This window comes from uncultured Thiothrix sp., assembly GCF_937876535.1.
Taxonomy (GTDB): domain Bacteria; phylum Pseudomonadota; class Gammaproteobacteria; order Thiotrichales; family Thiotrichaceae; genus Thiolinea.
Genome location: NZ_CALFHZ010000020.1, coordinates 230,686 through 288,356, shown reverse-complemented (window position 1 = coordinate 288,356; position 57,671 = coordinate 230,686). Strand labels below are relative to the sequence as shown.

The window sequence follows — 57,671 nt, the reverse complement described above, 5'->3', positions numbered from 1 at the left end:
ACCGACCCCGTTTCTGCGAGTACCACACCTCTAGGTAAACTTCTTTATGCCGGCGGAATAGGTTGTTTTACTTATATTATTCGGGTTTGGGGTAACTATCCGGATGCGATTGCCTTTGCTGTGTTGATTATGAATATGGCTGTACCCTTACTGGATACCTATACCCAACCGCGGGTGTATGGTACTAAAGGACGGTTTGGCTTATGAATACTTTAGTATGGGAACTTAGCAAGCCTACCCTCTTATTAGCAGGTTTCGCCTTGGCAGGTACCTTGCTGCTAGCGGGTGTACATACCGTTACCGCTAAGCAAATTGCTGAAAGTGAGCGTCAAGCACTGCTCACACGGATTAATACCTTAGTCGAAGCCAGCCGCTATGATAATAATCCATTGGAAGATACGCTTAGCCTAGCCGCTACCGAGTTGAATAGCTCCGAACCGGTACTAGTCTATCGCTTGCGAAAACAGAACCAACCAGTTGCTGCAGTTTTCACCACGACTACACCCGATGGGTATAGTGGTAATATACGTTTAGTCGTTGGTGTTAATGCAGATCAAACGCTCGCGGGTGTACGTGTGTTAGCGCATAAAGAAACCCCCGGTTTAGGCGATTGGATTGATGTCGAAAAAAGCGATTGGATTTTAGGTTTTTCAGGTAAATCGCTTCAAAATCCTACTGAAACTGCTTGGTCGGTGAAAAAAGATGGTGGGGAATTTGATCAGTTCACCGGCGCAACCATTACCCCACGTGCCGTGGTCGCCGCAGTCAAACAGGTGCTGGTTTGGTCAGGACAACATACCGATACTTTATTTGCGCCTAGTACAGGAAAGCAGCCATGAGTGCAGAACATCCTTATCGTGAAATCGCCTTCAATGGCCTTTGGCAAAATAATCCCGGCTTAGTCCAGCTTTTAGGCTTATGCCCTTTAATGGCGGTCACTACCAATATAGTCAATGGACTTGGTTTAGGCATCGCTACCTTACTGACCTTAGCCACTACTAACTTACTGATTTCCTTGTTACGTCCTTTCATTCGTGAAGAAATTCGGATTCCCGCCTTTGTCTTGATTATCGCCTCTACCGTCACCGCAATTGAATTACTGATTCATGCTTATTTCAGCGAACTCTATGCAGTGCTAGGGATCTTTATTCCTTTGATTGTGACCAACTGCATCATTATTGGCCGAGCTGAAGCTTATGCCGCGAAAAATCCACCCAAATATGCTTGGCTAGATGGTTTAATGATGGGGCTTGGTTTTACTTTAGTCTTAGTTGCCTTAGGAGCCATTCGCGAATTTTTGGCACATGGGACTTTATTCTCCCAAGCCCATCTGATGTTTGGAGAAGCGGCACGCGGCTTAAGTTTGCATCTTAGTGATAATTTCAAAGGCTTATTATTAGCGGCTTTGCCACCCGGTGCGTTTATTAGCTTAGGTTTTTTAGTAGCGGGGAAAAACTATATTGATCAACGGCGGGCAGCGCGCGCCCAACAACAAGCTTTACTCAAACCTGTGAGTGACGCCATTTGAAGCCGGAACAATGTGCGGAAATATTTCGACGCTGGCAAGCTGCTGACCCGCATCCAAGCACTGAGTTGAAGTATGCTTCGCCCTTTGAACTCTTAGTGGCAGTGATTTTATCGGCTCAAGCCACGGATAAAAGCGTCAATAAAGCGACCACAGAACTCTTTCCCGTGGCAAATACACCGGAAGCAATTTTAGCTTTAGGCGAAGCAGGCTTACGCAACTATATTAAAACCATTGGTCTTTATAATGCCAAAGCCAAAAATATTATTGCGACTTGCCAAATGCTCATTGAACAGCACCAATCGGAAGTTCCTAATAATCGAGCTGATTTAGAAGCCTTACCTGGTGTTGGCCGCAAGACCGCTAATGTTATTTTGAATACTGCTTTTCATCAGCCTACGATGGCAGTTGATACACATATTTTTCGCCTCGGCAATCGTACTGGCTTAGCACCGGGGAGAAATGTACTGGAAGTGGAAAAAGGTTTGCTCAAAAATATTCCGCCTGAATACTTGCAAGATGCGCATCACTGGCTGATTTTACATGGTCGTTATGTTTGTACAGCGCGCAAGCCTAAATGCCCCACTTGCTTGATCGTGGATTTATGTGAATACAAGGAAAAAACTGCCGCATGATCTCTGCCCAACGTGAAAACTTACGCCGCTATTATCTAACTTGCTGGCAAAAACAGCAGGCCGGACAAGTATTAGAAGGCTTAGAAAAACAAGTCGCGGCAGTGATTTTAGAGCACCCAGAATATCACCCGATCCTTGCCAATACTGATCAAGCTTTGCAGCAAGATTATGCGCCAGAAGAAGGCAATACTAATCCCTTTCTGCATATGGGCTTACATTTAGGTTTGCGAGAACAAGTGTCCACCGACCGACCCGTAGGAATTCGTGATCTTTATGAAAATCTAGCTGAACGCTACGGGCAACATGAAACCGAACATTTAATGATGGAATGTTTGGTGGCCAATCTTTGGCAAGCTCAACAGCAGCAACAGCCGCCCGATGAGCATGCTTATTTAGCCTGCTTAGTGAAACTCGGCTGAAAGCTGCATGTCAGCAGCATCGACTCGCAAGAAACTACCCTGTTGATACCAGTCGCCGAGCACGATTCGCTTGGCGCTTTGCCCCTCTAAGTTAAACTCGTGAATAGCAGGCCGGTGAGTGTGTCCATGAATGAGCTGGGTTACTTGAGCCGTGCGCATAGCAGCTTCAATCGCTGTTTGATTGGCATCAAGAATGTCTTCCTGCTTAGTTTGTGCAGTTTGCTGGCTTTGCATCCGTAAACTTTGCGCATACTGCAAACGCTCAGGGATACTTTTAGCTAAAATTTGTTGTTGCCATTGCGGGCTACGGAATAAAACCCGTGCTTTTTGATAATCTATATCATCAGTGCATAGTAAATCGCCATGCATAATCAGGGTTGACTGACCGTAGAGGTCAATAGTTTTTTGTTCAGGCAGGAGTGTCATCGAACTTAGCTCAGCGAATTGCTCTGCCAATAAAAAATCACGATTTCCATGTTGGAAGTAAATCGGCGTGCCACTCGCTGCAACCTGCCTAAAGGCTTGCAGAATCGGCAATACCCTTTGACCCTCTGGGGTTGCGAGAAAATCATCACCAATCCAATACTCAAACAAATCGCCAAGGATGTATAAAGCTTCGGCTTGCCCACGAATATGCTGCAAAAATTCAAACAATAAATGCGTACTGGCTGGGCGAGCTGGCTCTAAATGCAGATCAGAAATAAACCAAGTTGTCATTCAAAACCGCTCCAAGCTCCGTTAAGCCGCTAAATAAGTCGGCGATTGCATTTCATTTAAGCGGCTAAAGGCACGCGCAAATTCAAATTTGAGCAACTGACCTTGATACAGCTCTTTAATATCGTAGCGGGTGGAGATGATCAGTTGTACCTTACGGTCATACAACTCATCAATGAAATTCAAAAAGCGCCGCGCTGCGTTCTCGCTATCCTGATTCATAATCGGAATATCAGAGAGAATAATCGTCCCATAACGCGCTGCTAACTCAATATAGTCGCTGGTGGAGCGTGGGCCATCACAGACCGTTTTAAAATCTAGCCAAATAATATTATCAGCCATTTTCTTCACCGGCAGGCGGCGGCTATTCAGCTCCATTTCTACATTTTCGTGAACCTTGCCTTTTGCCTCCTCACGGAAGCGTTGCTCAAGCTCGGGGTCTGAATGGGTAATATTATCGGTCTGCTCATCCAAAGGAATCACATGGCGCATACGGTAGTCAACACCATTATCTAATTCTAACACTTGCAGATTTTTCTTAATTAACTCAATCGCTGGCAAGAAGCGCGCACGCTGTAGACCATTTTTATAAAGATCATCCGGCGGGCGATTGGAGGTGGTTACAATAGTGACATCATTATGCACTAAGCCCTGCAATAACCCCGCTAGAATCATCGCATCGCCGATGTCTAAGACATGAAATTCATCAATGCAAAGCAGTTCCGTATTGGCAGCAATTTTTTTGGCAACCAACTCCAAAGGGTCTTTTTGATGAGTACCTAATTTGCGCAGTTCTTCATGCACCATCAACATAAAATGATGATAGTGATAGCGATTTTTCTCGGCGATGGGTACAGCTTTAAAGAAATAATCCATAATCCACGTCTTACCACGCCCTACGCCACCCCACATATAAGCACCTTTCACACTGACTTCAGTGCGTGGTTCGGGCTTAGAGAAGAAGCGAAACCCTTTCGCGGGCGGTTGGGGCTTAGGATTGACTAAACCATCCATAATTCCTTGTAAAACCTGAATAGCACCTTCCTGTGCAGGGTCTCGTTGGATATTGCCAGCAGCAACTTCGGAATTATACAGAGCAAGCAGTGTCATGTGGTGGATTTCACGATTAGCTAATAAGCTCGCGTATTGTCGGTAATCGCTTTCAGATCGTCAACCAATGCACCGACAAATCCGTTAATTTTCACCCTTTAAAGCGGTAAAATTGTCGACAATGTGCAATTGCACATTCTTTGCATCAGGAATAATGGGTTTAGGGGAAGCTGTTTTGTAATCAGAAACATGCTACAACTAGCTTTTGCGTAATGAGACAGAGTTTTATGATGTCGACACTTCACGAAGCACAGATTTTAAGTATTGCTCAACAGGGCGAGCCGGTGTTGGCTCAGCTCGCTCAAGCTGTCAGCAACCCGCTCGAGTCTGAAGTACAAACGCTGATTCGAAATATGCATGCTACCATGCTCGCTGCGAATGGTGTCGGTATTGCGGCTCCACAAGTTTTCCAATCTTTAAGAATCATTATTGTCGCCTCACGCCCGAATCCACGTTATCCCGATGCACCTTTAATGGAACCCATCGCGATGATTAATCCAGAAATCCTTTGGCAATCGACTGAAACTTGCTTAGGTGAGGAAGGCTGTTTGAGTGTAGAAAATACCCGTGCCCAAGTTGCACGCGCCGAGCACCTAAAGATGCGTTATCTCAATCAACAAGGTGAGAAAATTGAGGCTGACTATAGCGGTTTTGTAGCACGAATTATTCAGCATGAAGTCGATCATTTGAATGGGGTATTATTTGTGGAGCGGGCTGAGCTTGCTCAGGACTAGTTAAAATTAACCTAGCCCTAAACAGAAAAGCTACTTAAGCACGCCGCGAACGCTTCCGCACGCCACCACCGCCTAAAGAACCACCCTCTACGCTTAAGTCACCGGCTAATTGCGCTTGTGCACCTTTAGACACGGTGCCTAAATCACGCAGAATCACGTCCAAACTAGGTTTTGCTTGCGGCACATGTTTGTCCATCGCAGCACGCATCGCTTTAATATGCTCAGGGCTAGTCCCACAGCAACCACCAATAATCCGCGCCCCCGCATCCATCGCTAATTCGACATACCGCGCCATGAGTTCTGGCGTACCGTTATAGACAATTTTGCCATCGACATACTCAGGAATACCGCAGTTTGCTTTAGCCACAATAATAGGCTCTTGTTCTTCACCTGCTGCATTAAAGAAATTCAATACGGCTGCCACCACCTCAGAAGCGCCTACTCCACAATTCGTTCCGCAGGCAATCGGATGGGGATGCAGATTCGGTTGCAGATTAATAATATCCGCTGCCGTCAAACCCATCATCGTGCGACCATTGGTATCAATACTTAAAGTATTCACCACAGGTAAACCCACGCGCCCAGCACCTAAGACCGCCGCTTCAACCTCTTCTTTTGAGGACAAAGTCTCAAGCCAAAGTACATCCACACCTGCCGCTGCTAAAGCCCGCGCTTGCTCTTCAAAAATATCCGCTGCCTCCGCAATCGAGAGCGGGCCATTCGGCTCCAAAATATCCCCAGTAGGCCCCATTGAGCCACCCACAACAATCTCGCGCCCTGCTTTAGCAATCTCATCTTTTAAAATTTTGACCGCCGCCGTATTCAACTCTGCAACCCGATCTTGAGCTTGATGTAATACTAAACGACGGCGATTTCCACCAAAGGTATTGGTTAAGATAATATCGGAGCCTGCTTCCACAAAGGTGCGATAGTGTGCAGCAATTTTTTCCGGCTGTTCAGCATTCCATAACTCGGGCGCATCGCCGGTCATTAAACCCATGGTGAATAAATTAGTACCGGTTGCACCATCAGCTAAGAGAAAGCGTTTTTCCGCCAACATGCGCAAAAATAAATTAGATTCGGACATTCTTAAACCAGCCTCAAAAGCAAATGAATGCGCGCATTCTGGCATAGCTTGAGGAGGGTGAACAGCTTAGGACAAGGCTAATCAACTGTTTATCCTATTAAGTAAATGGGTCGCAACTAATTCCGCAAAATCCGTCGATAGGTTTTACGATCAATTAACAAAATCCGTCCACCTGTAGCTTGGATTTGCAAAGTACGTACCTCAAAACCTTGGCTTGCTTCGGGTGCTAAAACGACTCGGTAGCCACCACGCTCACCCATTTCAAAACTATATTTGCCGTGTGCGTAAATATTGGGATACCCGTTTACTCGAAAATGATCCTGCTGAAACTCATAGGTTAAAGAGGGTTGAGTGTGCGCTAAGGCTCCCTCTGAATAGCGCCAAACCCCCTGAATTTCTGGGATACCGCTAGAATTTTCACTGATCGTACTACAACCTATATTGAGTAGCATGCATGCCAGCCATACACTCGCTAACTTGTATCCCCCTAACCCATTCATACTTATTAAAAATTCCATCTATGAAAACAGTGGCTTGAGTTTAGTGCATCAGGAAATAATTTTGTGAAAAAATCCCTCACTATTAACCAGCTTTAAACACGAGTCGGCAAAGAGCGGGCGTATAAAGCAACCAGTAATAAAAATGCACCAAAAATATAATAGACCGTATAAAAAGGCAGCATCAACAAAATAATGGAAATAACTAACGGAGTCAGTAATTCTGACATTTCTCGCCAAGTTGAAAATACCATAGTCATTTCGGTGCGTTCATAAGGCTTTACAGTACGCATAAACGGGATATTCCCTAAGACATCGACAAAAGAAGCTCCCCACGCCCCTGTCCACCACAATAGCACGCCAATTTTCTGTGAATCACCTAATAACCCCAAGCCTAATAAGGAACTACCACATAAGCACAAACCAAAAATCAGTACGTTTTTAGTATGGAAGCGTTCAGCTAAAGCCCGTACCCAAGGGCTAAAAAATAACATCGCACAGCCTAAAGATAATAAAGCAGCACCCACCCATTTAGGTAAACCGGCCTCTACTACATAAATAGGCCCATAGACATATAAAAGCACCCAAAATACTGAACGACTTAAAGTAATCAAATAAGAAATACGTAAGAACTTTTGCTTAAAAAAATGCGGCACTAAAATTAAAGGATGGATAGCTTTCCGTGGTTTGGCAGCGGTTAAAACGGGATTATCCCCTAAACGCAGATGCCAGAAATAAGCGAGCATAACGACTGCACTCATCATGGACACTAAAAAGGCACTGAAAGGCATTTCATGTTCCCACAAGAAAATGCCTAGTAATGGCCCTAGCAACCAAGCCACCCCGTTATACAACATGCGACGCGATTCTGTGCGGGCAAACTCAAGCTTTTCGATATAGTCCATGACATATAAAGAAATACACACCGTAAACATCGAAGCCGCAGCCGAACGCAGTCCTATTCCTGTTGCGAATATCCACCCGCTCCCAAAATACATCAGGAGTGATGACACCACCAACATCACTGCCCCCAAACTTAAGACCCAACGCCGCTGTAAGATCTTTTCTAAACGGCTAAAATTTAGGGTTATAAATAAGGTAACGAGCGCGGCGACTAAGTAAATCTGCGCTACAGCTTCTTTACTCCCTAAGGCCTCAAAAGCGATCAACGGAATGATGCCTACTAGAACGGCACGTGCTAAGCCTTCTAAAGCAGTTAAACGAGCTAAAGCTCCGCCAGTATCAGTGTCTGCAGCTAAAGCAATCACTCCGGACGGCCGTGGTGGTAACATAGGTGGTGCCCCATTTTTGTGAATTTTATCTGAACAACGCGCATGGTAACGCTTTCAACTGGCACTAGTAAAAGCCTTTATTCTTAAAGCTCTTCTAAACTCATAACCCCATTCCAAGCTACTGGAACTTGGTAAGCACTAGCTTGCATACGTTGTAAAATTAATGAGTAATAATGACTAGGCTGTTGAAGATTTAGTTCCTCTAAACTTGCTTTAGCTAAGCTCCAATTACCTTGCAGATAAGCCTGAATGGCAACCTCATGCTGCTCAAAGCATACCTGATGCGTAGCTAACTCCATCTTTAAACCCAAAGGTTGATAGATCATCACCGAATCCTGCCGCCCACGTACACGTACATGATCTAACAAACGAAATTGAATAGCTGGACAAAGCGCTACCGTTTCTGAACTGACCAAAGTTTCGATTTGATAGTATTTGGTTAATTCTTGTAAGCGGGAAGCTAGATTGACCGCATCGCCTAGCACAGTATAGGCACGTCGATAAGTTGAACCCATATCACCGACTGTCATTTCGCCACTATGAATACCAATCCCAGCTTTCACGATGCCTTGAATCCCTAAGTCCTTAAAAGCAGGTTGGATGGTTTTAAGCGTTTTCTGCATAGCTAAGGCTGCTAAGACAGCGTGTTCAGCATGGGCATCATCCGGCAAAGGAGCACCCCAAAAGGCCATAATCATATCGCCTACATATTTATCAACGGTACCTTGATGCTGGAAAATAATTGAAGTTAGCGGGGTTAAATAGGCATTGAGGAAAGTTTGCACCTGAGTCGAGGAGAGCTGTTCTGCTAAGGGGGTGAATTGGCGAATATCTGAGAACAAGACGGTCATCGAGCGGCGTTCACTCTCCATACTAGTATTCAGTTGTTTATTCGCTAACAACTGATCAATATGCCCAGAAGGTACATATTGACCAAACATATCTCGAATTCGCTGCCGCTGCCGATGTTCAGTTAATAAACGTTCTAAGCCAAAAAACAGGCTCATCACTAGCACCAATAGTAACGGTGGCAGCAGAGGTGTATTCATTCGCCAATAAGTCCATAACCAGATATTCAAACTAGTCACTAACACAGCCAACGCGCCACCAAAAATAAGCATGCCATAGGGTTGTAGATGTGGATACAACCAGAGCATCGTTATACCTAATAACAGCATTTCTAAAACAATCGCTGCTTCCAACCAATCGGGGGTAACAGGAATAATCTCTGGATGCAATAAGGCATAAATTAAAGTGGCTTGCGCTTCTACTCCTGGAAAACTAGGTTGAAAAGGTGTCGAGCGTAAATCAGCTAAGCCCTTGGCAGAAGTGCCAATCAAAACAATCGCATCCATAAACTTATCTGCGACTGGCTGGCGGAGTATGTCCGTCGCTGCGACAAGTTCGAACTGCCCAGACTCACCTAAAAAGGGAATAATAATTTGCCCTGTAGGATCGGTGGGGATCACTTTACCGGCAAACTCAAGTTGACTGATGACCTCAAGCGTACCGACTCTTGCTGTAGTCAGTTTGATAGGCTGCTCATCTAACAAATACTGGCGTACTGTTTGCAAAGCTAAGCTTGGATAAAGTTGTTGTTTAAACTCAAGAACTAAAGGTGCAGACCGGATTACTCCATCATCATCAGGAAAAATATTCAAAAAACCAGTTTGAGCAGCTGCTGCAGCTAATTTAGGTAAATTAGCGGTTACCCCTAACATGACCAAGCTGGTAGGCAAGTTTTTAGAATTAACTTGCCAGTCAATCAGCACTGGTGTTAGCGTGCCTTTTTGAAAACTATCAGTTTGATGGAATAAATTACCCAAAATGACCGGTTTACCTTGCAAGGCCTTGGCTAAATGCTCATCACCATCTAATTGTTGATAATGAGCTAAGAGGCTAGGATCGATGGGTATTGACGCAGGTAACCGCTGTTTAATTTCGTCAAGGGGATGGAGCTCAGGCTCGGGGAAACTCATATCTAAAGCAATGACTGCAGCACCAGCAGCATTTAAATGTTCAATAAGTGTAGCTAGTTTGTAACGTGACCACGGCCATTGCCCTTCGATTTGCAAGCTCCGTTCGTCAATATCAACAATAAGAATAGGGGGATTAGTCTTTTGCGTCTGTTGCGTGGTTGAACGCATGCGCAAATCATACGCTAACGCCTCCATCCGTTGAAAGACTAAGGGCGCTATGGATAGATGCCCTAGATACATTAAACAAGCGCTTACTAGAATCGCAATACCCAAACCCAAGACATAGAGTTCTTGCCATCGCCACCAACGCTGCAACATAAGCCTATCAATGTTGGTTAAAGGGCTTAGTTTAACGATTTAGCAGGCTTAAACCTGTTAGTTATTCACGAATTCTGAACTGAACACTAACTACAACTCACTCACTGTATGATGATAACTCGGTGTGAGGTTGAGGCTAAGTTATAGATACAAAATCCGTTGATATATTAAGAAGTTCGGACTTTTCTAGACCATCCAAGTTTATTTTAAGATGAGAACCATTAATGAGTTTGTCTATCAATCAGTTAACTCTAGTAAAACCTAAGCTTCTTTGGGGACTTATTTTTTTTTCTGATCTCTGTTTTGCAGCTCAACCTTTACCTCTTGATGCCTTGCAGCAAGCGATAGCAACTGAGCAATATGCCCTTGCTTGGGAACAAGCAAAAAACTTAAAGGATCAACGCGAAGGTGATCCAGACTTTGACTTTCTGTATGGCTTAGCGGCTTTAGAAACAGGGCATTTTGAGTATGCTTTATTAGCTTTAAAACGCACTGTGGCCAATCAACCGGAGCAAGTACGCCCGCATTTAGAATTGGCACGTACTTATCTGGCCTTGCATAATCCCGACTCTGCCACCGTTGAATTTAAGACTGCCTTAGAGCTACCGATGCCCGCAAATGTGCGGCGCAATGTAGAACAACAACTACAGGCACTTACCACTGGTGAACAAGCCACTACTAATGGTAGTAGTGCTTGGCAAAGCTCAGCTAGCTTTGCTTTAGGGCATGACAATAATGTGAATCTAGGGGTGAACAATGCGAGTATCAACTTGCCGATTTTTGGGGAAGTCACCCTGGATCACTCCTCCATCAAACAAGACTCTAGTTTTAGTGAACTAAGCACCCAACTAAGCTATAACCAAGTGCAAACAGCTGAGCGTGCTTGGTTTGTCAATACTAGCTTTACTCACAAACACTATCCGCATGCTGTGGCTTATAGCACTAAAGACTTGAATCTAAATGTGGGTCAAGTATTTATGGATGGCAATCAGCGCTATCAACTAGGCATCAATTTGCAGGCTTTAAATTTACGTGAACAGAGTTATAGTCGCTCACAATCTTTGGAGGCTAGCATAAACTATAAACAAGACCCAGCGCATAGTTGGTTAGGTACTATCAGTTGGGGAAACACAGACTATCAACAAACCATCAATAAAAACCAGAATAACCAAACACTACAATTAAGCACTCAATATCAAATGAATACCCATCAGCTAGGTCAGCAAATTGGCTTTGTTGTTAGCCATGAAATACCAGAAAAGGACAAATTCAAATACCTAAACCGGGATGTAATCAGTTTAGGTTATGGTCTAACTAAAACCTGGAATTCGACCCAGACCAGCTCTATAGGCATCAATGCACAGCGCCGTGTTAATCAGGGCACTGATCTTACCTATCGAGCTAAACGCAAAGATAAGCGTCTTACCCTACAAATATCCCATCAAATTCAATTAAGCAGTAAAGCTAGCTTTTTTACCAATGCGGGTTATGTTAATAATGCGAGTAATCTAGACCTGTATGATTCAGAAAAAGCATTTATTAAAGCCGGCATTAATTATCAGTTTTAGTTTCAGGAGTGCCTACCCATGTTCAATCCATCTATCACCAGCTTTCTTTGCTTACTCCTGATTGCTCCTGCTGCTCTAGCCACTACGAATGAAAACCTAGGGATAACTTTATTAGCCAAAGGCAGTATTCAAGCAGAACGGTATGGCGCACAAACTGCAATTAAGCGTTTAAGCAATGTGTATCGCTCTGACATTATTCGTTCTGCTAAGGACTCCACTGCACAGTTTCGCATGGTGGATGATGCTTATATTGAGCTGTATGAAAACTCTGAATTGCGCTTAGAAAACTATCAGCTTAATGCCGATGGCAAGCATGGTAATGTTCTTATGGAATTACTTTCTGGCGGTTTACGCACCATTTCTGGCGCGATTGGGAAGCAAAATAAATCCGAATACCAACTCAAAACTCCAACCGCGACCATTGGGATTCGTGGAACTTTTTATGAAGTAGCGCTTGCTAAAGAAGGCATGTATTTAGCGGCATGGAAAGGTGGGATTACTGTCAAAACCTACTCAGGTGCTTGTGACTTGAGGATTGGTAGTGGGCAAGCAGCGAACTTTGCCTTTGTAAACCATAGCGGTCAATGCGAGCTTTTACAGGAAGCACCGCGCATTTTTACTGAAAAGAAAACTAAGCCACGCTCAAATGCAACTACCATCGCCATGTTGCCTAACGCAAGCTTTGAAAGCCAAGTATTAGTAAAACCTCGGGATGGTAATTTACCTGAAGAACCAGAGCTAGCGCGTAAAGCGATTATCATTACTCCCTCTAGTGCAGCTGTTAAAGGCTCTGCTAGTGAGGATGAGCAAGGCACGCCTACTTTAAAGCTCAAAAATGAGTATTTACATACAAGCATCGACCATGTAAAGCAAAACGAAAAACCCTTAAACCAGTTTGATGTGAAATGGGGACGTTGGGCTGATTACACGGCTCAATCAGGCAGCCCGATAACTAATCAACAAGGCTTGATGTGGATTTCTTATCAAGGCACACCTAAAACCATACTGGAACAGCGTAGTGGCTCAGCTACTTATAGCCATCTACTAGCAAGTTCTGCACAAAGTAGTATGGGTACAGTCAGTCAACTGAAAGTTGGGATGAATATTAATTTTGATAGTGGCAAAGTCACGAATGGTCAAATTAGTGCTAATGTCCCCAATCATACATGGCAAGGTCAATTTGATGGGCAGCTTAGCTCCGGTGACTTAAAACTAAACTTTCAAGGGGGTCAATTAACGAATGACACAACACATCATGCTAGCCAAGTTAATGGCTCAATTAGCGGTGATTTTGTTGGCAACTCTGGCCAAGGTATTGTCGGCGGATTCAATATGACGGATAGAACTAATGCAGCTAACAATATCAATGGCGCTTTTCTTATCCAACAGCCGGATGGCAACTAAACTTAGCTGAATAAACCCAAGGAGTCAGCCATGCCCAGTTTAAGCCGCACTGATTTTTTACAAGAAATGGCCAATAAAAGCCTAAGCATTACTCGTGCTAGCCAAGACTCTCGTTTGGCTGGCTTAAACTGGTCAAGCTTAGATTTGAACCGCAATGGCGTTATTAGTGGTACTGAATTTACCTATCTGTTTACAGCCTTAGATCGCTTTGATGTGAATGGTTCTTCACTCTCCTTAGATCTAGGCACGACTAATGCCCCTACGACGGTAGGAAAAATGGTAGCGGCGATTCGCGAATTGGTCACCACAACATCTACCCCCTCTGTTCCCCCGGTTAGTACGGGTAATCTAGCGGATCGAGCCTTAGCTAAAGCTTTTCCACGTGGGCTTACCAACAATTTAGCACGAGGCTCTAGTGGTACTAGTGTCGTAGCAGTGCAATATACTTTAGGACGCTTAGGTTTTTTGCGTAGCTTATGCGATGGTAGCTTTGGTGGTATGACCGAGCTAGCCTTAATTAACTTCCAAAATTCTAAAGCTTTAGCGGCAACGGGTATTGTCGATGCAACTACTTTAGCGGCTTTAGACCGAGCAGTGGTTAGTCTTGACCTGCGAGCACCGGCGGCTAAAGCAACTGATCCTTTGGCTTATTTATCCAATTTCCGTGGTTTAGGTTTACCTGTTCTAACGATTCGTAGCACAGCCGAAGTGTTTACTTGGGGTAGTCCAGAAATTCGGGCAGCTTTTGGGCAGTTCGTCGGTTTTTATTGGGAAGTGATGAAGCGCAATCGAGTAGAAGGCGACTGTAAAAATATTGCCCTCTTTTTTATGGATCAGTTCCGTAAACAACTGCGCGAAGATCGGATGATCACTCTGCCACATCCAGTCCTACGTAGTACCAGCGCTGAAAAGAAATGGATTATTGCCACTAGCGATAAAACTCAAGGTTTATTCAGCCGCGCCGACAAACTGCTGAGTAGTGAAGGTTTGCGCGTATCGCGGCCCGGTTATGGAGCAATCTTAAATGTACAAGCACTCGATTCACAGCATTCCATGCTGTATGGAGTGAATGTGCATTATCCCGAAATTAGCGCGGATCGTGTAGCTCAGTCTTGTACGCGTTTATTTGACTGGAGTTCTAATTATGACAATCGTGGCGATAGCTCCAAACCAGAGTTGCCTGTTGATCAACTGGTGGCAGGCAATATTATTTTCATCGACCATAGTGGTGATGGGAAATTCGATCATACCGTGACTGTAGTCAAAGTAGAAAAAGATACTGCGGGTCATACCCGTAAGATCGTGATGGCAGTGGGTTCTTATGATGATGTACGGGATGCTTCTTCAGCCACTAGTGTCGAGGGCGTGGGTCTGTCGATTGTGAATACCTATTCCGAAGAAGTAACAGTCGAACTGAATGACGTGGGGCGAATTACTAGCTCAGAGGTCACTTACTCTTCAGAACCGAGTTACATCGTGGATACTCGCTATAGTGCACGCACTACCCTAATGGAACAAAAAGGCGGTGGCAAATTAATAGTAGCTCGCTGGGGCTAGGCTGAGATAAAAAAGGGGCTTTAAGCCCCTTTCATTTTACTGATCAACTGACTAAGCGGCGACCACACTAATAACACCAAACCACCTGCGACAATTCCAATAAAGGTACTTAACAGGGTGGGTGTGATAGCACCCAAGAGATTACCTAGACCACTCACTTGACGTACAAACGCTGCCCCTCCCTCTAAAAACTCATGCGAATGGGGCAAGCCATGTGCCAAAATACTGCCCCCCACCATAAACATCGCTAAGGTACCGACAATCGATAAGGTCTTCATCAAAATTGGTGCAAAGGCTAGTAAACCGCGTCCCAAAGAGCGTTTAAATCCTGCCCATGTACTTTGAGCAGTATCTTTCAATAAGTGTAACCCCGCATCATCCAGTTTAACGATACCCGCTACTAAGCCATACACACCAATGGTCATAATCAAAGCAATCAGTGACACCACTAAGACTTGTGAGCTAAAGGGCGCATCTTTCACTGTGCCTAGGGCAATGACAATAATCTCTGCAGAGAGAATAAAATCGGTACGAATCGCACCCTTAATTTTGTCCTTCTCAAACTCAAGCATATCCACTGTAGGATCGGCTAACGCTTGCAGTTCTTCGTTATGGTGCTGCTCTTCTTCGGCATGATGGAAAACCTTGTGATAGATTTTTTCAAACCCTTCAAAGCACAGATAAGCGCCACCCAACATCAATAAGGGCGTAATTAGCCACGGCGCAATCGCACTAATCGCTAAAGCGGCTGGAACTAAAATGACTTTATTCCAGAACGAGCCTTTTGCCACTGCCCAGACAACTGGCAATTCACGCTCAGCAGTCACTCCTGCGACTTGCTGAGCATTCAAAGCTAAATCGTCACCTAAGACACCTGCCGTTTTCTTGGCAGCAACCTTGGTCATGACGGAAATATCATCTAAGATGGCAGCAATATCATCAAAAACAGCTAATAGACTGGCTCCCGCCATACTGACTCCGGAAATTTATACCTAAAACGTTTATTTAATAGCCGGTGCTGGGTTAGTTTGCAAATTATTAGGCTGATTGGCTGTACCTACTACGGGCTTAGCCTGCACTTTTAAAGCCTCATCAGCCCCATCACAGTAGCTCCAAGTCGCCTCCCAACGTGAAGGGAAATCTTTATCCAAGAATTTCACATTGAAACGCCCCCAATAGGAAGTCATCTGCCCATTAATGCCGGGGCGCTGAGTATCACAGGCTTTTTTCGAGGTATTTTTCGCCCAATAACCCGGATAGCTAGTGCGATTGCTATAAACTTTTGCTAGACCGAGTAGGTAAATCACTCCAGGCTCTTGCGGGCTACCATACGACCAAACTGCTGTGGGTCCCATTTCAGCCTCATATACAATCTGCCCTGAATTACTCTCCCAAACTTCATCAGCTTGCACACTACTGACCACAACTAAGCTAGCTAGTAAGCCTAAACACACCAAAATTTTATTACGCATTATCAACTCCAACTGGTTAACGGAATTTTCCACGCCCCAACCAACCGACTACGACCAGCGCAATCGTTAGCATAGGAATTAAGAACCAGTTGCCCCACCGAATATAGGGAGTAATGCCTTGCATAGGCTGGGCAAACTCTTCAACGACCACCTCTTGATATTGAGGCCCGGTGACGACGACTTTGCCTTTCTCATTAATAATCGCGCTGATACCATTATTGGTCGCCCGTAACAAATAGCGCCCTGTTTCAATCGCACGGAAACGAGCTATTTGCGCATGCTGAGCCGGTTCAATCGAACCAGTAAACCAGCCGTCATTGCTCACATTCACTAACATGGTCGCTTCCGGCAAGCCATCAATCATTTCCTCGCCATAAGCGTCTTCATAGCAAACGGACATACGCATGGGCTGTCCCGCAACCTGCAAATTAACTTTACCCTTCCAAGGAGCAACGTTCTCGTAAGGCAACATAATAAAATTCTCTAGCCAGCGGAGATATTCCAAGAAAGGGGTATATTCACTGAAAGGCACTAAATGACGCTTGCCATACACGTCTAAATCCCGCACCGACATAATCGCGTTATACATATGATCAGTAGATTGCTCATACTGAAAGCCCCCCATCAGCAAATCAGTTTCAGCCGTTTTGAAAGATTCTTGCAAAGGTTTTACTACATCATCCATCGAGCGCTGGAAAGTATCAAAAATAGCTGTTTCCGGCCAAATGATAATATGCGAACTGGTAATGCGTGGCTCCATCATATCAATATGCTTTTGGATATGCTGATTACGGAATTCAGGCAACCATTTTTCTTCTTGCGGAATATTGGCCTGAATCAGGCTCACGAACAGCTTTTCACCTACTGGCTGAGTCCAGTTAATGAAGCTTAAGCCATAGCCACCTACAAATAACAAAGCAAGTAAAGCGCCCGCATATATTTTTTGTAAGCGTTCACCAATGGTTATTAAAACTAAAGCACCTGCACCTACAGCCACTAACCAGCTAATCCCTAGGGAACCAAAAATGGGGGCATAATTAGCTAAGAAAGTATCGGTTTGACTATGGCCTAACTGTAGCCAAGGAAAACCTGTCAAGAACCAGCCACGAAACCATTCAGTCAGACACCAAGCGGCTGGAAATACCAGTAGCAGCTTCGACTCATTGGTTTGATAAGGAAAAAATGAGGCAATCAGACCAAACAGCATCAGCATCAAAGCGATGAGCACTACAAAGGCTGCAACCATCGCCGTTGAAAGAAAAATATTCGCTCCGCCAAAGTAGTGGATACTGAAATAAATCCAGTGTGCTCCCCCCGCAAAGAGTCCAATCCCAAACACCCAAGCAAGACGTAAGCGTTGCCAGCGTTGCAGAGGCTTCAGATTTAGCCAGAAGAATACAGCAGGTGTTAAGAAGGCAATCGGCCACCAAGCAAAGGGAGCAAAGGCAAAGACCGACACTAAACCAGCAAGGAAGGCTAACAAGTAGTCCCACCAAGAAATTTGGGCGCGAAACGACAACATGCAAGACGCTCAAAAGGAAAAGGCTGGATTATACCCCAGCCTTCTCCTTGTGCCATGCATTTTCTATGCTTTAAGCCAAAGCAACTACCGCATCCGGTAAGCCCAACGCAGTTTGTAAATCACTCAAATAGACACGCTCGGCTTCTTGGCTTTTATCTAATAACAGGGAAGAAACGAGATACAACTCTAAACCTGCCTGCTTATCCCCTTTGGCTAAAGCAGCGACTTCTTTCGCACCTAAAGGTTTAACTAAGGCATTCATCAACATGTCGTTGACATCTTGATCAATATGTAGCTCAGCCATTTTATTACGAATCGTAGCAAGCTCATGCTCATCAACTTGACCATCGGCTTTAGCCGCCGCCACCATTGCTTTTAACAACAGCTCACTGGAGAGCACAGGTTGCTTTTCAGGAGCAGGCAAAAGAGTCGGGCTTGGGTTATCCACAGTAGTTGTAGTGCTATTATCTGCCTGCCAGCGGTTATACATCTGATAAGCCAAACCACCTAAAGCTGCTAAGCTACCTACTTTTAAACCCACACCAGTGACTTTGCGCCCAGCACGAGTGCCTAATAATAGCGCTAACACCCCCGCAGCGGCTGCACCCGTTTTCATGCCGGAGAGCATTGAATCACGTTGACCGCCTTCTGCCGGAATACCCAATTTCTGCTCAGCCATCGTTTGGCCTTTTTGCGCCGTATCTTTGCCAGCCTTTAACAATTGCTCTAGTAAATTATTAATATCCATGCGTTCCTCTCGATTTACTCGGTAGTACTTGGGTTCAATTCTGTTTGAACCTCTAATAATAAAATGCGCCGACTATCACTTTCGAGAATGCGGAATAACACATCCTCCAAGACAACTTCCTCACCCATACTTGGGATTTTACCCATCGCATGCATGACTAAACCTGCCACTGTTTCATAATCTTCCAACACAAACTTGGTACCTAAGACTTCATTGAGTTCGCTCACAGTGGTCGTAGCGTCGACCAAATAGACATTGGGTGCTTGTTGACGAATATTCAAGTCCTCTTCGCCATCATGTTCATCATCAATATCCCCAACAATTTGCTCCAGCACATCCTCAAAGGTGACTAAGCCGGTCACACCTGCATATTCATCTAGCACGACCGCCATGTGACTACGGCTATTGCGAAACTCGGCTAATAAGCGATTAAGGCGCTGACTTTCCGGCACCAACAAAGCGGGGCGCACAATATCATTCATCGCGAAACTATCAGCGCGCCCAATATATTGGAGCAGATCTTTTGCAATCAGAATGCCAACCAGTTCATCCTTACTTTTATTCATGACTGGATAACGCGAATGCTCGGTTTCCGCAATCGCCGTCAGAATTTCAGGAAAGTTTGCATCATGCTCGATAAAACTGATTTGTGAACGCGGAATCATAATCTCCCGCACTTGACGACTACCAAACTCCAAAACACCTTGAATCATTTTAACTTCATCGGTGTGGAGAATATTTTTATCATTAGCCCGTTGTAAATCATCCATCAATTGGCTCGGTGTTTGCGAAGCCAGATCAAGATGATCAATTAGCCATTGTTTCCAACGTGGTCGTGGTTGGGAACTGGCTAGTTCATTGTTTTTCATGTTACCTATTCGTTAGATTCATAAGGATTGGGCATGCCCAATTGGTTTAAAATTGCAATTTCTCGTGCTTCCATAATGTCAGCTTCAACTTCACTGTCTTCGTGATCAAAGCCTTGTAAATGTAACAAGCCATGCACAATTAAATGTGCCCAATGATGCTGTACAGGCTTATTTTGCTCAGCGGCTTCGCGCTCCACCACTGGCAAACACAAAACTAAGTCGCCAAGATGGCCGAGTTCTTCTGCTTCTAAAAACTCTAATTCAAACTCAGAAGGCTCATAAGGGAAGGATAAAACATTGGTTGGATAGTCTTTATGCCGAAAACTTTGGTTCAACTCTAAGCCTTCCTCAGTGCCGACAATGCGAATCACCACACTGGCTTCGTTTTCATCCAACCAAGCAGCACGCGCCCATTGCTCGATTAAGTCATCAGCAGGAATCGAATGAAAGGCCTCTGGGTTTTGGATTTCGACCACTAAGCTCATGCATCACCTCGCTGATGATCATGGCGTTCATAAGCAGCCACAATCTTTTGCACTAGCTCATGACGCACCACATCTTGACCTTGGAACCAAGTAAAGCTAATCCCCGGTACCTCTTTGAGAATACCTAGAACATGCTTTAAACCCGAAGTTTGCTGGCGTGGTAAATCGACCTGAGTAATATCCCCAGTAATGACTGCACGTGAACCGAAACCTAAACGCGTGAGGAACATTTTCATTTGCTCAATCGTAGTATTTTGTGCCTCATCTAAAAGAATAAAGGCATCGTTTAAAGTCCGTCCGCGCATATAAGCTAATGGAGCCACTTCAATCACATTATGCTCAATCAGACGATTAACTTTTTCAATACCAAGCATCTCAAATAAGGCGTCATACATGGGGCGTAAATAAGGATCAATCTTTTGTGAGAGATCACCCGGTAAGAAACCCAACTTCTCGCCTGCCTCCACCGCTGGACGAACCAAGACTAAGCGTCGCACCTCATCCTGCTCTAAAGCCTCAACAGCACAAGCAACCGCTAACCAAGTCTTACCCGTACCGGCAGGGCCAACCCCAAAATTAACATCGTGATTTCGGATATTTTGCACATAACGGGCTTGAGAGAAGCCTTTTGGGCGAATATAACCACGTCGCGTGCGGATTTTAACATTATCCCCTGCATAAGCGATTTGCTCTAAATTCGCCTCCTGCATGAACAGATGTAATTTGCTGGGATTCAGTGTGGTGTGTACAGTTTCTGCATACAGATTGTGCAGTAGATTAATGGCTTTCTGGACAATATGGGGATGGCCAGTTACTGCAAATAGATGCCCACGATTACTGATTTCGACACCTAATCTAGCTTCAATTTGGCGTAAATGCTGATCAAACTGGCCACTGAGATTCATTAAGCGCTCGGTATTTACCGGATTAAGCTCAAAACGGACGGTGGCTAACTCACCTTCTTGAGCTTCTTGATTAACAGTAGTCAAACTAAAGTACTTTCCTAATTTTGAAAATTATCATTATAGCCTAATCTAGGGTGTCAGTATTCTCCTGAGAATAGATGACAACCATACGACGGATGGGAATATATCACGAATAATTATTATGCTAGAATGTAACCAAATGAAACAAACCATATGGGTTTCATAAGTCTTAGCCTTAAAAACATTACAATAATAGACGCTGAGGTTTTGCATGGAAACGTACTCCTTACACTATACCCCTAAAAATGGTTGGAGTGCTGTTTTTCCTGAAATTGACTCTCCACAAACCTTAGTTCTAATTTTTGGTCCAGCTAACTGGCAAGAGCATGGGTCTGCTATACAAGCCTTAATCACTCATTACTCTCAAGCCCTTCTTCTAGGTTGCTCAGGCTATGGCACTATTCAAGCTGGTGGAATTTTGGATGAAACCCTCACTGTCAATATTACCCGTTTTCAGAATACTTGCTTGCGCCTGACCAAATGCCCTATTCACGGTCAAGCGGATTCTTTTGCAGTCGGGCAAGCTTTAGCAGATGAGTTAATTGATCCTGATTTAAAAGCTGTATTGGTGTTTAGTGATGGCCTTAAAACCAATGGTGCCAAACTCAGTGAGGCGATGAATCACAAGCTCTCTCGTTCCGTAGTCATAGTAGGAGGCTTGGCAGGTGACTCACAACAATTTACTTCAACATGGACACTTGCTAATCAATTACCACAAAGCCAACAAGTGGTTGCTCTCGGTTTTTATGGCGAAACGATTCAGTTAAAAACTGCAGTACGTGTTGGCTGGAGTGCAATAGGTCCTGAACGACAAGTGACCCTTGCCAATGGTAATAAACTTTATACGCTAGACAATCGACCTGCTATGGAACTCTATAAGCAGTATTTAGGTAAACAGTCTACTAATCTGACTAAAAACAGTTTGCACTTTCCATTAGCGATTCGTCCTAAAAATAAGCCATATAGCCTGATCCGAACCCCGATGGTATTAGATGAGGCAACACAGACTCTGATTTTTGCAGGCGATATTCCCGAAAATAGCACTGCACAACTTGTCCATGTCAGTATAAGTACCTTAGTCAATGGAGCCTACGAAGCTAGTGCGCAATTAGCAGCGGCTATTAAAGATCATCAAGATCAGACGATGCTGGTACTAACTATTAGTTGTGGCGCACGGCGCGGTTTAATGGCAGAAGAAGCTGGCTTGGAGTTAACTGCCGTCTGCTCTAACTTACCTAAACATATCCAACAAATTGGCTATTACTCGTTTGGTGAACTGGCACCCCATCACGTCAGGCGGGAACCAGAAAATTCGCCTTATTGCAGTACCGGTGACTGTAGCACTTGCCTTGCTATCCCTAGTTATGGGTTATGCGAACTCCATAATCAAACTATTACCTTAACCGCCATTTACGAACAGGACGCTAGCTAAGATGCACTGAGCGTTTTGAGACGGAAACTATGACATCAGCACTCATTGAAAATAATCATAATAAACTTAATCCTGAAAATGAGTCTGGGCAGGCCATTAGCCACCGCCTTGCAGCTCAATTAAAGCGCTGTCAACTGACCACAAGTGATTTACCGACTAGCCAAGAACAATGGGCGAAACTTCTACATATTATTGATAGCACTTACACAAGCCATCATGAGGCTTATTATGTTTTAGAACGCTCCCTAGAAGTGTCTTCTCAAGAGATGAATACGCTTTATGAAAATTTAAAACAAGAAAGCGCTCAACGCATTGATGCTTTACATAAATCTGAGCAGAAGACCCGTTTCATGGCCAATATGAGCCATGAATTACGTACCCCTATTCATGGGGTGATGGGTTCTTTAGATGTCTTACGTGAAACCAAGTTAGACGAACGCCAAGCTACTTTCATTAACACGGCCTATAGCTCTTGTGAGGTGATGTTGGAATTGGTGAGTAATATTTTGGACTACTCAAAAATTCAATCTGGCCAGCTCAGTTTAGAGAAAATCGACTTTTCTCCGCGTGCTCTAGTCGAAGATATTGGGCAAATGATGGCTACGATGGCGCAGAAAAAGGATTTAAAGGTTTATTGTTACGCACCAGTAGATATTCCCGAGTTAGTGTTTGGCGATGTTGTGCGGATTCGTCAAGTACTAATGAATATAGCGAGCAATGCCATCAAATTCACTGAAAAAGGTGAAGTATTAATCAGCCTTGAAGTACGTGAAATCACTGAAAATGAGGCAAATTTAGTTTTTGAAATTCGAGATACAGGAATTGGTATTCCCAAAGCAATGCAGGAAAGTATTTTCGAATCTTTTGTGCAAGTAGATGGCAGTATTAATCGCCGTTACGGTGGTACAGGTCTAGGCCTAACTATTGTCAAAGAACTAGTCAATATCATGGCAGGAAGGGTTTGGTTAACGAGCATACCTGAGCAGGGTAGCCAATTCTGGGTAGAACTCAAATTACCTATTAAACCAGTAAACACGCTTGAAATTGACGATGACTATTTAGCAGGGCGATATGTTTTAGTCGTTGAAGACCAACAAACTCATCAAACTATTCTAAAAAACTATTTAAAAGCATGGCATGCTAGGCCCATCATTGCCAATAATGGCATGGAGGCTCTACAAATGCTCCGCAATAGTATTGCTTTGAATGAACCTTTCTCAGCCATTATCTTAGAGCGCTTACTACCTGAAATGGATGGTAAAACCTTGGCACGCTCTATTCGTACTGATCGGCATTATGACCGCCTACCACTGATTATGCTTAGCTCTCAGGACTTAGATAAAGCTGAACAACATGAGAATGGAGTCAATGCCTGCATTTGCACCCCACTCAAAGCCAAAGCATTAAAAACTTTACTTATTCAACAAATTCGCCACAAAGCCAGCTTAACCCCTAATCAAGCAGCTTTTTTACAGCAAGATCAAAACATTCAAGATACCCATCAGGCACCTGCCATCTTGCTAGCTGAAGATAATCCAATTAACGCGTTAATCGCCACGACTATGTTAGAAGGTTTGCCCTATCGGATTGATCAAGTTAGCAATGGCAAAGAAGCCTTCTATAAGGCTACTCATTATCCTTATCATTTAATTCTGATGGATATTAATATGCCAGATATGGATGGTTTTAGTGCTACCCAAGCATTACGCGAATGGGAACAAGCTAATGGTCTAGCCAGCGTTCCGATTATTGCGCTCACTGCTAATGCTTTAAAAGATGATCGCGAAAAGTGCTTAGCAGCTGGCTTAAATGATTATTTAGCTAAACCCGTAAAAAAAGATGAAATACTCAAAACTGTCAATCATTGGCTAAAACTATCGCCCTTGAATAAGCAGCTTAGTAGTAAGCTATTGATTGAGATGTTTTAAGCATATTTACCGCTAATTTTGCCAAACTTATGCATCTGAAAGCTTCTTTCCTGTGAAAAAGTTAATTCTTAGCTTTTTCATAACAAAATAAGGATTGAGAAAAACACCAAAGGAGTCAAGAGTAGGAGATATAGCTGAATAAGTAATTTTACCCGACTATTACCCACATAGACGGTTCATTTACCTGTTTATATACCTAGCCTACTAAATAGTATCTAGCCTAAGTTAATTTAACTAGAAATAAAAAAGCCCTGAAACTGTTAGATTTCAAGGCTTTATATAGATAGGTACTAGATGAATCTAGATTTCTACGTGGTGCCGAGGGCGAGACTCGAACTCGCACACTGTTACCAGCGGCGGATTTTGAATCCGCTGCGTCTACCAATTCCGCCACCCCGGCAAGGTGTAGAGGCGCGTATTCTACCAAGTTTTTGCGATTTGGAAAGTATTTTTATGCAGTGTTATCATGTATACATGAAACTTAGCGATTTTGATTATCAACTCCCTCCCGAATTAATTGCCTATGCACCGCTGACTGAGCGCAGTAGTAGCCGCTTATTAGTGGTTGAGGAGGCAGCTAACCCTTTCACTGATAAGTATTTTTATGAGTTAGATCAATTCCTAACTGCAGGCGACCTGTTGGTTTTTAACAATACAAAAGTGATACCAGCCCGCTTATATGGAAAAAAAGCCAGTGGTGGGAAACTTGAAGTTCTGATTGAGCGGGTTCAGAACGCTCAACAGGCCTTAGCACATATTCGTGCTAGCAAAGCACCGAAAGTAGGCACAATCCTAGAGCTGGAAAGTGCTTTTCAAGCGACTGTATTAGGACGTGAAGGAGAATTCTTTCAGCTAGCGATTTCGCCTGAACAAAACTGGTTTGAGCTACTTGATAAACACGGGCATATCCCGCTACCACCGTATATAGAACGTCCTGATCTTGTTTCAGATCGTGAGCGCTACCAAACCGTGTATGCGCAAAAATTAGGTGCGGTAGCAGCACCAACAGCAGGCTTACATTTCGACCAGAATTTATTGGCTAAACTTATTGAACAAGGTATTGAAACTACGACCGTTACCTTGCATGTGGGTGCTGGTACTTTTCAGCCAGTGCGCACTGAGAACCTATCAGAGCATAGGATGCATGCTGAATATGTAGAGGTAACTGAAGAGGCTTGTGAGGCAATTCGCGCTTGTAAAGCTCGAGGTGGACGGGTGATTGCAGTGGGTACTACGTCTGTACGTAGTTTGGAAACTGCTGCGCAAAGCGGTGAAATTCACCCCTACACTGGTGATACTCGCTTATTTATTCAATTAGGATACGAATTTAAGGTCGTTGATGTATTAATTACTAATTTTCATCTACCCCAGTCGACTTTATTAATTTTAGTTTCTGCCTTTGCGGGCTACGAGACCATTCAACAAGCTTACCAGCACGCTATCAAAGGAGGGTATCGTTTCTTTAGCTATGGGGATGCTATGCTACTCACACGCCAGAAAAATAGCCGTTTAACTGTTTAAAAGTAGGCTTTATCAATGGTTTTTATGTGACTTTTTTACAACATATAGTATCCTACATGTTGCGGAAAAATCATGATTTGAGCATCCATTTTCTAATCATGAGGTACACTTTTACAGTGTTGGGTTGAAGTGTCATCCTACGTACCATCCCCTTAGGTGGTTTTTAAGCTGAGCGAAGATAAAGACTCTCCAAGCTAGCGGCCAAGTCTTTTTCATCGGAGGAAACATGGACAAGCAATTACTTAAAAAAATTCTTCCTGCCATGATGGCAGGTGCCTTTCTATTAACTGCTTCGGTACAAGCCTTAGCAGCACCCTTAACCTTACCAGCAGACAGCTCAAAGATTTACCAAGTCAAAGGTAGAACACCGGGTAATGTCTTAAAAATGTACAAAAAACCAGGAGCGGAGATTTTAGTAAATATCCCGCATAACGCGACCTGGATTGTACGCCGTAATGCCCAACAATTAGTTGGTGATGTTCTGTGGGAAAAAATTAGCTGGGACGATATGACTGGTTGGGTTGAATCCAGTTCTTTGGCTTATGATGCTGAGTCGACCAGTATTGCTGCTGCGCGCCGTGCTTGCTTAGCTGACCCCAAAGTTCCACAAGATCAAAAGGTTTGCTGTGGTTATCCTGAAAAAGCGAAAGGCTTACCTTTCCGCTCAGTACCTATTTACTCAGTTCGTGGCTTAACCCCCGGCCAAAGCTTAATGATGTATGTTGAAGAAGGTTCGAAATCAGCCATCGCGGTTGAAATTCCCCACAATGGCACTTGGATCACCAAGATCGGCAAAGTAGCTAAAGGTGGCGATGTTTCCTTCGAATTAGTACGTTGGGCCGGCCAAAATGGCTGGGTCAATTCAGCTTACTTAGCAGAAGATCCTGCCAAAACAAAAGAAGGTGATGATAAGCGCCGTTTATGCAGTGGTGGTAAAGAATTATTGCCAGCTGCTTCCTCTGACATCGTGTGCCTACCAGCCTCAGTCATTCGCCGTTTACGTGAATCTGGCGCTTTATCTGACGAGGTTCTACAAAAACTGGCACAACAACCTTCAAAGAAAAATTAAGTTTTTAGCTAAGCTTTAAACTAGAAAGGCATCCTGTTGGGATGCCTTTTGTATGCTAACTACAGATTTTAGAATTGATGCTTTTCACAAGCATTTAGGGTATTGCGCATCAACATGGCTACAGTCATTGGCCCCACGCCACCTGGTACAGGTGTGATCCAAGCAACTTTATCTTTCGCTGCCTCATAATCCACATCGCCCGATAGACGACCTGACTCTAAGCGATTAATACCTACGTCAATCACCACTGCCCCAGGTTTCAGCCATTCAGCTTTGACAAAACCGGGCTTACCAATCGCCACCACTACAATATCTGCTTGAGCAATTAGCTCAGGGGTATTCGGCGTAAAGCGATGGCACACTGTGACGGTCGCACCGACTAATAACAACTCTAAAGCCATTGGGCGGCCAACAATATTAGAGGCACCGACCACCACTGCATGCTTACCCAAGCAGTTAATCCCTTCGGATTCGAGTAAGCGCATTACCCCATAAGGTGTACAAGGACGCAAACCAGGAATACGTAAGGTCAAGCGCCCAACATTCGTCGGATGAAAACCATCCACATCTTTACCAGGATCAATTCGTTCAATCACTAAGGATGTATCAATATGCTCAGGCAAAGGTAGTTGAATCAAAATACCATCCACAGTGTGATCATTATTAAGACGATCAACAATCTTTAAGAGTTCGAACTGGGTGGTCTCGGCAGGTAAATCATAAGAGCGTGAAATAATACCAACTTCATCACAAGCACGGCGCTTGTTACTAACATAAACATGCGAGGCAGGATCGTTACCGATTAAAATAACAGCCAAACCGGGTGGACGTTTACCCTGTGCTATCCGCTCTGCAACTCTATCTTTGACTTCTTGGCGAACTTGAGCAGCCACCTGTTTGCCATCAATTATCTTTGCAACCATCTTCCGTCCTCTGCACACAAAGAACAGCATCTTCGCATGTCTTAATGGCTGCTGTCACTGCCCATACAAATGGCGTTTCAAACCACTCCCATTGAGAATAATCGTGCTGATTTCCTCAATAGAAATATTGGTCGTATCAATATAGGGAATATTCAGTTGCTTATAGAGCTTCTCTTGCCAATCAAGCTCTTGCTCGCATTGCGCCATTGAAGCATAACGACTATTTGGACGGCGCTCTTGGCGGATCAGATGCAACTGCTCCACACTCAAAGTTAAGCCAAACAGCTTATGCTTATACGGTTCCAAAATTTTGGGCAAACGCAAAGCATCCATATCCTCTTCAGTGAGCGGGTAATTAGCAGCCGAAATCCCATATTGCAGGGCTAAATATAAACAGGTCGGCGTTTTGCCAGAGCGGGAAACCCCCACCAGAATAATATCCGCCCCATTAAAGTTCTTTGCTGATACACCATCGTCGTTGGTTAGCGTGTAATTAATCGCAGCAATCCGATTAAAGTAGGAAGAATTATTTTGCAATCCATGTGAACGTCCCACTGCATGCGCTGAAGGCTGCTGTAGCTCTTGCTCCATCGAACCAATGAAGGTACCAAAGAAATCATAAATCATGCAGTTGGCTTGAGCTATGACTGCCCGAATACCATCATCCACTAAAGTACTAAAAACCAAAGGCCGACAACCATCACGCTCAGCCGCTGCATTAATGCGCGCCGCTAAATCATTCGCCTTGGTTAGAGAGTCCAAGAAAGGGACATTGATCTTATTCCAATCAATGCCATCAAATTGGGTCAGTAAACTGTGACCCAAAGTTTCTGCGGTAATGCCAGTACGGTCAGACAAATAGTAAACCGTGCGTTTTTGCCTGCTCATACTGTACTCCTTAGGGCTTAGTGCTTTTCAAGGCTGGCTAAATGCAACCAAGTATTAACCACCGTATCGGGGTTCAAGGAAATACTACTAATCCCCTGCTCATGCAACCAAACTGCAAAATCAGGGTAATCAGAAGGACCTTGACCACAAATACCGACATACTTACCCTGCTTCTTACAAGCTGCAATCGCCATGCTCAAAAGTTTTTTCACAGCAGGATTACGCTCATCAAATAGATGTGCGATTAAACCTGAGTCACGATCTAAACCTAAAGATAGCTGAGTCATATCATTAGAGCCAATCGAGAAGCCATCGAAATACTCCAAAAACTCTTCAGCCAACACAGCATTGGATGGAATCTCGCACATCATGATTAAGCGTAGCTCATTTTCACCGCGCTTAATACCTTGAGAGGCCAATAGCTCAGTGACTTGCTGAGCTTCTTCTAAAGTACGGCAGAACGGAATCATCACTTCGACATTAGTCAGCCCCATTTCATTACGCACTTTACGTAAAGCTTGGCATTCCAACTCAAAGCAACTACGGAAATCAGCCGATAAATAACGCGAGACTCCACGATAACCAATCATTGGATTTTCTTCATGTGGCTCATAACGATCACCGGCCAGCAAGTTCGCGTATTCATTCGATTTGAAATCGGACATGCGTACAATGACTTTATGCGGATGGAAAGCCGCGGCTAAAGTCGCGATGCCTTCTGTCAATTTCTCCACATAGAAACCAACTGGGCTAGAGTAACCAGCGATTTTCTTACCTATTTTGGTTTTTAATTCTTCCGGTAAACGGTCGAACTCCATCAAAGCTTTTGGGTGAATCCCAATCGTATTGTTGATGATGAATTCTAAACGCGCTAAACCCACGCCTTCATTCGGCAAACGTGAGAAAGAGAAGGCACGTTCAGGATTACCTACATTCATCATGATTTTGACAGATAAATCGGGCAAGTTACCGGTATCTGCGGTCATACGCTCAAAGCCAAGCAAACCTGCATAAATAAAGCCGGTATCACCCTCAGCACAAGACACGGTGACCTCATCGCCATTGGCAATCAAATCAGTCGCATTTCCACAGCCTACAACCGCCGGAATGCCCATCTCGCGCGCAATGATAGCTGCATGGCAAGTACGCCCACCACGATTGGTCACGATGGCAGAAGCACGCTTCATAATCGGTTCCCAATCAGGGTCTGTCATATCAGTGACTAAGACATCTCCTTCTTGAACCTCGTGCATTTGCGCAATGCTCATAATAATGCGTGCCTTACCTTGGCCAATTTTCTGTCCAATCGCACGGCCTTCTGCAATCACTTGGCCTTGGCTAGCTAGTTGATAACGTTCAACCACCGTACTTTTGGCACGACTTTCTACGGTTTCAGGGCGGGCTTGTACGATATACAGCTTGCCATCGCCCCCATCCAAAGCCCACTCAATATCCATTGGGCGACCATAATGCTTTTCAATGATGAGAGCTTGACGCGCTAAGGATTCAACTTGCTCATCGGTTAAGCAGAAGCGCTGGCGACGCGCCTCTTCAACATTACGCGTTAAGGTTGCTTTATTATGTGCGCCGCCTTGAGTGTCATAAATCATCTCAATAGCTTTTTCGCCTAACCGCCGCGATAAAATCGCCGGACGATTAGCCGCTAAATTCGGCTTATACACATAAAACTCGTCTGGATTGACCGCACCTTGCACAACTGTTTCACCTAAACCATAGGCACCGGTGATAAATACAGCATCGCGGAAACCGGATTCAGTATCTAAAGTAAACATCACACCGCTGGCACCAATATCGCTGCGTGCCATTTTTTGAATACCCGCTGACAAGAATACTTTGTCATGCTCAAAATGCTGATGCACCCGATAAGCAATTGCGCGGTCATTGTATAAAGACGCGAATACCTCTTTAATGGCTGCAATGACATTATCTAAGCCACGCACATTTAGAAAAGTTTCTTGTTGACCGGCAAATGAGGCATCCGGTAAATCTTCAGCCGTTGCAGAAGAACGTACTGCAAAAGAAGCGGTATCACCCGAACCTGCTGCAAGCTTTTGATAAGCTTCAGTGACAGAGCCTAATAAGGCTTGTGGTAAAGGGGCTGCCATCAACCAGTCACGAATCGTTTTGCCTGCATTGGTTAATGCATTGATATCATCAACGTTTAAACTGGCTAGCAATTGGTTGATACGTGTATCTAAGCCTTCATATTGCAGAAAATCACGATAGGCTTCAGTGGTGGTCGCAAACCCACCGGGAACGCTAACCCCCATATTAGCTAAATTACTTATCATTTCCCCGAGTGACGCATTCTTGCCCCCTACAATATTGACGTCATGCATGCCTAATTGATCAAACCACAAAATATAATCAGCCATTATAAAACTCCCAAAAGATTAAAATTTGGCTAGTAAAGGGGAAGATTAGCTTATCGAAAAAATGCTAAGAACGCATCTGAATAGAAAGGGGGATAAAAAAGAGCGGCATCCACTAGGAACGCCGCAAGCACCACAGTTAGCATGAGATAACATTACATGAATGTTTGATGGCCGCGATCTTAACAAAAGATGACTGATTTATTAAAATCAATTGTTTCAATTTTTACTATTAATCAGCACAATAGTAACGCATACAACTATTTACTTTAAGCACCCAGGAAAGCCATGCACTACTATAAACAGACACGTTACAAGCTGTTGCGTACCTTTTGCGTTGTTGCGCAAAAAGAAAATATTACTCATGCAGCCGAACAACTGCATATCAGCCAACCCACTGTGTCTTTACAAGTACAAGCCCTTGAACGTGAAATGGGGCAAAAACTGCTCGAACGCCGTGGCCCCAGCGTCAAACTCACTCCAGAAGGTAAAGTTCTGTATCAATTAGTCCAGCCTTTAGCGGCTGGGATTGATGGCTTGCGTGAAACCTTTGCGGCAAGCTTAGGTAAAATGGAAATGGGTGAATTAGATATTGCTGCTGGTCAATCCACCTCGCTATATGTTTTGCCAGAATACATACAGCAGTTCAAAGAAGCTTACCCCGGTATTCGCATTAATATGCATAATGTGGAAGGCCAAAGTGGTATGAAAATGCTGCTGGAAGATCAGGTCGATTTAGCCATTGGCCCCCTACTGCAAGTGCCTGATAGTATTATTTATCAACCCTTTGCGAATTTTCGCTCTATCTTGATTGTGCCTGAAGATCACCCCCTCACACAGCAAGTGAATATCAGTTTAGAAGATATTAGCCCGTATGGACTAATTCTCCCTCCTAAAAATCAAAGTACTTGGCGAATGGTAGATACGGTGTTCCGCCAACATGAAGTATCTTATTCGGTCAGTATGGAAGCGGGTGGCTGGGAAATTGTTAAAAAATATGTCGAGCTGGGGGTAGGAATTTCTATTGTCACTGATGTCTGCTTGACTCCACATGACAAGATTGTAGGCATTCCTTTAGACCACTATTTCCCATCGCGCAATTATGGGCTGATTGTACGGCGTGGTAAGTTTTTCACGCCCCAAGCGAAGCGCTTTATAGAAATGTTTGACCCTTTCTTTTTTAGTCGCACTGGCAATGACGATTAGGACGAAATCTAACTGGAACAGTGCATAGCAAAATGCTTAAACCATAGCCCAAGCTAAAAGCTGATTTAAATCAAATACTCTTAAATTTTTGGCTAACTAGCCCTAGTTAGCCCCTAGCTATTGACTTTAGTCATGCTAATTTTTAAGCAGAGTCGGCATGCTAAGACACTTTTTAGAGCGTCTAGCGAGCGACTGCTCTTTAAACCCTGTACGTATTTGTCGAGGTTCAGTATGAAAAGTATAAGTTTTGACCCAGACTTGATACGCCGTTATGACATTGCGGGGCCGCGTTATACGTCTTACCCCACTGCGGTTTCTTTTAAAGATTTTTCAGCCACTGACTATATGAGTCAAGCACGGCAGAGTAATGAAGATTTAATTCCCCTACCCTTATCTTTATATTTTCACATTCCCTTCTGCGCCACAGTTTGCTTTTACTGCGCTTGCAATAAAATCGTCACGAAAAATCGTGAACAAGCCAGTATTTATCTAGCGTATTTGTTTCGTGAAATAGAATTACAAGCTGCTCTTTATGACCCTGATCGCTGCGTCAAGCAGCTGCATTGGGGCGGTGGTACTCCAACTTTTTTGAATCATGAACAAATCGTTACTTTGATGACTAAAACTCGCCAACACTTTAATCTGTTAACGGATGATAGTGGCGACTATTCGATTGAAATTGATCCCCGCTCAGTCAGTGCTGCAACGATTCAGTTATTACGTGAGCAAGGTTTTAACCGCTTTAGTTTAGGCGTACAAGATATTGATGAACGTGTACAACGCGCTGTAAATCGTCTTCAGCCGACTGAACAAACTCTAGAAATTATTCAAACTTGCCGTGCGCAGGGTGCTAAATCCATCAGTATTGATTTGATATATGGTTTGCCTTTACAGACTTTAGCGGGCTTCAGCCAAACGCTAGATACCGTCATTGCTTGGTCACCGGATCGAATTTCACTGTTCAATTACGCTCACTTGCCAACCTTGTTCATGCCGCAGCGCCGGATCAAGAGCGAGGAGCTGCCTAGTAGCGAAGAGAAACTCCACATTCTGCAACATGCTGTACAACAACTCACTACAGCAGGTTATGTGTATATTGGCATGGACCATTTTGCCAAACCCACTGACGAACTAGCCTTAGCCCAAGAGCAAGGTAGCCTACATCGCAATTTCCAAGGCTATACCACCCATGCAGACTGCGATTTAGTAGCAATGGGTGTTAGTGCTATCAGCAATGTCGCTGATTGCTATAGTCAAAATGAAAAAACGACAGAAGCTTACTATGCAGCTTTAGATGCAGGGCATTTAGCAGTGACGCGGGGCATTACTCTTACTGAAGATGATCATATTCGCCGCTATATTATACAGCAACTCACTTGCCAATTTGCGGTGGATTTAAAAGCCGTGGAGCATGAATTTGAAATCAAGGCAGCGAACTACTTCAAAAGTGAACTCGAACAATTAGCGAGTATGCAAGCCGATCAGCTACTAGAAATTAAGGGTAGTACACTCACGATTACGCCCCGTGGACGCTTTTTAGTCCGGAATATTTGTATGGTTTTCGATGCTAGTTTAAAACAAGCATCGACGACTCAGCGGTTTTCTAAAGTGATCTAGTTTGAGATTAGCGGCACTGATGATGACCTAAACCTTTGAGACGTTCAGGTGCTAAAATTTCAATGAGACGGTGATTGACACTAATAATACCATCTTCTTGTAAGCGCGAAAACATACGACTTAAAGTCTCCACCGCCATACCTAAATAATTGGCTAAATCATGGCGCGGCATCGGTAAATAGAATTCACGGCCTGAAAAACCGCGCGATTGATTACGCTCAGAAATACCTGTTAAGAAGGTGGCTAAACGTTCTTCAGTGCGCATTTGCCCTAAAGTTAGTAGCAATTGATGCTCACGGCCAATTTCCATTCCCACTTGACGCATCATGCCATTACGCATACTCGCAATGCTGCCGCAAAGCTCATGGAAGGAATCCATATTTAGCTCGCAAACAAAAGTATCCTCTAAGGCTTGCGCATCACAGCTATGTTTACTATTGGCAAAGGCATCAAAACCGACCAAATCACCAGGCAAGTAGAAACCTAAGATTTGCTCTTCACCATCTAAAGTTGATAAAGAGGTTTTAATTGAACCGGATTTGACTGCATAAATAGCTTGATGCGGATCATCTCGACGATACAAGTAATCTTTTTTATTGATTTTAGAGGTTTTATCAATAGCCGACTCTAGCCTAGCTAATTCATCTTTAGTTAAACCACGCGGCAAGCATAAATCACTCAAACTGCAATTATTACAGGCAACAGTAGCTTTTTTATTAATAGGAACACGGCTAGCAGACATCACCCTTGCCTCCGAAGCAGTTGAAACACTCAAGTTTTTCTTATTCGCAGGGTAAAGGAATGCTTGATTTAGATCAAGCTTTACCGTTGTGCGGTGCAGCCAAACCCAGCTTTAAAGACTGAAAATCGCTTAGCCAGTTTAGTTAAACAAAAATTATAAAAATTTTTAATGGGTTCAAGCGTTGTTAATTTAACTCCACCTATACTGCGCCCATGGATTCAAGATTGAATGGAAGGTCTGAGATCCAGCCACATAACAACAAGAGTTGCATTGTAGCGACCAGCTTCCTTAAAGTCTTCTGCGGATCCTCGGGTCCGCTTTTTTATTTCTGTTATTTGCAAAAATCTGCTTTTTAGCTCATTCTTACACGCTTTCCTCAGTCACCCCCAACAAACTAAACCTCACTAACCGTGCGTCTAAGTAAAATTCGTATAGCCGGATTCAAAAGCTTTGTTGATCCCGTTACCTTAAATCTACCTAGTAACCTAGTCGGTATTTTAGGACCCAATGGTTGTGGCAAATCAAATACGATTGATGCAGTACGCTGGGTCATGGGCGAAAGCTCGGCGAAGACTTTGCGTGGTCAATCGATGGATGATGTCATTTTTAATGGATCTTCCGCCCGCAAACCCGTTGGTGTCGCTTCAGTCGAACTAGTCTTTGACAATAGTGCGGGTACTCTACTCGGCGCTTATGCACAGTACGCTGAAATTGCTATCAAGCGCCAAGTCAGCCGTGATGGTAGCTCTAAATTTTTCTTAAATGGTACCCGCTGTCGACGGCGTGATATTACTGACATTTTTCTGGGTACAGGTTTAGGCCCCCGTAGCTACGCAATTATTGAACAAGGGATGATTTCACGCTTGATAGAAGCGAAGCCTGAGGAGTTGCGTGTCACTTTAGAGGAAGCGGCTGGCATTTCGCGCTATAAAGAACGGCGGCGTGAAACCGAAACGCGTATTCAACACACTCGTGAAAACCTCGAGCGCTTAACTGATGTCCTTGAAGAGCTAGACAAGCAACTACAGAAGCTTGATAAACAAGCCAAAACAGCTGAACGCTTTCGCGAGCTCCGTCTAGAACAACACCATTTAGAAGCTTTACATACCGCCGCACAATTGCAGGTTTTGAAAAACTCTGCTCAGCAATTAATTAGCGAATTAAATCAAGCTTCAAATCAGCAGCAGACCGAGCTGGCACACATTCAACTCATTGCTGAGTTGATTGGAGGGCTGCGTCTAGAATTTTCTCAAGCCACTGAAACCCTAAGCCTTGCCCAAGGGCATTATTATGAAGCAGGTGCAGAAATTGGCCGGCTTGAGCAAAGTATTCGCTATCAACAAGAAAGCCAACAACGTCAGCAGGAAAGTTTACAACGTTTAGAACAAAGCCTGTCCGAAACTTTAGCGCATCAACAAATAGATCTAAGCCAACTACAGAAAAATCAGGCTCAGTTAGCCGAATTATTACCAAACGCTGCTGCTATAGAGGAACAACAGCTTGTTATTGAAGAATCCTTACAAGAGGCTGAGCACAATACCTTGGCCTTACAAACTCAATGGCAAGCCTTACAAACTGCTTTAGCCCAGCCTATCCGCCAAGTGCACAGTGAGACTGTACGCATTGAACAGTTAGAGCGCCAACTTCAGCAAACACAACAACGCTTAATACGTTTCCAACTCGAATTCGATCAGCTTAACCAGCAAGCATTTACTGACTCAATAACAAGCTTAGCGCTTGAACTCACTACTGTTATAGAAGCTCAAGCTTTAAATCAAACTGAAATCCAACAAGTTATTGCACAACTCCAAACCCAACACCAGCAGCAACAAAACCTTCAGCAGCAAATCGCACAAGAACGCACACAACTACAAACTCTGCAAGGACAACTGTCTGCACTCAATACTCTGCAGCAAGCTGCGTTAAAGCAGGATGATCAAGCTTATCGGCATTGGCTGCAGGAACATCAACTCGATAGCCAAGTTAGCTTAGCCACTGCACTAGCAGTTGAAGCGGGTTGGGAGCAAGCGGTTGAAACGGTGTTAGCTCAACGCCTAAAAGCACTCTGTGTGAAAGATTTAACGCAGATTGATTTAGAGCAACTACCTAACACAGGCTTAAGTTTGCTTGAAACAGTAAGTGCTGTACTTGAGCCAAAAGCATTAAGCTTGGCAAGTAAAATACTTAGTCCCAATAGTGCACATTATTTGGTACAAGGTGCTCTCTGTAGTGCTACTTTAGCCAAGGCTTTAGCTGAACGCTCGCACTTAGCAGAACACGAGTTTTATGTAACGCCCACTGGGGTTTGTGTAGGAAAAAATTGGCTAACCGCCCCTAGCCAATCAACAACTGGCAGTATTCTGGAGCGTCAGCAAGCGATTCGCTCTTTAACTGAACAGCTTAATCAAGTCACTAGCTCCTTAAAGCAAGCTGAAAATGAACACCAAGCATTACGTGCTCAAATACAAACCTTAGAGCAGACACAACACCAAGCTCAATCTGCACAAAACCACTTACAACGCCAAGAATTAGAATTAAATAACCGCCTGCAACAACTCAAACAACAACAAAAGCAGCAGCAGCAGCGCACTGAACAACTCAGTTTTGAATTACAAGAACTAACCGAACAGCAAGCCCAATACCAATTAGAACTGGCTAGTGCTCAAGAACGTTTAGCTGAAGCTGAAGCCTTGCGCACCCAATTAACAACCGAACAAAACGAACTGGCTTTAGTTAGAGAACAAGCACAACGCCAACTGCAAGACTTCCGCCACCAAGCGCGTCATTGGCAGGATCAACACCAACAGCTAGCCTTGAGCCTGCAAAACTGCCAAAACCAAATTCAATCTAGTCAACAGCAACTGGAACGCGGACAACTACGCCTAGATTCACTCGCTGAGCAACGCTTACAACTGTTGAGGGAGTTAGAACAACAAACCGAACCAATGGCTAAGTTAGCATCTGCGCTAGAACTCACTAAAGTGCAGCGGCTCAATCACGAACAAGCTTTACATGCAGCTCGCCAACAAACGCAAACGCTTGAGCAGCAGATTCGTACTCAAGAACAGCTACGCTTACAGCATGAGCGCCAATTAGAAACTGCCCGTGCAGAACTAGAGCAACTTAAACTCGCTTGGCAAACCAATCAAGTGCAAAGCCAGTATTTACAAGAACAATTAGCACCTAGTGGGCTTGATTTCACCAAGCTAGTCGAAGCACTTGCGAACCAAGATAGTGCCGTGATTAGTGAGCGCTTAAACAAAATTACTGCGAGTATTGAGCGCCTAGGTGCGATTAATTTGGCGGCGATTGAGGAGTATCGTGAACAAAATGAACGTAAACTCTATTTAGATCAACAAAATGATGACTTAGTGTTGGCGCTTGAAACCTTAGAAACCGCTATGCGTAAAATTGACCGTGAAACTCGCGCTCGTTTTAAGGAAACCTTTGATTTAGTCAATCAACGCTTACAGGAAATGTTTCCGCGTTTATTTGGGGGTGGTGAGTGTTATTTAGCCATGACTGACGCTGATGTACTCATCACTGGCATTAGCATTATGGCGCGCCCACCGGGTAAACGCTTATCCAGTATTCATTTAATGTCGGGTGGTGAAAAAGCTTTAACAGCGGTGGCTTTAGTGTTCGCCATTTTTGAATTAAACCCAGCGCCTTTTTGTATGTTAGACGAAGTGGATGCACCTTTAGATGAAGCGAATGTGGGGCGTTTCTGTGAGCTGGTCAAGCAGATGTCAGAGCGAGTACAATTTATCTTCATCACGCATAATAAAAGCACTATGGAACTTGCTGAAAACCTTATCGGTGTTACCATGCGGGAGGCGGGCGTATCACGTTTAGTGGCCGTTGATATGGCACAAGCTCTTCAACTGGCTAATGAGTAGCACAAACCTCAAACCTTTCATGGATCGAAGGCTAATTAGAAGGATGATACTGTGGAAATACTAAGCCTGATTATTATGATCATAGGGCTACTAGCTTTAGTTTTTATTTATTGGGCTAGCCGACGAGCACGTCAAGATTTACCCAAACAAAGTGGTAAGCTGCCACCTATTACACAAATTACCGCGGAAGATGGCAGCGAAATGTCCTCAGTCCTTGCTGATTTCCCCGCACGTGATGGCAAACTACCTAATGAAAATGCGCCTGATATGGCAGATGTCATGAAAGGCAGCCATAGACCCATCATTATGAGTTCTAGTGACTCCACGGACGCACCTACTAACCATGAAATAGCCAGTGATTTACCACCGCAATTAATTATGTTCATTGCTGCCGAACAAGATGACTTTGAAGGGGGTGCGGTCTTAAACGCTCTAGATAATTCTGGCTTACAGTTTGGCGAAAAAGAGGTTTATCACCGGATGATTCTCACTGAATCAGGTGAAAAGAGTCTCTTTTATGTCGCCAATGGGATCAAGCCTTGGACTTTAATTCCTGAGCAAATCGCTGAAGAGACAACCCCCGGATTATCCCTAATTTTAAACCTGCCCAGCCCAATTAATAATCGTGAAGCCATTCACGACTTTGTTAAGACTGCTGAACGCTTAAATTACGAATTAGGTGGGGTCATTAAAAATCAGAACCAAGAAGTGATTAGTCAAGAAGAATTACGCGCTTATTTTGCTATGATTTAGAACTATTAGGCTGTGTTGCAATCAGCACAGCCTTTGATCATTTAAGCTTAACCTGCTACGGCCTGTCTAACCGCCGCAATCCGCTCCTCTTGACTCACCAAAGCCTCCGCTGACATCGCCCCAAGCTGATACCAAGCCTTTAATAATTGTAAAGCTTGTACGCGCAAGTCACCGCCCTCTTTTAAGCCGCGCATGGATTCAGACATATGCGCTACCTGATATTGCAAACGTGCTTGGCGGAACGCTTCTGGTGTTGCCACATCCATTAGAATTTCCAATTGTAGACAGAGATTCTCACCTTCTGCTTGATTGCTAGCTAAGTCTAGGGTGCTTTCAGTCGCCTGTTTACGCGTTTTGGATTCAGCCGCTAATTGATCTAATTCAGCCAATTTGCCTTGCCAGCGCAATTGAGTACGCTTTAATTGCAGCGCTTTTTCGGCACGCTGGAAGCGTTCTTCTAGCTTTTGCCAAACAGGCTTAGGTAAATCGCGAATCGCATTAAAGCTTTGACGTAAACCCTCAATTTGCTTACTAGCTTGTGTAAACTCTTCACCATTTAAAGTTTGGAGCGCCTCTAGCTGAGCGCAGAGTTGCTCTTTCTGCTCAATACGCAATTCGGTTTCAGAACGTTGCGTCTGACGACTCGATTTGAGACGCGCAAACAATTCATCAATCGGTTGGCGAAATTGCTTCCACAAAGCTTGCTCATCTTTAGGGCGAGCGGCTACAGTAATTTTCCATTGCGCTTGCAAAGCCTTCGCCTGAGCGGTAGCAGCTACTACATCGTCCTGCTCCAAGAGTGCAGTAGCTTGAGCGATTAAATCCTCCCGCAGTGCCCAATTTTGGGTACGCTCAGTCGCCAATTTAGCTTCTAAAGCATCCATCGCATCATTAAAGCGCTGATTGATTTGCTTCCATTCTTTATGCCCAACTGTGCCGCAAGCTTTCCATGCTTTACGCTGATAATTCATCGCCTGTTGCATCGCCTGCCAATCCGCTTGCTCCCAAAGAGTATCTGTATGCAAAGCCTCTAAAGCTGTACACACCTTCTCACGCTCGTGCAAATGCGTCTCACGCTGAGTTGCTTGTTCCGCAAAATATTGCTTACTCACTTCATAAGCGGCGGTTACTTTGCTATCAAAGGTTTTCCATTGCTTACGCTGCTGCCCTGGATCCATCTGGCCTAACTTCCGCCATTCTTCACGTAGGGCTTTAATTTCTTTAGCGCGCGCTTGTGGATCCATTAGCTCATCGCGTTCTAAACGCTCAGCGGTCTCAATTAAATGTTCACGTGCCTGATCTGTCCCCCAACGCCGCCAATCTTTTAACTCTAAAATCAGGGGTGTTGCTGCTTGCAAACGCCGCTTAATCCGCGCCACCTCACCCGCTGGCAAATCCAAATCCTCACTTAAGGTATGATTTAACTTCTGATGCAGATCAATCGCTTCACCGTATTTCTCAGCTTCAAGATCAGCCTCCATTTGCTGCAAATCAGTTTGCAAACCGTGTAGGAGTTGATCACGTTGGGCAGCCTGCTTTTCCAGCCGCGCCGTTAAACTGCTTATCGCTTGATGGAAACGATTCTCTAAACCACTGACAACCTCACGCAAATGCAAAGGACGCTTTAATTTAGTCCAGTGGCTTTGTAAATCCGTTAAGCGTTTGGCTTGCACGAATTTGTCACTAGCGCGCAAAGCCTCCGCTTGTTGGCAACACTCTTGTAAAGCAGCTAAAGCATGTAAATCACTCGCAACCGCATCCCGTGCATCGGTTAAAGCCACAAACTGCGTCATCCAACGCTTATCTAAATTAGCCTGCAAGTTTTCTGGCAAACGTGGGGCTTGTACCCAACGTTCTTGGAGTTGCAGTAAGCCTTGGTCAATCGTATCCAAAGTTAATTGTTCAGGATGCTGCAGGAGCGTGTTCTGCAAAACAGCAGCTTCTTGGAGGCATTGCTCGAAACTTGCTTGTAAGGGTGCTTGTGCAGCTTGCTCAGCTTCATAGACTTGTAAGCGCGCTATGAAATCTTGTTCTGCCGCAGCAAAGCGCTGTTTTAAACGACTCGGCACCATCCCCACATCTGCTTGCTGCTTCCAAGCTTGTGCTAATACCCGTTGACGCGTTTTATCTTGTGCCCACTGCCCTGCTTTCCCCAAAGCTTCCATATCAGCACAGAGTTTTTCTAAGCTAGCTTGCCGCTGTTGAACTTGCTGGGCTTGATCTAAACGCTCTTTAAGCAGTTGACGTAGACGTTTATTATTCTTACCTTGAGTACGTTCAAGTTGCTGTAAAGTTGCTAAATCAGTGATTTGGCTTGCCGCTTGGAACTGAATATCTTTGGAAATCTCTTGCTCAGCAATCGCTAATAACAGGGTTTGATCATGAATTTCTGCAACAGCTAATTTACGTAAATTCACATCCCGCTTAGGATTTTGCGCTAAGGCAGTGATTAAATCCGGCTGCTGTTTAAACCAATTGAAAACCTCGACCAACGCAGCATCTTGGCGTGTATCCGTTTGGATCAAACTAGCCACACGCGCTTGGGCTACACTACTCACAGAATCATTTGCTTTGCCTAATTTAATCAGCAAAGGCAAATGTGTGAGGCGTTCAATCGCGGCCACACGCACACTTTGATCAGGATCGCTTTCTGCTAGGCTCGTTAACTCACTGCTTTCTGGAGCTAAACTGGCTAGCGCTTGTAAGCGGACTTTGGCATCTTTGTGTTGCCATTTGGGTTTAAATAAGCTTCCAAGCATGATAAGTCTCAAGTTTCTGTAGTAGATACTCCCCAACCCACAGTTGAGGAGAGGTCAAATAAAGTTCAAGCCCATTGCAAACAAGTTATTTTACACGCATACCAGGTTCTGCACCCGCATCTGGCGTGAGAACAAAAATATCTTTTCCACCAGGGCCAGCCGCTAATACCATGCCTTCGGACACTCCAAAGCGCATTTTACGCGGCGCTAAATTCGCCACCATCACGGTCAAACGCCCTTCCAAATCAGCCGGATTGTAAGCCGACTTAATCCCTGCAAATACATTGCGCGTCTCACCACCCAAATCGAGTGTGAGTTGCACCAATTTATCCGCACCTTCCACCGCTGCCGCTTTCACAATCTTGGCAACCCGAAAATCCAGTTTCGCAAAATCATCGTATTGAATCGGCGCACTAATCGGGTCATCCGTTAAATGCTTCGATTGAGTCACAGGAGTCGCCTGCGCCGCATCTAAAGCCTGCTTATTATCCTCAATCATGGCATCCACCGCCGCCTGTTCCACACGAGTCATTAAGGGTTTAAAAGTATTAATCGTTGTGCCCAATAATGGCTCTTGTACACTCGCCCACGTTAACTCGCCCGCATTTAAGAAGGCTTCACTATCCGCTGCCAATTGCGGTAATACCGGCTTTAAGTATGTAATAATGGCGCGATACAAATTCAAGCCTTGAGTACAAATCGCCTGTACTTCCGCCAGCTTGCTTTCATCTTTGGCCAATGCCCACGGTTTTTGTTCGTCTACATACTGATTTGCCTTATCCGCCAAGGCCATAATCTCGCGGATCGCTTGGCTATAGCGGCGGTTTTCAAAGGCCTCAGCAATTGACTCACTGGCCGCTGCAAATTCTTGGTATAAGGCCGGATTAGGTAATTCAGCCGTTAATTGATTATCAAAGCGCTTATTAATAAAGCCAGCGCAACGCGAAGCAATATTCACCACCTTACCGACTAAATCACTATTGACGCGTTGTTGAAAATCATCCAAATTCAAATCAATATCCTCCACGTTATTACCTAATTTACTGGCAAAATAATAGCGTAGATATTCGGGATTCAAATGACGCAAATAACTTTCCGCTTGAATAAAAGTACCGCGCGACTTTGACATTTTTGCGCCATTTACGGTCACGAAACCATGACAAAATACCGCGCTCGGCGTACGCAGATTCGCACTCTTTAATAAGGCTGGCCAGAATAAGGTATGGAAATAGGCAATATCTTTACCAATGAAGTGATAAACTTCCGCCTCCGAATCGACCTTCCAGAACTCGTCAAAATTTAAACTACTGCGTGAGCAATAATTTTTGAAACTGGCTAAGTAGCCAATGGGCGCATCCAACCAAACATAGAAATATTTATCGTCGGTATCAGGAATTTTGAAGCCCCAATACGGCGCATCGCGTGATACGTCCCAATCGCTCAAGCCTTGATCAGACTCGAACCACTCCATTTGCTTATTAGCAATTTCTTTTTGTACCGCACCACTTTGAAGAAACTCGCGCAGAAAAGCTTCAAAATTACCCAGCTTGAAGAAATAGTGTTCAGTTTCTTTTTCAACCGGCTTAGTGCCTGATACCACTGAAACCGCATTTTTCAAATCGGTGGGCGAATAAGTAGCACCGCACACTTCGCAGTTATCGCCATATTGATCCGGCGAACCACAACGCGGACATTCCCCCTTGATGAAACGATCCGGCAAAAACATCTGCGCTTGTTCGTCGTAAGCTTGGCGAATGGTGCGCTTATCAATGTGGCCGCTAGTGCGTGCTGCTAGATAAATGTACTCAGAAAACTCGCGATTCTCGTCGGAATGCGTGGTGTAGTAATTATCGTAGCTAATATTAAAGCCCGCAAAATCACGGGTATGCTCTTGATAGACACGATCAATTAATTGTTGTGGCGTGATGCCATCTTTTTCTGCACGCAGCATGATCGGCGTACCGTGCGCATCATCCGCACACACGTAATAGCACTCATGCCCACGTAAGCGTTGGAAGCGCGCCCAGATGTCCGTTTGAATATGCTCGACCATATGCCCCAAATGGATATTGCCATTGGCATAAGGCAGCGCACTGGTAATCAGTATTTTTCTTGGTTTCATAGCAGGACTCGGACTTCTGACTAAGGGCGATAAGGTAACAGGTTGCGGGGGTTTGTGCTACTTGTCGGAAACAATGAGACATCTAGTCTTTCCCTTACTCGTTCTCAGCTTCAAGTAAATCGACTTCTTCTCATCAATGAGGCTAAGATAGCCCTACTCTCCTTTGAATTACCTATTAACGCCATGCAATTTCTAAGATTTTTAAAGATTAAGCCCTCACATTTTAAAACCTTAGCTAATCTAGAAGCTGCTAAATCACTGTTTAAACACTCGGTTAATTTAGTAGAAATCGAAGTCTTTTCTTATTGTAATCGTACTTGCTGGTTCTGCCCTAATTCATTTATTGATCGGCGCTCTGCCAATATTTATATGCCTGAAGCGCTGTATCTTTCTATTTTGGAGCAATTAGCAGAGATTGAGTTTGATGGAAAAATATCCTATAGCCGCTATAATGAGCCCTTAGCTGATAAAATTATCCTAGAGCGTATTAAGCAAGCACGTAATCTTTTACCTAAAGCGCATTTACATACAAATACGAATGGTGACTATCTCAATAACGCTTATTTGCATGAACTAAAAGCAGCCGGTCTTAATAGTTTAAATATTCAAATCTACTTAGCTAATAATGAACATTATGATCACGAAAAAATGCGCAAAACCATGCTTAAAGTTCAGGAGCGTTTAGGGCTTAGTGGCTCTATTGTAAAAGAAAAACAAGGTGAATGGCTAGAAGCCGAGTTTGATTTTGAAGGCTTAACCATTCGCCAATATGCACGCAATTTTGATATAAACGGCTGTAGTCGCGGTGATACTTTACCTATCTTCCAAGATTATCAACGCACAGCACCCTGTTTCTCACCGTTTGAGCACTTATATATTGATTACAATGGAAATGTCATTCCCTGCTGCAATATACGTTCTGATATTGAGCAGCACCAAAAAGCCATTGTTGGTGATTTAGAAAGCGACTTGAATATTTTCCAGATTTATGCAGGCAAAGAACTTAGCCAATGGCGAAAGGGTTTAGTTTCTTTTTCTAAAAAAGGTGGCTTATGTGCTAACTGCCGCTTTAATGTGGTAAAGCCATCATTAGCGAATCGATTGGGAAGTCGCTATGCCCAACATCTCATCTAGCTAAAATCCAGTTGGTTTGTGAACATATATTAACCACCAAAATCAATACGCTGACTGCTTGGCCAAGCAGATAATTTACTCTCACACTGATTGCTCCAGAACGATACAAACCTGTTTGTCCAGCCTACACATCCATAAGTTCGGCAAGATAAGAGCACTTGTTTTAGGGGATTGGGTTGACTGGTAATATGACTATTTTTCCCTGTCATTGCAGCTCTAGTAAATAGACTATGACTATAAAGCCCTGCGTATTTTATAAAACCTTATTTGTTTCCCCCTCATCAATCTACTCCATTTTTACTCCCCCATCGCTACTTGAGCTAGTAAACATTTTATTGCACCATGCCTGCTATTTTTAGATTCAGGAGTTCCTCATGCAAGCTCACTACCAAGATTTAGGTGAGGGTATTTATTGTATTGATACTGCGCTGTGCCGTGATGAGTTTGCAGCTTGTTATTTGATCGTGGAAGGTGATGCAGCGGCGTTTGTGGATAGCGGTACTTATCACAGTGCGCCTTTGATTATGCAAGCTTTGGCGGAGGTGGGTTTGAAGCCAGAGAACGTGAAATATGTGATTCCGACCCATGTCCATCTTGATCATGCGGGTGGCGCGGGTGAACTGATGCGTTTGTGCCCCAATGCAATGATGATTGTGCATCCGAAAGGCGCGCCGCATATGATTGATCCCGCAAAACTAATTGCGGGCGCAACAGCGGTTTATGGTGCGGAAGTATTTGCCCGTGATTATGGAACGCTAACACCTGTGCCGAAAGAACGTTTGATTGCCGCAGAAGATGGTTTCCAATTTGACCTCAATGGTCGTCAATTAGGTTTTTATGATACCCCTGGTCATGCCAATCATCATGGCGGTATTTTCGACGAACGCACCCGCTCATGGTTTACTGGCGATACCTTCGGCATTTCCTACCGTGATTTTGATACCGATAAAGGCGCTTGGTTATTTGCCACCACCACACCGGTAGCGTTCGACCCGGAAGGTTGGAAAAATACCCTAGTCAAATACGAAAGCAAACATCCGAAAGCTATGTTGCTCACCCATTATAGCCGCGTGACCGAATTGGATCGTTTATTCCCCTTATTACGCCAAAGCCTGCAAGCGATGGTTGAGATTGCTTTAAGCGAAGAGCCGAAGCCCGAAGGCCGTTTGGCACGCATTCAAGAGAAAATCGCGCAAAATCTAGTGGCGAGTGCTCAAGCGCATGGTGTGAGTTTCAGCGAGGAAAAAATTCTTGATTTATTAGCGCTCGACATTGACCTCAATGGTCAAGGTTTAGAAGTTTGGCTACAACGTCGTGCAAAAGCTGCTTAAATGGACTGGACGCTACAGGCTTGGCTGCTGACCTTTATTGCAGTGACCATCGTTGGAATTTCTAAAGGCGGCTTTGGCGGTGGCTTCGGTATGCTCGCCGTGCCGATTATGGCGCTAGTCATGCCGCCCATGCTCGCCGCAGCGATTCTCTTGCCGGTGCTTTGCTCGATGGACTTGATGGCAATGCGTGCCTATTGGGGACGCTGGTCACTGGAGCACGCCAAAATCACCGTGCCTGCCGCCTTAGTCGGTACGATTATTGGCGCAATCACCTTTCAATATTTGAATGCTGACCATATTCGCTTTGTGATTGGCCTAATTTCCACCGGCTTTGCTTTAAATAATTGGTTTAAACCGGCGCAACGTTGGATTAAAAATAAACCGGGGGCAAATGCAGGGCGTTTCTGGGGCTTTACTTCAGGCTTCACCAGCTTTGTTTCCCACACGGGCGGCCCACCTTTGAGCGTTTACCTATTGCCGCAAAAACTGGATAAAACCACGTTACAAGCGACAACAGTGCTATTTTTCACCATTGTGAATTACTTCAAACTGATTCCTTATGCACTGCTTGGGCAATTAAATTTCGGCAATTTCAAAATCTCGCTGCTGCTGTTACCGTTGGCTGCCATTGCGATTGGGCTTGGCGTGTATTTGCATAAGCGCGTATCGGATAAGTTGTTTTATCAGATTACGTATATCGTGCTGTTTGTGACAGGTCTTAAGTTAATGTATGACGGCTGGCAAGGATTTTAGGAGGGTTTATGCGGTTAGGAACTTGTCGTTATCAAAACCAGAATTATGTGTTTATTGAGCAAGATGATCACTTCATTTTACCCGCGCTCGACGCTACTTTCGCGCAAGCTGGCTGGCAAGATTTGCAAAGACTGATCGAACAAAACACCGACTTTAATGCCACTTTAAATCAAGTTACTGCGAACATGCGAGTTGCCGCCAAGGATGTGCAATGGCTCGCGCCGATTCCGCGCCCGCACAAAAATATTATGTGCATGGGTTTAAACTATTTCGAGCATATTGAAGAAGCGCTGAACCTCACAGGAAAAACGGCGAAGAAGCCTGCTTATCCGATTGTATTTACCAAATCCGTGACCAGTGTGATCGGGCATGAAACCACCATTCCTTATGATCCCGATACTTGCTCACAATTGGACTGGGAAGCCGAACTAGGCGTGATTATTGGTAAAACCGGCCGCAAAATTAGTCCTGAAAATGCACTGGATTATGTATTCGGTTATACCGTAATTAATGATCTTAGCGCGCGCGATATTCAGCTCAATCACAAGCAATATTTCCTCGGCAAAAGTCTTGATGGCGGCTGCCCGATTGGCCCCGTGATTGTCACTAAAGATGAAATCCCCGATCCACAAAACCTCAAGATTGCTTGCCGTGTGAATAGAGTCACCAAACAAGATGCCAATACCCGTTATATGCTGTTCAAGATCGCAGAAATTATCGCAACGTTGTCGCGTGCTATGCCTTTAGAAGCAGGCGATATTATTGCGACGGGCACACCCAGCGGCGTGGGTTTTGCACGCAATCCACCCGAATATTTACAGCCAAACGATGTGGTAGAATGCGAAGTGGAAAAAATTGGCGTGTTGCGTAATCGGATTGGGCAAACCTAGGTTTACCAAGTCGACTCATGAGGATTGGGGCGATCAACGTGCTGGCTTAAGTAATCACGTAAGAATTTAACAAAGTAAGTGACTTTGGCGGAGAGATTTAGGCGTTCCAAGTAAACTGCATAAATATCCGCAGCCGGCGTTTCATACTCAACCAGCACTTGTACCAACCTACCACTACGTAAGTATTTAGCCACATCCCACTCAGCCCGCATCAAGATACCATGTCCATCTAATGCCCAATTTAACGCGACCTCGCCATCATTAGTGCTCAGTTTGCTATGCACTTTAATGGTTTCGGTTTGCTGCTCGCGGCTCAAGCGCCAATTGCCATAAGCGGAGTCATTTTGGCGCAAAACAATACATTGGTGTTGAGTCAATTCATGGGGTGATTTGGGCTGGCCAGCACTGCGCAAATAGATGGGTGATGCCACTAACAGGCGGCGATTGATGGCAATTTTTTTAGCAATCAAGCGTGAATCAGGTAACTCGCCAAAACGAATCGCTACATCAATCGCTTCATCTGGCAGAACTACGGGGCGATCAGTGAGCTGCAATTGTACTTCTACATCAGGGTAAGTTTTGCTAAATACCGAAATCGCAGGGCCAATGTAAGAACGGCCAAAACCAAGCGGTGCATTGACACGCAATAACCCCTTGGGTGCAGAGCGACTACTGGAAACGAGGCTTTCCATTTCCTCAATCTCGCTCAGAATCCGCAGCGCATTTTCATAATACACCTCGCCTTCATTGGTGAGGCTAACTTTACGCGTAGTGCGATTCAACAAACGTACCCCCAAGCGTTCTTCCAACTGCGCAAGGCGACGCGATACCGCAGGCGGGGTCAAATTCAGCTCGCGCGCGGTCGAAGCAAGGTTACCTTGTTTCACCAATTGACAAAAGAAAGCGAGTTCGGAGTCAGCGTTCATTGGTAAGTTTTTTGCAATAATGTTTTAACTTTACAGCGTTTCTAGCTTTTTCCAAAGCTTTTAAGCTCCTCCTCAACGCTACCTGAACCTTGCAAACCGTAGCGCTAGCAATTGGTCATTATTTCACCTAGGAGGAGAGGTTAATGGAAATGGAGCTGGAAAAACGCACACTGCGGCGCATTACTTGGCGCATTGTGCCCTTTATTATGCTGCTGTATTTCATCGCGTATATCGACCGCGTGAATATTGGTTTTGCTGCACTCACCATGAAAGAAGATTTGGGTTTTACCGCTTCAATCTTGGGCTTTGGTGCAGGTATTTTCTTCTGGGGTTACTTCATGTTTGAAGTACCGTCTAACATTATTCTCCACAAAGTAGGCGCACGAATTTGGATTGCGCGGGTCATGGTCACTTGGGGAATTATTTCTGCCGGTATGGCTTTTGTGGACAGCCCCACCAGCTTTTATGTAATGCGCTTTTTGCTCGGTGCAGCAGAAGCAGGCTTCTTCCCTGGGATTATTCTGTATTTGAGTTATTGGTTTCCTGCCCAACATCGGGCGGGTGTTACCGCTTTCTTTATGGCTGCTGCACCCATTTCTACCGCAATTGGCTCACCCCTATCCGCACTCTTACTAGAAATGGAAGGCGTGCTCAATCTACACGGTTGGCAATGGATGTTTATTCTGGAAGCTATTCCTGCCCTGATGTTGGGCGTGGCCGTGTTTTTCTATATGACTGACAAACCTGAACAAGCTCAATGGTTAAAAGACGACGAGCGTAATTGGCTAGTCACTACCATGAATGCAGAAAATGCCCAAAAATCTGCGGGTGCTAAACATAGCATCTTAGGTGGTTTAGCCAACCCACGCGTGCTTGCTTTAGCCCTGATCTACTTTGGTACTTCCGCTGGTCTCTATACCCTCGGCATCTGGTCTCCGCAAATTATTAAGCAATTAGGCGTGTCGTCCATGACCGTGGGTTTCTTGAATGCGATTCCACCGATTGTGTCCGTGATTGCAATGATTTTATGGTCACGCCATTCCGATAAAACCGGCGAACGTACTTGGCATGTGGTGATTGCCTGTGTGGCAGCTGCAATTGGTTTGGTCGTGGCAGCAGGTGCTAATAGCATTGTTGGTTTAATTGCAGCGCTGACCTTGGTTAATGTCGGGATTAGCTGTGCCAAACCACCGCTTTGGAGTATGCCCACTCTGTTCTTATCGGGTGCAGCCGCCGCTACTGGCATCGCTACCATTAACTCGATTGGCAACCTAGGCGGTTTTGCTGGCCCTGCCATGATTGGCTGGGTGAAAGATCAAACCGGTAGCTTTGCAGGCGGTTTGTATTTCGTTGCTGGTTTATTGGTGATGTCAGCGATCTTGACCCTGATTTTAGCACGTACCCAAAAACCTGTTGTAACGCCTGCTGTTGAAGCAACAGCACATTGAACCACAGTTTATAAATTAACTAATTGAGTAACTGACTATGAATAAGGAAATAGCCGTCGAGTCCTTGACCGACACTATGGCTAAATTCACCGCCTATATCGGCAAACGCTTGCCGACAGACGTGAAACATAAATTAGCCGAATTACGTACCCTTGAAACCAACCCGCTCGCCAGATCGGTATACGACTCAATGGCAGGCAATCAGGAAGCGGCTGATCGTTTAAACCGCCCCAGTTGCCAAGATACGGGGGTGATTCAATATTTCGTGGAAGCAGGCGCAAATTTTCCACTGCTGGGGGAATTGGAGGAAATTCTCAGTGAAGCCACTGCCGAAGCCACGCGTATTGGCCCATTACGCCACAATGCAGTGGAAACTTTCGATGAGAAAAATACTGGAACCAATACAGGAACGCAGATTCCGTGGTTAGATTGGCGCATTGTGCCGGAAAAGGATAGTTGTACGATTGATGTGTATATGGCGGGTGGTGGTTGTACCCTGCCCGGTGCTGCCAAGGTTTTAATGCCCGGTCAAGGCTATGAAGGGGTTGCCGAATTTGTTATGGATGTAATTACTGAGCGTGGTGTAAATGCTTGCCCACCGCTGCTGGTCGGTGTGGGTGTTTCCACTTCGGTGGAAACCGCTGCACGTTTATCTAAGCTTGCGATTATGCGCCCCGTCGACTCCAAAAGTAGCAATCCACGTGCCGCTTTGATGGAGGAATTATTGGAACAAGGCTTGAACGAGATTGGCATTGGCCCACAAGGTTTGACCGGCAATAACAGCGTGATGGGGGTAAATATCGAATCGTCTGCACGCCATCCTTCCACCATTGGTGTAGCGGTCAATACGGGCTGCTGGGCACATCGGCGCGGTAAAATTCGCATCAATGCGGATATGTCCTACGACATTCTGTCTCACGAAGGAGTGGTTCTATGAAAAAGCTGCTAACCACACCGATTCGTGACGAAGATTTGGCTGATTTAAAGGTTGGTGATGTGGTCTATCTCACTGGACGTTTAGTCACTTGTCGCGATGTAGCACACCGCCGCCTCATTGAACAAGGCCGTGAATTACCCGTCAATTTAGAAGGCGGCGCAATTTTCCATGCAGGGCCTATTGTGCGCAAAAAAGATGATGGCGAGTTTGAAATGGTCTCCATTGGCCCAACCACCAGTATGCGTATGGAAAAATTCGAGCGCGAATTTATCAAGCAAACGGGAGTCAAACTGATTGTTGGCAAAGGCGGTATGGGGCCTGAAACTGTGGCGGGTTGCCAAGAGTATAAAGCCGTACACGCGATTTTTCCGGGTGGTTGTGCAGTGCTGGCAGCCACTAAAGTCGAAGAAATTGAAGGCGCTGAATGGCAAGATTTGGGTATGCCGGAAACGTTGTGGATTAATCGGGTACGGGAGTTTGGCCCCCTGATTATCTCGATTGACACCCAAGGTAATAATCTGATTTCACAGAATAAAGAGGTTTTTAATGAACGCAAAAAACCGATTCTGGACAAAATTAATCAGCAGTTGAAGTTTATTAAGTAATTAGTCAATGACAGGAGCTAGCTAATTCACTAGCTCCATTATTTTTAGCCTATTGCTGCTAAACGACCTAAAATCAGCATTTAGAGAAACAGGAGTTAGCAACTCGCTAGCTCTATGCATTTTAACGCAGGGCTGCTAAACGATCCAAAGCCCGATACGATAAGGCCTCTGACAAATGCTTGGTCTGAATTCCTTCACTTTCCGCCAAATCGGCAATCGTGCGCGCCACTTTTAAAATTCGATGATAAGCCCGCGCCGATAGCTTAAATTGCTCCATCGCATGGCTTAATAAATGTTGATCCTTTTTGCTTAAGGCACAGTGTTGATCGACCTCAGAACCTGCCAACTGATTATTAATCTTGTGTTGGCGTTGTTGCTGGCGTGTGCGCGCTCGTTCGACTCGGCTACGTACTTCAACACTGCCCTCACCAACCACTAAAGATTGCAAATCCTCTTGGCGTACCCGTGGAACGTCCACCTGCAAATCAATCCGATCTAAGAAAGGTGCAGAAATGCGCGCACGGTGGCGCTTTTGCTGTTCCGGTGTGCATTCACAATTTGCTTGAAAATCACAAGCGCGCCCTTGCGGACAAGGATTCATCGCTGCCACTAATTGAAATTGTGCGGGATACGTCGCTTGGCGTGCTGCCCGCGATAAAGTGATTTTGCCGGTTTCTAACGGCTCACGCAGGGTATCTAAAGCTTTGCGGTCAAACTCGGTGAGCTCATCTAAAAACAGTACACCATTATGTGCTAGCGATATTTCACCGGGTAATACTTGTGAACCCCCACCGACTAAGGCTACACCCGAAGAAGTATGATGTGGCTCACGCACAGGACGCTGCCCCCAGCGTGTGACCTCAAAGCCCTGATGACTGATCGAAGCAATAGTTGCAGACTCCAATGCTTCTTGTTCACTTAAATCCGGAAGAATGGTGACTAAACGACTAGCCAGCATGGTTTTGCCAGTCCCTGGCGGCCCTACCATTAATAAGTTATGCCCCCCGGCTGCAGCGATTTCTAAAGCGCGTCGGGCTTGAAATTGGCCTTTCACATCAGCAAGATCGAACGGATAAGCTTGAGAATGAACCTGAACCTCTTGCTCCCAACGTGGCAAAATCTCAGCGCCTTGTAAATGCTTAACCACCTCTTGCAAATTGCGGGCTGGATAAACTTTTAACCCCTTAATGAGGCAAGCTTCATCGGCATTATCTAACGGTAAAATTAACTTCCGGCGCATACTATGAGCTTTGACTGCTGTTGGCAAAACCCCGCGTACCCCGCGCAAATGGCCACCTAAAGATAACTCGCCTACAAACTCATAAGCGGTTAACTGCTCTTGAGGAATTTGCTCACTAGCCGCCAAAATACCTAAGGCAATAGGTAAATCAAAACGCCCACCGTCTTTAGGAATATCCGCTGGTGCTAAATTCACTGTAATCCGTTTAACTGGAAAATTTAAACCTGAATTAATAATCGCGGCACGTACCCGATCACGGCTTTCTTTAACCGCTGTTTCTGGCATACCCACAATCGAAAAGCTGGGTAAGCCATTGGCTAAATGCACTTCAACACTGACTAAAGGAGAATCAAGGCCGGCATTCGTGCGGCTATAGACAATCGCAAGGCTCATGGGGTTATTTTTTATTATTGTTATTTTTAATACTTAAAAAATTTTGCGCGTAGTTAACTGTAAATTCAAACCAACACGATGAAAGGCTATCCCTAGCAAATGCTCATCAAGCAAGCATTTGCTCTCTGGTAAAACTATTTGAAGTTTAGCGTAGTCAATGATTACTCACAGTCACTCGCTGATTATTCGCCAATTTAGCTTGAATAGTACGTTCCGCCCAACGCAGCAAAGTCAATAGTTGACGCCGTTCATTCGCTTGTAAGCCGTTTTGCCGAAAGCGTGCTTCAATGCTTTTAATCCGATTTTGCTGATTGACTAAGATCATGCGCTCTTGCTCAGTCAAAGCACCTGTACGAGAGCCTTCATCAATTTTTCTCGTATGCTCCGCTTGGATAGCATTAATACTGCTTTTGATAGCTATAGGTGAAGCTTGTGCTAATGAACTCATTAACAACACACTCCCAAGAAAACCTCTCAACAAGATCGATTTGTTATTCATGTTATGCCCCTTAGATTATTTTGTTGCCCTAAAGTGAACACTGTTTCCCCGTTCACTGCTCAATAAGACGCCATATCAAAAAGAAGCGTTTGAAGCTTAATCATTAATTCATTTTATTTGCACATTTTATCCCGGATTTATACCCAGTCAGTCTAAATGTGTATTAACTCAGCATTTGCCCCTGCTATAACACCCAGATGAACTTGCTAAACTCTCGCTCGATTATCTACTTTGCTGTGGGTCTACTCTTAGGTGGCGAACTCAGCTATGTATTTGAATTCCATGCTAAGTATAGTTTAACTATTGAACCACAGTTGCTGAGTCAATTATTAAACTTATTACTGCATTTAACTATTTGGGGGGTAATGATCGGAGGGTTAACTGTTTTATTGAGTCGAGGCTTGGCATTAGTATTTTTGGAAGAAACAAAACCATCACGGAAATTACCAAAAAATACTTAGAGTTTAAAAAAATAATTAAATAAATTTATAAAAAAACGCCGCTTCAATGAGCGGCATTTTTGTTGCTAGTATCCCTAACTCTTATTGTTGACAGCCTGCCCACCAACACGGACGACTACGAATAAAGTTTAACAAAGCTTGGTGCTTATAAGCCTGTCCTAAAGGTTGATTGATATACTCTTTACTACCCCATGAGCCGTAACGACGATACGTGCGTGGGGAAGAATAATGTGCGAATAAAGTTCCTCCCTCCCGTTTCCAGCCTTCTAAGAACTGTGTATATAAAGCCCCCATACGTGGATGACGATTTGCTTGATAAAGCAGTGGATTCGGCATTTGCATATCATGGGTCGTTTTGAAGTCTACCAAGCCTTGACCCCCTTCATAAGCCATCAGAGGTAAACCATATTTGTCAGCAATGGCTTTTTGCTTACGAATGAAGCCGAGTAGATTGTTGATTGAATAGCGATACTGATCATCCGTCATTAATTTGAAGGTTTCATCCAGATTGCGTACTAACTGAATAGATTGATGATCACCAAAGAAATAGGGGGCAATCGCAAAGGCATCGGCTGATTTGTAAGCATCTTTGTGGCTCAGAATAGTTTCGGCAACTTCTTCATTGATGGTCCAGCCGGAAAGAATCCGCACTAAACGTTGTGTGCCACCAAAAACCTGCTCCCAAATCCGGAAGATTTCTACAGAACGCTCTGAGTAGTAACGATAACCCGCGCGGTTCTTATTCGTGTCTAAGTGTCGTGCCATCCCCATATCGCGCACATAGTTACCTTGGAGAAAAATAAAGTTCCAAGTTTCATTACTGTATTCAATATGTGGCTTTAAGTTTGGGCGTAAACGCTGCTTCACCAATTGGGCAAACTGTGTCACATAGTTATTATCCGCAGCATGATGGATAGTGAACCAAGGGTGTGCATTTAAGCGATTAGCTAACTCGATCTGAATTTCAATCGGAGCGCCACGGTTAGTTTGACTACCCCCCCAAGTTGCATCAGTCAGCTTTTGCCGCTGATTCCAAGAGCTTTGCGGATTATTGTTAATCCCGCTCATATTCATGAAGCGAATCGATTTGAAATCCTTCATATAGTCTAAATAATCAGGATTAAAAATTTGCTGTTCGTAATTTTGCACGAAGGCTTGGTAGTTGCCAGGGCAAGCACTTGCATTAGGCACACGTTTGTAAGGGTTATTCGTGCAGACTCCATCAGGAGGCAGAATGCGGATATTCCGAATGTAATTATTAGGGTTAGACTCAACAATTCGCAAGGTAGCATCAAATTTATTGTCATCGCCTGCGAACAGATCAATCGTGTCTTGACCTTGAGCTGCTTCAACTATTTTGGCATCACCACCGTATTGAATTTTGCCCTGACCCTCATACAGAACGGTATAACGCCCACCTGGAATGGCTTGTGCGGGTAGATTGCTTAAAAACCGTGTTCCTGCTATTTGGCCATTCAGACGTGCAGGCCAGCCATTCCCATCAAGTTGCACATTAGCGCCCGTCAACCAAGGACGTGCATCTTCAAAAGGTAAAGCAGCACGGAATAAATCAATGAAAGGGACGCTAGAGTCGTCTTCAGTCAACTCATTAGTATTCGATGCCAAGGGCGAGCTTTGATTATTTGCTAGAGCCAGTGGTGCAACCAAAGCGACACAAACCGTCGCTACGCTTAGCCCTATATGTTTCAACAGTAATGACATTAGCCTTATATCCTCATGTTTTTAGCTCATTCAGTTGGCACTAAGCCTAGCGTCTTGAGCCGTGCTTATAAAGTAGTGTATGACTAAATGTGTTGTTTTTTGCATAAAAGTGCGATTTAAACCAGTTTACCTAAGCTTCCTGCAAGCATTACAATGCTGCCCCCAACTAAAATTTTATATTTTCTCTAAACTTATTGGAGGCCACTGTGGCTATCGAACGTACTATTTCTATTATTAAGCCGGATGCGGTTGCGAAAAATGTTATTGGCCAAATTTATGCTCGTTTTGAAAATGCGGGTCTGAAAATCATCGCAGCACGCATGATTCATTTAAGCCAAGCTCAAGCAGAAGGTTTCTATGCTGTGCATAAAGAACGCCCTTTCTTCAAAGACTTGGTAAGCTTTATGACCTCTGGCCCGGTGATGGTGCAAGTGTTAGAAGGTGAAAATGCAGTGGCGAAAAATCGCGAGCTGATGGGTGCAACTAATCCAAAGAATGCAGACAAAGGCACCATCCGTGCTGATTTCGCCGATAGCATTGATGAAAATGCAGTACATGGCTCTGACAGTTTAGAAAATGCAGCGATTGAAATTGCTTATTTCTTCGGTAAAGACGGTGATCTTTGCCCACGTACTCGTTAATACTCTTTGAGTAAGGCTAAGGTCATCTGTGTCTGATAGTAATGCAAAAGTAAATCTCCTTGATTTCAGCCATGAAGCCTTGAAGGAATGGTTCGCTAGTGTGGGCGAGAAACCCTTCCGCGCGACGCAAGTCATTAAATGGCTCCATCAAATGGGAGTCAACGATCTTGCACAGATGACTAATCTTAGCAAACCACTGCGCGCCTTTTTACAGGAAAATGCTGAGATTCGTGCTCCAGAAATTGTGCTGGAGCAGCAATCTGCAGACGGTACTTGTAAGTGGGTATTGCGCTTAGCGGATGGTAATGCGATTGAAACGGTGTTCATTCCAGAAGAAGATCGCGGTACTTTATGCGTATCCTCCCAAGTCGGTTGTGCACTTGATTGCACTTTCTGTTCTACCGCGCGCCAAGGTTTTAATCGGAATTTGACGGTAGCGGAAATTATCGGGCAGTTGTGGATTGCAAAGCGTACCTTGCAAAAAGATCCCAAAGGGGAACGTGCAGTCACTAATGTAG

General features: G+C 44.5%; 49 protein-coding genes and 1 tRNA gene (2 of these 50 only partly in view). 26 read left to right on the top strand and 24 right to left on the bottom strand.

What is annotated here, in order from left to right; translation table 11 throughout:
* The 5 genes in view from rsxD to Q0230_RS13325 are tightly spaced (each overlapping or abutting the next) and all read left to right on the top strand, a layout consistent with a single transcriptional unit that may run on beyond the window.
* Positions 1-207 carry the final stretch of an electron transport complex subunit RsxD gene (gene rsxD / locus Q0230_RS13345; RefSeq protein ID WP_298610649.1) on the top strand. The gene continues 828 nt to the left of window position 1, outside the view, so the window shows 207 of its 1,035 coding nt (coding positions 829-1,035); its start codon lies off the left edge, out of view; its stop codon occupies positions 205-207.
* Positions 204-839, top strand: coding sequence for an electron transport complex subunit RsxG (rsxG, locus tag Q0230_RS13340; protein ID WP_298610648.1), 636 nt, complete (start codon positions 204-206; stop codon positions 837-839). Before rsxD ends, rsxG begins: the two co-directional genes overlap by 4 nt.
* A complete protein-coding gene (locus Q0230_RS13335) occupies positions 836-1,528 on the top strand; it encodes an electron transport complex subunit E (protein ID WP_298610647.1) in 693 nt (230 codons plus the stop codon). Before rsxG ends, Q0230_RS13335 begins: the two co-directional genes overlap by 4 nt.
* Complete coding sequence (nth, locus tag Q0230_RS13330) at positions 1,525-2,160, top strand: endonuclease III (RefSeq protein ID WP_298610646.1); 636 nt, start codon at positions 1,525-1,527, stop codon at positions 2,158-2,160. Before Q0230_RS13335 ends, nth begins: the two co-directional genes overlap by 4 nt.
* Positions 2,157-2,579: a DUF1841 family protein gene (locus Q0230_RS13325; RefSeq protein WP_298610645.1), complete on the top strand. Its 423-nt coding sequence runs from the start codon at positions 2,157-2,159 to the stop codon at positions 2,577-2,579. Before nth ends, Q0230_RS13325 begins: the two co-directional genes overlap by 4 nt.
* Here the strand turns inward: Q0230_RS13325 and Q0230_RS13320 are convergent.
* Together Q0230_RS13320 and zapE are read right to left on the bottom strand one after the other, a co-directional pair.
* Positions 2,562-3,296: a UDP-2,3-diacylglucosamine diphosphatase gene (locus tag Q0230_RS13320; protein WP_298610644.1), complete on the bottom strand. Its 735-nt coding sequence runs from the start codon at positions 3,294-3,296 to the stop codon at positions 2,562-2,564. The two genes, Q0230_RS13325 and Q0230_RS13320, sit on opposite strands and share 18 nt — an antisense overlap.
* A gap of 21 nt (positions 3,297-3,317) precedes the next feature.
* On the bottom strand, positions 3,318-4,403 hold the full coding sequence (zapE, locus tag Q0230_RS13315; RefSeq protein ID WP_298610643.1) for a cell division protein ZapE: 1,086 nt from the start codon (positions 4,401-4,403) through the stop codon (positions 3,318-3,320).
* Positions 4,404-4,630: 227 nt separating this feature from the next.
* On the opposite strand from zapE, the gene def reads away from it, so the two are divergent.
* A complete protein-coding gene (def, locus tag Q0230_RS13310) occupies positions 4,631-5,137 on the top strand; it encodes a peptide deformylase (protein ID WP_298610642.1) in 507 nt (168 codons plus the stop codon).
* A gap of 34 nt (positions 5,138-5,171) precedes the next feature.
* On the opposite strand, the gene bmt is transcribed toward def, so the two are convergent.
* The 4 genes from bmt to Q0230_RS13290 all read right to left on the bottom strand — a co-directional run bounded on the left by bmt (position 5,172) and on the right by Q0230_RS13290 (position 10,310).
* Positions 5,172-6,224, bottom strand: coding sequence for a betaine--homocysteine S-methyltransferase (gene bmt, locus Q0230_RS13305; protein WP_298610641.1), 1,053 nt, complete (start codon positions 6,222-6,224; stop codon positions 5,172-5,174).
* 116 nt (positions 6,225-6,340) lie between these two features.
* A complete protein-coding gene (locus Q0230_RS13300; protein WP_298610639.1) occupies positions 6,341-6,676 on the bottom strand; it encodes a hypothetical protein in 336 nt (111 codons plus the stop codon).
* Between the two features lie 140 nt (positions 6,677-6,816).
* Positions 6,817-8,013, bottom strand: a complete 1,197-nt coding sequence (locus tag Q0230_RS13295) for an MFS transporter (RefSeq protein WP_298610638.1) — start codon at positions 8,011-8,013, stop codon at positions 6,817-6,819.
* Between the two features lie 83 nt (positions 8,014-8,096).
* The gene (locus Q0230_RS13290; protein WP_298610637.1) at positions 8,097-10,310 is read right to left on the bottom strand and encodes a CHASE2 domain-containing protein; all 2,214 of its coding nucleotides are present in this window, start codon (positions 10,308-10,310) and stop codon (positions 8,097-8,099) included.
* Positions 10,311-10,534: 224 nt separating this feature from the next.
* Here Q0230_RS13290 and Q0230_RS13285 point away from each other — a divergent pair, with 224 nt between their 5' ends.
* Genes Q0230_RS13285 through Q0230_RS13275 form a run of 3 tightly spaced genes read left to right on the top strand, consistent with a single transcriptional unit; the run spans position 10,535 to position 14,839 of the window.
* Complete coding sequence (locus Q0230_RS13285; RefSeq protein WP_298610636.1) at positions 10,535-11,878, top strand: hypothetical protein; 1,344 nt, start codon at positions 10,535-10,537, stop codon at positions 11,876-11,878.
* 18 nt (positions 11,879-11,896) lie between these two features.
* Entirely contained in the window at positions 11,897-13,282 is a 1,386-nt protein-coding gene (locus tag Q0230_RS13280) for a FecR family protein (RefSeq protein ID WP_298610635.1), read from the top strand.
* Positions 13,283-13,312: 30 nt separating this feature from the next.
* Positions 13,313-14,839: a peptidoglycan-binding domain-containing protein gene (locus Q0230_RS13275; RefSeq protein ID WP_298610634.1), complete on the top strand. Its 1,527-nt coding sequence runs from the start codon at positions 13,313-13,315 to the stop codon at positions 14,837-14,839.
* Positions 14,840-14,859: 20 nt separating this feature from the next.
* On the opposite strand, the gene Q0230_RS13270 is transcribed toward Q0230_RS13275, so the two are convergent.
* The 7 genes from Q0230_RS13270 to Q0230_RS13240 form a co-directional block, all read right to left on the bottom strand.
* Positions 14,860-15,810, bottom strand: coding sequence for a DUF808 domain-containing protein (locus Q0230_RS13270; protein ID WP_298610633.1), 951 nt, complete (start codon positions 15,808-15,810; stop codon positions 14,860-14,862).
* A gap of 30 nt (positions 15,811-15,840) precedes the next feature.
* Positions 15,841-16,311 (bottom strand): hypothetical protein, encoded by a 471-nt coding sequence (locus Q0230_RS13265; protein ID WP_298610632.1) that lies wholly within the window; start codon positions 16,309-16,311, stop codon positions 15,841-15,843.
* A gap of 16 nt (positions 16,312-16,327) precedes the next feature.
* On the bottom strand, positions 16,328-17,833 hold the full coding sequence (gene lnt, locus Q0230_RS13260; protein WP_298610631.1) for an apolipoprotein N-acyltransferase: 1,506 nt from the start codon (positions 17,831-17,833) through the stop codon (positions 16,328-16,330).
* Between the two features lie 70 nt (positions 17,834-17,903).
* Entirely contained in the window at positions 17,904-18,581 is a 678-nt protein-coding gene (locus Q0230_RS13255; protein WP_298610630.1) for a DUF533 domain-containing protein, read from the bottom strand.
* A gap of 14 nt (positions 18,582-18,595) precedes the next feature.
* Positions 18,596-19,450, bottom strand: coding sequence for an HlyC/CorC family transporter (locus Q0230_RS13250; RefSeq protein ID WP_298610629.1), 855 nt, complete (start codon positions 19,448-19,450; stop codon positions 18,596-18,598).
* Positions 19,451-19,455: 5 nt separating this feature from the next.
* A complete protein-coding gene (gene ybeY, locus Q0230_RS13245) occupies positions 19,456-19,935 on the bottom strand; it encodes an rRNA maturation RNase YbeY (RefSeq protein ID WP_298610628.1) in 480 nt (159 codons plus the stop codon).
* Positions 19,932-20,840 (bottom strand): PhoH family protein, encoded by a 909-nt coding sequence (locus Q0230_RS13240; protein WP_298610860.1) that lies wholly within the window; start codon positions 20,838-20,840, stop codon positions 19,932-19,934. Before Q0230_RS13240 ends, ybeY begins: the two co-directional genes overlap by 4 nt.
* 292 nt (positions 20,841-21,132) lie before the next feature.
* Here Q0230_RS13240 and Q0230_RS13235 point away from each other — a divergent pair, with 292 nt between their 5' ends.
* Positions 21,133-22,353, top strand: coding sequence for an FIST signal transduction protein (locus Q0230_RS13235; protein WP_298610627.1), 1,221 nt, complete (start codon positions 21,133-21,135; stop codon positions 22,351-22,353).
* Positions 22,354-22,382: 29 nt separating this feature from the next.
* Positions 22,383-24,281 carry a response regulator gene (locus Q0230_RS13230; RefSeq protein WP_298610626.1) on the top strand — a complete coding sequence of 633 codons (1,899 nt, stop codon included), beginning with the start codon at positions 22,383-22,385 and terminating at the stop codon, positions 24,279-24,281.
* A gap of 313 nt (positions 24,282-24,594) precedes the next feature.
* Here the strand turns inward: Q0230_RS13230 and Q0230_RS13225 are convergent.
* Positions 24,595-24,681, bottom strand: a tRNA-Leu gene (locus Q0230_RS13225).
* Positions 24,682-24,755: 74 nt separating this feature from the next.
* On the opposite strand from Q0230_RS13225, the gene queA reads away from it, so the two are divergent.
* Positions 24,756-25,802: a tRNA preQ1(34) S-adenosylmethionine ribosyltransferase-isomerase QueA gene (queA, locus tag Q0230_RS13220; protein WP_298610625.1), complete on the top strand. Its 1,047-nt coding sequence runs from the start codon at positions 24,756-24,758 to the stop codon at positions 25,800-25,802.
* A gap of 226 nt (positions 25,803-26,028) precedes the next feature.
* Entirely contained in the window at positions 26,029-26,871 is an 843-nt protein-coding gene (locus Q0230_RS13215) for a hypothetical protein (protein ID WP_298610624.1), read from the top strand.
* Between the two features lie 68 nt (positions 26,872-26,939).
* Here the strand turns inward: Q0230_RS13215 and folD are convergent, their stop codons facing one another.
* Genes folD through ppsA form a run of 3 tightly spaced genes read right to left on the bottom strand, consistent with a single transcriptional unit; the run spans position 26,940 to position 31,078 of the window.
* Positions 26,940-27,794, bottom strand: coding sequence for a bifunctional methylenetetrahydrofolate dehydrogenase/methenyltetrahydrofolate cyclohydrolase FolD (gene folD, locus Q0230_RS13210; protein ID WP_298610623.1), 855 nt, complete (start codon positions 27,792-27,794; stop codon positions 26,940-26,942).
* 54 nt (positions 27,795-27,848) lie between these two features.
* Positions 27,849-28,682: a pyruvate, water dikinase regulatory protein gene (locus Q0230_RS13205; protein WP_298610622.1), complete on the bottom strand. Its 834-nt coding sequence runs from the start codon at positions 28,680-28,682 to the stop codon at positions 27,849-27,851.
* A 17-nt stretch (positions 28,683-28,699) separates the two neighbouring features.
* Positions 28,700-31,078, bottom strand: coding sequence for a phosphoenolpyruvate synthase (ppsA, locus tag Q0230_RS13200; protein ID WP_298610621.1), 2,379 nt, complete (start codon positions 31,076-31,078; stop codon positions 28,700-28,702).
* Positions 31,079-31,363: 285 nt separating this feature from the next.
* Between ppsA and Q0230_RS13195 the strand changes: the two genes are divergently transcribed.
* Both Q0230_RS13195 and hemN read left to right on the top strand, forming a co-directional pair.
* Positions 31,364-32,281 (top strand): LysR family transcriptional regulator, encoded by a 918-nt coding sequence (locus tag Q0230_RS13195; protein ID WP_298610620.1) that lies wholly within the window; start codon positions 31,364-31,366, stop codon positions 32,279-32,281.
* 231 nt (positions 32,282-32,512) lie between these two features.
* Complete coding sequence (hemN, locus tag Q0230_RS13190; protein WP_298610619.1) at positions 32,513-33,898, top strand: oxygen-independent coproporphyrinogen III oxidase; 1,386 nt, start codon at positions 32,513-32,515, stop codon at positions 33,896-33,898.
* A 7-nt stretch (positions 33,899-33,905) separates the two neighbouring features.
* Here the strand turns inward: hemN and fnr are convergent, their stop codons facing one another.
* Complete coding sequence (gene fnr / locus Q0230_RS13185) at positions 33,906-34,640, bottom strand: fumarate/nitrate reduction transcriptional regulator Fnr (protein WP_298610618.1); 735 nt, start codon at positions 34,638-34,640, stop codon at positions 33,906-33,908.
* Between the two features lie 410 nt (positions 34,641-35,050).
* Here fnr and smc point away from each other — a divergent pair, with 410 nt between their 5' ends.
* Both smc and Q0230_RS13175 read left to right on the top strand, forming a co-directional pair.
* On the top strand, positions 35,051-38,539 hold the full coding sequence (smc, locus tag Q0230_RS13180) for a chromosome segregation protein SMC (RefSeq protein ID WP_298610617.1): 3,489 nt from the start codon (positions 35,051-35,053) through the stop codon (positions 38,537-38,539).
* 51 nt (positions 38,540-38,590) lie between these two features.
* The gene (locus Q0230_RS13175; protein ID WP_298610616.1) at positions 38,591-39,292 is read left to right on the top strand and encodes a cell division protein ZipA C-terminal FtsZ-binding domain-containing protein; all 702 of its coding nucleotides are present in this window, start codon (positions 38,591-38,593) and stop codon (positions 39,290-39,292) included.
* A 47-nt stretch (positions 39,293-39,339) separates the two neighbouring features.
* On the opposite strand, the gene Q0230_RS13170 is transcribed toward Q0230_RS13175, so the two are convergent.
* On the bottom strand, positions 39,340-42,051 hold the full coding sequence (locus Q0230_RS13170) for a DUF349 domain-containing protein (protein WP_298610615.1): 2,712 nt from the start codon (positions 42,049-42,051) through the stop codon (positions 39,340-39,342).
* An 85-nt stretch (positions 42,052-42,136) separates the two neighbouring features.
* Positions 42,137-44,173 carry a methionine--tRNA ligase gene (gene metG / locus Q0230_RS13165; protein WP_298610614.1) on the bottom strand — a complete coding sequence of 679 codons (2,037 nt, stop codon included), beginning with the start codon at positions 44,171-44,173 and terminating at the stop codon, positions 42,137-42,139.
* A 183-nt stretch (positions 44,174-44,356) separates the two neighbouring features.
* On the opposite strand from metG, the gene Q0230_RS13160 reads away from it, so the two are divergent.
* The 4 genes from Q0230_RS13160 to Q0230_RS13145 all read left to right on the top strand — a co-directional run bounded on the left by Q0230_RS13160 (position 44,357) and on the right by Q0230_RS13145 (position 48,281).
* Positions 44,357-45,307: a radical SAM/SPASM domain-containing protein gene (locus Q0230_RS13160; protein WP_298610613.1), complete on the top strand. Its 951-nt coding sequence runs from the start codon at positions 44,357-44,359 to the stop codon at positions 45,305-45,307.
* A 374-nt stretch (positions 45,308-45,681) separates the two neighbouring features.
* Positions 45,682-46,638, top strand: coding sequence for an MBL fold metallo-hydrolase (locus tag Q0230_RS13155; protein ID WP_298610612.1), 957 nt, complete (start codon positions 45,682-45,684; stop codon positions 46,636-46,638).
* Positions 46,639-47,391: a sulfite exporter TauE/SafE family protein gene (locus tag Q0230_RS13150; protein ID WP_298610611.1), complete on the top strand. Its 753-nt coding sequence runs from the start codon at positions 46,639-46,641 to the stop codon at positions 47,389-47,391.
* 8 nt (positions 47,392-47,399) lie between these two features.
* On the top strand, positions 47,400-48,281 hold the full coding sequence (locus Q0230_RS13145) for a fumarylacetoacetate hydrolase family protein (RefSeq protein ID WP_298610609.1): 882 nt from the start codon (positions 47,400-47,402) through the stop codon (positions 48,279-48,281).
* Positions 48,282-48,283: 2 nt separating this feature from the next.
* On the opposite strand, the gene Q0230_RS13140 is transcribed toward Q0230_RS13145, so the two are convergent.
* Positions 48,284-49,207 carry a LysR family transcriptional regulator gene (locus tag Q0230_RS13140; protein ID WP_298610608.1) on the bottom strand — a complete coding sequence of 308 codons (924 nt, stop codon included), beginning with the start codon at positions 49,205-49,207 and terminating at the stop codon, positions 48,284-48,286.
* Between the two features lie 143 nt (positions 49,208-49,350).
* On the opposite strand from Q0230_RS13140, the gene Q0230_RS13135 reads away from it, so the two are divergent.
* From Q0230_RS13135 to ttdB, 3 genes are read left to right on the top strand one after another with little or no spacing between them, the layout of a single operon-like run.
* Positions 49,351-50,655, top strand: a complete 1,305-nt coding sequence (locus Q0230_RS13135; protein ID WP_298610607.1) for an MFS transporter — start codon at positions 49,351-49,353, stop codon at positions 50,653-50,655.
* 37 nt (positions 50,656-50,692) lie between these two features.
* The gene (ttdA, locus tag Q0230_RS13130) at positions 50,693-51,592 is read left to right on the top strand and encodes a L(+)-tartrate dehydratase subunit alpha (RefSeq protein ID WP_298610605.1); all 900 of its coding nucleotides are present in this window, start codon (positions 50,693-50,695) and stop codon (positions 51,590-51,592) included.
* Entirely contained in the window at positions 51,589-52,197 is a 609-nt protein-coding gene (gene ttdB / locus Q0230_RS13125) for a L(+)-tartrate dehydratase subunit beta (protein WP_298610604.1), read from the top strand. Before ttdA ends, ttdB begins: the two co-directional genes overlap by 4 nt.
* Positions 52,198-52,318: 121 nt before the next feature.
* Here ttdB and Q0230_RS13120 read toward each other — a convergent pair whose 3' ends face one another.
* The 3 genes from Q0230_RS13120 to Q0230_RS13110 all read right to left on the bottom strand — a co-directional run bounded on the left by Q0230_RS13120 (position 52,319) and on the right by Q0230_RS13110 (position 56,512).
* On the bottom strand, positions 52,319-53,830 hold the full coding sequence (locus Q0230_RS13120) for a YifB family Mg chelatase-like AAA ATPase (RefSeq protein WP_298610603.1): 1,512 nt from the start codon (positions 53,828-53,830) through the stop codon (positions 52,319-52,321).
* A 154-nt stretch (positions 53,831-53,984) separates the two neighbouring features.
* Positions 53,985-54,278 (bottom strand): hypothetical protein, encoded by a 294-nt coding sequence (locus Q0230_RS13115; RefSeq protein WP_298610602.1) that lies wholly within the window; start codon positions 54,276-54,278, stop codon positions 53,985-53,987.
* Between the two features lie 593 nt (positions 54,279-54,871).
* A complete protein-coding gene (locus tag Q0230_RS13110; protein WP_298610601.1) occupies positions 54,872-56,512 on the bottom strand; it encodes a hypothetical protein in 1,641 nt (546 codons plus the stop codon).
* Between the two features lie 206 nt (positions 56,513-56,718).
* On the opposite strand from Q0230_RS13110, the gene ndk reads away from it, so the two are divergent.
* Together ndk and rlmN are read left to right on the top strand one after the other, a co-directional pair.
* Positions 56,719-57,153, top strand: coding sequence for a nucleoside-diphosphate kinase (gene ndk / locus Q0230_RS13105; RefSeq protein ID WP_298610600.1), 435 nt, complete (start codon positions 56,719-56,721; stop codon positions 57,151-57,153).
* Between the two features lie 28 nt (positions 57,154-57,181).
* Positions 57,182-57,671, top strand: partial view of a 23S rRNA (adenine(2503)-C(2))-methyltransferase RlmN gene (gene rlmN, locus Q0230_RS13100; RefSeq protein ID WP_298610599.1) — the start only. The gene runs 620 nt beyond the window's last position; only the first 490 of its 1,110 coding nucleotides appear in the window; its start codon is at positions 57,182-57,184; the stop codon falls past the right edge of the window.

Bases quoted from the DNA above. Each gene is read 5' to 3' on its own strand.
- rsxG (WP_298610648.1), top strand. From the start codon at position 204: ATGAATACTTTAGTATGGGAACTTAGCAAGCCTACCCTCTTATTAGCA.
- Q0230_RS13335 (WP_298610647.1), top strand. From the start codon at position 836: ATGAGTGCAGAACATCCTTATCGTGAAATCGCCTTCAATGGCCTTTGG.
- Q0230_RS13325 (WP_298610645.1), top strand. From the start codon at position 2,157: ATGATCTCTGCCCAACGTGAAAACTTACGCCGCTATTATCTAACTTGC.
- Q0230_RS13320 (WP_298610644.1), bottom strand. From the start codon at position 3,296: ATGACAACTTGGTTTATTTCTGATCTGCATTTAGAGCCAGCTCGCCCA.
- zapE (WP_298610643.1), bottom strand. From the start codon at position 4,403: ATGACACTGCTTGCTCTGTATAATTCCGAAGTTGCTGCTGGCAATATC.
- def (WP_298610642.1), top strand. From the start codon at position 4,631: ATGATGTCGACACTTCACGAAGCACAGATTTTAAGTATTGCTCAACAG.
- bmt (WP_298610641.1), bottom strand. From the start codon at position 6,224: ATGTCCGAATCTAATTTATTTTTGCGCATGTTGGCGGAAAAACGCTTT.
- Q0230_RS13300 (WP_298610639.1), bottom strand. From the start codon at position 6,676: ATGCTACTCAATATAGGTTGTAGTACGATCAGTGAAAATTCTAGCGGT.
- Q0230_RS13295 (WP_298610638.1), bottom strand. From the start codon at position 8,013: ATGTTACCACCACGGCCGTCCGGAGTGATTGCTTTAGCTGCAGACACT.
- Q0230_RS13290 (WP_298610637.1), bottom strand. From the start codon at position 10,310: ATGTTGCAGCGTTGGTGGCGATGGCAAGAACTCTATGTCTTGGGTTTG.
- Q0230_RS13285 (WP_298610636.1), top strand. From the start codon at position 10,535: ATGAGTTTGTCTATCAATCAGTTAACTCTAGTAAAACCTAAGCTTCTT.
- Q0230_RS13280 (WP_298610635.1), top strand. From the start codon at position 11,897: ATGTTCAATCCATCTATCACCAGCTTTCTTTGCTTACTCCTGATTGCT.
- Q0230_RS13275 (WP_298610634.1), top strand. From the start codon at position 13,313: ATGCCCAGTTTAAGCCGCACTGATTTTTTACAAGAAATGGCCAATAAA.
- Q0230_RS13270 (WP_298610633.1), bottom strand. From the start codon at position 15,810: ATGGCGGGAGCCAGTCTATTAGCTGTTTTTGATGATATTGCTGCCATC.
- Q0230_RS13265 (WP_298610632.1), bottom strand. From the start codon at position 16,311: ATGCGTAATAAAATTTTGGTGTGTTTAGGCTTACTAGCTAGCTTAGTT.
- lnt (WP_298610631.1), bottom strand. From the start codon at position 17,833: ATGTTGTCGTTTCGCGCCCAAATTTCTTGGTGGGACTACTTGTTAGCC.
- Q0230_RS13255 (WP_298610630.1), bottom strand. From the start codon at position 18,581: ATGGATATTAATAATTTACTAGAGCAATTGTTAAAGGCTGGCAAAGAT.
- Q0230_RS13250 (WP_298610629.1), bottom strand. From the start codon at position 19,450: ATGAAAAACAATGAACTAGCCAGTTCCCAACCACGACCACGTTGGAAA.
- ybeY (WP_298610628.1), bottom strand. From the start codon at position 19,935: ATGAGCTTAGTGGTCGAAATCCAAAACCCAGAGGCCTTTCATTCGATT.
- Q0230_RS13240 (WP_298610860.1), bottom strand. From the start codon at position 20,840: ATGAATCTCAGTGGCCAGTTTGATCAGCATTTACGCCAAATTGAAGCT.
- Q0230_RS13235 (WP_298610627.1), top strand. From the start codon at position 21,133: ATGGAAACGTACTCCTTACACTATACCCCTAAAAATGGTTGGAGTGCT.
- Q0230_RS13230 (WP_298610626.1), top strand. From the start codon at position 22,383: ATGACATCAGCACTCATTGAAAATAATCATAATAAACTTAATCCTGAA.
- queA (WP_298610625.1), top strand. From the start codon at position 24,756: ATGAAACTTAGCGATTTTGATTATCAACTCCCTCCCGAATTAATTGCC.
- Q0230_RS13215 (WP_298610624.1), top strand. From the start codon at position 26,029: ATGGACAAGCAATTACTTAAAAAAATTCTTCCTGCCATGATGGCAGGT.
- folD (WP_298610623.1), bottom strand. From the start codon at position 27,794: ATGGTTGCAAAGATAATTGATGGCAAACAGGTGGCTGCTCAAGTTCGC.
- Q0230_RS13205 (WP_298610622.1), bottom strand. From the start codon at position 28,682: ATGAGCAGGCAAAAACGCACGGTTTACTATTTGTCTGACCGTACTGGC.
- ppsA (WP_298610621.1), bottom strand. From the start codon at position 31,078: ATGGCTGATTATATTTTGTGGTTTGATCAATTAGGCATGCATGACGTC.
- Q0230_RS13195 (WP_298610620.1), top strand. From the start codon at position 31,364: ATGCACTACTATAAACAGACACGTTACAAGCTGTTGCGTACCTTTTGC.
- hemN (WP_298610619.1), top strand. From the start codon at position 32,513: ATGAAAAGTATAAGTTTTGACCCAGACTTGATACGCCGTTATGACATT.
- fnr (WP_298610618.1), bottom strand. From the start codon at position 34,640: ATGTCTGCTAGCCGTGTTCCTATTAATAAAAAAGCTACTGTTGCCTGT.
- Q0230_RS13170 (WP_298610615.1), bottom strand. From the start codon at position 42,051: ATGCTTGGAAGCTTATTTAAACCCAAATGGCAACACAAAGATGCCAAA.
- metG (WP_298610614.1), bottom strand. From the start codon at position 44,173: ATGAAACCAAGAAAAATACTGATTACCAGTGCGCTGCCTTATGCCAAT.
- Q0230_RS13160 (WP_298610613.1), top strand. From the start codon at position 44,357: ATGCAATTTCTAAGATTTTTAAAGATTAAGCCCTCACATTTTAAAACC.
- Q0230_RS13155 (WP_298610612.1), top strand. From the start codon at position 45,682: ATGCAAGCTCACTACCAAGATTTAGGTGAGGGTATTTATTGTATTGAT.
- Q0230_RS13150 (WP_298610611.1), top strand. From the start codon at position 46,639: ATGGACTGGACGCTACAGGCTTGGCTGCTGACCTTTATTGCAGTGACC.
- Q0230_RS13145 (WP_298610609.1), top strand. From the start codon at position 47,400: ATGCGGTTAGGAACTTGTCGTTATCAAAACCAGAATTATGTGTTTATT.
- Q0230_RS13140 (WP_298610608.1), bottom strand. From the start codon at position 49,207: ATGAACGCTGACTCCGAACTCGCTTTCTTTTGTCAATTGGTGAAACAA.
- Q0230_RS13135 (WP_298610607.1), top strand. From the start codon at position 49,351: ATGGAAATGGAGCTGGAAAAACGCACACTGCGGCGCATTACTTGGCGC.
- ttdA (WP_298610605.1), top strand. From the start codon at position 50,693: ATGAATAAGGAAATAGCCGTCGAGTCCTTGACCGACACTATGGCTAAA.
- ttdB (WP_298610604.1), top strand. From the start codon at position 51,589: ATGAAAAAGCTGCTAACCACACCGATTCGTGACGAAGATTTGGCTGAT.
- Q0230_RS13120 (WP_298610603.1), bottom strand. From the start codon at position 53,830: ATGAGCCTTGCGATTGTCTATAGCCGCACGAATGCCGGCCTTGATTCT.
- Q0230_RS13115 (WP_298610602.1), bottom strand. From the start codon at position 54,278: ATGAGTTCATTAGCACAAGCTTCACCTATAGCTATCAAAAGCAGTATT.
- Q0230_RS13110 (WP_298610601.1), bottom strand. From the start codon at position 56,512: ATGTCATTACTGTTGAAACATATAGGGCTAAGCGTAGCGACGGTTTGT.